This window comes from Xanthomonas cannabis pv. cannabis (assembly GCF_000802365.1).
Lineage (GTDB): Bacteria > Pseudomonadota > Gammaproteobacteria > Xanthomonadales > Xanthomonadaceae > Xanthomonas > Xanthomonas cannabis.
In genome coordinates, this window is record NZ_JSZE01000033.1 from 1 (window position 1) to 46,614 (window position 46,614).

The 46,614-nt window shown below is 67.0% G+C and carries 45 protein-coding genes and 2 pseudogenes; 23 read left to right on the top strand and 24 right to left on the bottom strand.

Going from position 1 to position 46,614, the window contains the following annotated elements; translation table 11 throughout:
- The coding region (locus tag OZ10_RS07675; RefSeq protein ID WP_039564410.1) for an enoyl-CoA hydratase-related protein at positions 1-487 on the bottom strand (487 nt) is incomplete at its 3' end.
- Positions 488-722: 235 nt separating this feature from the next.
- On the opposite strand from OZ10_RS07675, the gene rpoE reads away from it, so the two are divergent.
- The 9 genes from rpoE to recO all read left to right on the top strand — a co-directional run bounded on the left by rpoE (position 723) and on the right by recO (position 9,719).
- A complete protein-coding gene (gene rpoE, locus OZ10_RS07680; protein WP_039406677.1) occupies positions 723-1,343 on the top strand; it encodes an RNA polymerase sigma factor RpoE in 621 nt (206 codons plus the stop codon).
- Positions 1,340-2,215, top strand: coding sequence for a sigma-E factor negative regulatory protein (locus tag OZ10_RS07685; protein ID WP_039406675.1), 876 nt, complete (start codon positions 1,340-1,342; stop codon positions 2,213-2,215). The genes rpoE and OZ10_RS07685 overlap by 4 nt, the downstream gene beginning before the upstream one ends.
- A 109-nt stretch (positions 2,216-2,324) precedes the next feature.
- The gene (locus OZ10_RS07690) at positions 2,325-3,911 is read left to right on the top strand and encodes a DegQ family serine endoprotease (protein ID WP_039406671.1); all 1,587 of its coding nucleotides are present in this window, start codon (positions 2,325-2,327) and stop codon (positions 3,909-3,911) included.
- 192 nt (positions 3,912-4,103) lie between these two features.
- Positions 4,104-5,894 (top strand): translation elongation factor 4, encoded by a 1,791-nt coding sequence (gene lepA, locus OZ10_RS07695; protein ID WP_039406669.1) that lies wholly within the window; start codon positions 4,104-4,106, stop codon positions 5,892-5,894.
- Positions 5,895-5,999: 105 nt separating this feature from the next.
- Complete coding sequence (gene lepB, locus OZ10_RS07700; protein ID WP_039564413.1) at positions 6,000-6,800, top strand: signal peptidase I; 801 nt, start codon at positions 6,000-6,002, stop codon at positions 6,798-6,800.
- Positions 6,801-7,208, top strand: coding sequence for a DUF4845 domain-containing protein (locus tag OZ10_RS07705; RefSeq protein ID WP_081419377.1), 408 nt, complete (start codon positions 6,801-6,803; stop codon positions 7,206-7,208).
- Positions 7,198-7,878 (top strand): ribonuclease III, encoded by a 681-nt coding sequence (gene rnc / locus OZ10_RS07710; RefSeq protein ID WP_039406713.1) that lies wholly within the window; start codon positions 7,198-7,200, stop codon positions 7,876-7,878. Before OZ10_RS07705 ends, rnc begins: the two co-directional genes overlap by 11 nt.
- The gene (gene era / locus OZ10_RS07715; RefSeq protein ID WP_039406660.1) at positions 7,875-8,771 is read left to right on the top strand and encodes a GTPase Era; all 897 of its coding nucleotides are present in this window, start codon (positions 7,875-7,877) and stop codon (positions 8,769-8,771) included. Before rnc ends, era begins: the two co-directional genes overlap by 4 nt.
- Positions 8,772-8,996: 225 nt before the next feature.
- The gene (recO, locus tag OZ10_RS07720; RefSeq protein WP_039406657.1) at positions 8,997-9,719 is read left to right on the top strand and encodes a DNA repair protein RecO; all 723 of its coding nucleotides are present in this window, start codon (positions 8,997-8,999) and stop codon (positions 9,717-9,719) included.
- 137 nt (positions 9,720-9,856) lie between these two features.
- Here recO and OZ10_RS07725 read toward each other — a convergent pair whose 3' ends face one another.
- The gene (locus OZ10_RS07725; RefSeq protein WP_039406654.1) at positions 9,857-10,579 is read right to left on the bottom strand and encodes a response regulator; all 723 of its coding nucleotides are present in this window, start codon (positions 10,577-10,579) and stop codon (positions 9,857-9,859) included.
- A 158-nt stretch (positions 10,580-10,737) separates the two neighbouring features.
- Between OZ10_RS07725 and rlmD the strand changes: the two genes are divergently transcribed.
- From rlmD to OZ10_RS07775, 10 genes are all read left to right on the top strand, one after another.
- Positions 10,738-12,072 (top strand): 23S rRNA (uracil(1939)-C(5))-methyltransferase RlmD, encoded by a 1,335-nt coding sequence (rlmD, locus tag OZ10_RS07730; RefSeq protein WP_039406651.1) that lies wholly within the window; start codon positions 10,738-10,740, stop codon positions 12,070-12,072.
- A gap of 175 nt (positions 12,073-12,247) precedes the next feature.
- Positions 12,248-12,739 (top strand): CYTH domain-containing protein, encoded by a 492-nt coding sequence (locus OZ10_RS07735; RefSeq protein ID WP_039406648.1) that lies wholly within the window; start codon positions 12,248-12,250, stop codon positions 12,737-12,739.
- A gap of 168 nt (positions 12,740-12,907) precedes the next feature.
- The gene (locus tag OZ10_RS07740; RefSeq protein WP_039406644.1) at positions 12,908-13,591 is read left to right on the top strand and encodes a DsbA family oxidoreductase; all 684 of its coding nucleotides are present in this window, start codon (positions 12,908-12,910) and stop codon (positions 13,589-13,591) included.
- A 15-nt stretch (positions 13,592-13,606) separates the two neighbouring features.
- On the top strand, positions 13,607-14,647 hold the full coding sequence (locus OZ10_RS07745) for an NAD(P)/FAD-dependent oxidoreductase (RefSeq protein ID WP_039406641.1): 1,041 nt from the start codon (positions 13,607-13,609) through the stop codon (positions 14,645-14,647).
- Positions 14,648-14,801: 154 nt separating this feature from the next.
- A complete protein-coding gene (locus OZ10_RS07750; protein ID WP_039406710.1) occupies positions 14,802-16,379 on the top strand; it encodes a cryptochrome/photolyase family protein in 1,578 nt (525 codons plus the stop codon).
- Positions 16,380-16,558: 179 nt separating this feature from the next.
- On the top strand, positions 16,559-17,560 hold the full coding sequence (nagZ, locus tag OZ10_RS07755; RefSeq protein WP_039564414.1) for a beta-N-acetylhexosaminidase: 1,002 nt from the start codon (positions 16,559-16,561) through the stop codon (positions 17,558-17,560).
- Entirely contained in the window at positions 17,560-18,114 is a 555-nt protein-coding gene (locus tag OZ10_RS07760; protein WP_039406636.1) for a hypoxanthine-guanine phosphoribosyltransferase, read from the top strand. Before nagZ ends, OZ10_RS07760 begins: the two co-directional genes overlap by 1 nt.
- Positions 18,115-18,336: 222 nt before the next feature.
- A complete protein-coding gene (locus tag OZ10_RS07765) occupies positions 18,337-19,089 on the top strand; it encodes an S-methyl-5'-thioinosine phosphorylase (RefSeq protein ID WP_039406633.1) in 753 nt (250 codons plus the stop codon).
- 87 nt (positions 19,090-19,176) lie between these two features.
- On the top strand, positions 19,177-19,383 hold the full coding sequence (gene cspE, locus OZ10_RS07770; protein WP_003488188.1) for a transcription antiterminator/RNA stability regulator CspE: 207 nt from the start codon (positions 19,177-19,179) through the stop codon (positions 19,381-19,383).
- A 94-nt stretch (positions 19,384-19,477) separates the two neighbouring features.
- Positions 19,478-20,749, top strand: a complete 1,272-nt coding sequence (locus OZ10_RS07775; protein ID WP_039564415.1) for an FAD-dependent oxidoreductase — start codon at positions 19,478-19,480, stop codon at positions 20,747-20,749.
- A 27-nt stretch (positions 20,750-20,776) separates the two neighbouring features.
- On the opposite strand, the gene pdeM is transcribed toward OZ10_RS07775, so the two are convergent.
- The 11 genes from pdeM to OZ10_RS07830 form a co-directional block, all read right to left on the bottom strand.
- Positions 20,777-21,421: a ligase-associated DNA damage response endonuclease PdeM gene (gene pdeM, locus OZ10_RS07780; protein ID WP_039406611.1), complete on the bottom strand. Its 645-nt coding sequence runs from the start codon at positions 21,419-21,421 to the stop codon at positions 20,777-20,779.
- Positions 21,411-23,912 (bottom strand): ligase-associated DNA damage response DEXH box helicase, encoded by a 2,502-nt coding sequence (locus OZ10_RS07785; protein ID WP_039564416.1) that lies wholly within the window; start codon positions 23,910-23,912, stop codon positions 21,411-21,413. The genes pdeM and OZ10_RS07785 overlap by 11 nt, the downstream gene beginning before the upstream one ends.
- Complete coding sequence (locus tag OZ10_RS07790; RefSeq protein WP_039406605.1) at positions 23,909-25,513, bottom strand: ATP-dependent DNA ligase; 1,605 nt, start codon at positions 25,511-25,513, stop codon at positions 23,909-23,911. The genes OZ10_RS07785 and OZ10_RS07790 overlap by 4 nt, the downstream gene beginning before the upstream one ends.
- On the bottom strand, positions 25,510-25,743 hold the full coding sequence (locus OZ10_RS07795; protein ID WP_039406602.1) for a hypothetical protein: 234 nt from the start codon (positions 25,741-25,743) through the stop codon (positions 25,510-25,512). The genes OZ10_RS07790 and OZ10_RS07795 overlap by 4 nt, the downstream gene beginning before the upstream one ends.
- Positions 25,740-26,759 carry a ligase-associated DNA damage response exonuclease gene (locus OZ10_RS07800; RefSeq protein ID WP_039406600.1) on the bottom strand — a complete coding sequence of 340 codons (1,020 nt, stop codon included), beginning with the start codon at positions 26,757-26,759 and terminating at the stop codon, positions 25,740-25,742. Before OZ10_RS07800 ends, OZ10_RS07795 begins: the two co-directional genes overlap by 4 nt.
- A gap of 230 nt (positions 26,760-26,989) precedes the next feature.
- Positions 26,990-27,355: a hypothetical protein gene (locus OZ10_RS22100; protein ID WP_039406595.1), complete on the bottom strand. Its 366-nt coding sequence runs from the start codon at positions 27,353-27,355 to the stop codon at positions 26,990-26,992.
- Entirely contained in the window at positions 27,352-27,918 is a 567-nt protein-coding gene (locus OZ10_RS07810; protein ID WP_039406592.1) for a bactofilin family protein, read from the bottom strand. The genes OZ10_RS22100 and OZ10_RS07810 overlap by 4 nt, the downstream gene beginning before the upstream one ends.
- Before the next feature lie 110 nt (positions 27,919-28,028).
- Complete coding sequence (locus OZ10_RS07815; protein ID WP_039406590.1) at positions 28,029-29,738, bottom strand: diguanylate cyclase; 1,710 nt, start codon at positions 29,736-29,738, stop codon at positions 28,029-28,031.
- 365 nt (positions 29,739-30,103) lie between these two features.
- On the bottom strand, positions 30,104-30,430 hold the full coding sequence (locus OZ10_RS07820; protein ID WP_039406588.1) for an XAC1346 family secretion chaperone: 327 nt from the start codon (positions 30,428-30,430) through the stop codon (positions 30,104-30,106).
- 229 nt (positions 30,431-30,659) lie between these two features.
- Positions 30,660-31,001: a hypothetical protein gene (locus OZ10_RS07825; RefSeq protein WP_039406586.1), complete on the bottom strand. Its 342-nt coding sequence runs from the start codon at positions 30,999-31,001 to the stop codon at positions 30,660-30,662.
- A gap of 122 nt (positions 31,002-31,123) precedes the next feature.
- A complete protein-coding gene (locus tag OZ10_RS07830; protein ID WP_039406584.1) occupies positions 31,124-32,299 on the bottom strand; it encodes a thiolase family protein in 1,176 nt (391 codons plus the stop codon).
- A gap of 159 nt (positions 32,300-32,458) precedes the next feature.
- Between OZ10_RS07830 and OZ10_RS07835 the strand changes: the two genes are divergently transcribed.
- Positions 32,459-35,302, top strand: a complete 2,844-nt coding sequence (locus OZ10_RS07835; RefSeq protein WP_039564418.1) for an autotransporter serine protease — start codon at positions 32,459-32,461, stop codon at positions 35,300-35,302.
- Between the two features lie 102 nt (positions 35,303-35,404).
- On the opposite strand, the gene OZ10_RS07840 is transcribed toward OZ10_RS07835, so the two are convergent.
- From OZ10_RS07840 to OZ10_RS07850, 3 genes are all read right to left on the bottom strand, one after another.
- A complete protein-coding gene (locus OZ10_RS07840) occupies positions 35,405-36,505 on the bottom strand; it encodes a Glu/Leu/Phe/Val dehydrogenase dimerization domain-containing protein (protein ID WP_039406578.1) in 1,101 nt (366 codons plus the stop codon).
- Between the two features lie 156 nt (positions 36,506-36,661).
- Positions 36,662-37,918: a 2OG-Fe(II) oxygenase gene (locus OZ10_RS22105; RefSeq protein ID WP_039406576.1), complete on the bottom strand. Its 1,257-nt coding sequence runs from the start codon at positions 37,916-37,918 to the stop codon at positions 36,662-36,664.
- A 35-nt stretch (positions 37,919-37,953) separates the two neighbouring features.
- A complete protein-coding gene (locus tag OZ10_RS07850) occupies positions 37,954-38,454 on the bottom strand; it encodes a M48 family metallopeptidase (protein ID WP_081419382.1) in 501 nt (166 codons plus the stop codon).
- Between the two features lie 421 nt (positions 38,455-38,875).
- On the opposite strand from OZ10_RS07850, the gene OZ10_RS20590 reads away from it, so the two are divergent.
- Positions 38,876-39,049 (top strand): DUF1328 domain-containing protein, encoded by a 174-nt coding sequence (locus OZ10_RS20590; protein ID WP_003489471.1) that lies wholly within the window; start codon positions 38,876-38,878, stop codon positions 39,047-39,049.
- 135 nt (positions 39,050-39,184) lie between these two features.
- On the opposite strand, the gene OZ10_RS07860 is transcribed toward OZ10_RS20590, so the two are convergent.
- Positions 39,185-39,439: a DUF2789 domain-containing protein gene (locus tag OZ10_RS07860; protein ID WP_039406544.1), complete on the bottom strand. Its 255-nt coding sequence runs from the start codon at positions 39,437-39,439 to the stop codon at positions 39,185-39,187.
- Between the two features lie 142 nt (positions 39,440-39,581).
- On the opposite strand from OZ10_RS07860, the gene OZ10_RS07865 reads away from it, so the two are divergent.
- Positions 39,582-39,848: a DksA/TraR family C4-type zinc finger protein gene (locus OZ10_RS07865; RefSeq protein ID WP_039406542.1), complete on the top strand. Its 267-nt coding sequence runs from the start codon at positions 39,582-39,584 to the stop codon at positions 39,846-39,848.
- Positions 39,849-39,973: 125 nt separating this feature from the next.
- Here the strand turns inward: OZ10_RS07865 and OZ10_RS07870 are convergent, their stop codons facing one another.
- From OZ10_RS07870 to OZ10_RS07890, 5 genes and pseudogenes are all read right to left on the bottom strand, one after another.
- Positions 39,974-40,567, bottom strand: a complete 594-nt coding sequence (locus OZ10_RS07870) for a mechanosensitive ion channel family protein (RefSeq protein WP_039406540.1) — start codon at positions 40,565-40,567, stop codon at positions 39,974-39,976.
- 407 nt (positions 40,568-40,974) lie between these two features.
- Positions 40,975-41,160 carry a hypothetical protein gene (locus OZ10_RS07875; protein ID WP_029221706.1) on the bottom strand — a complete coding sequence of 62 codons (186 nt, stop codon included), beginning with the start codon at positions 41,158-41,160 and terminating at the stop codon, positions 40,975-40,977.
- A 188-nt stretch (positions 41,161-41,348) separates the two neighbouring features.
- Positions 41,349-42,725: an Hsp70 family protein gene (locus OZ10_RS07880; protein ID WP_039406536.1), complete on the bottom strand. Its 1,377-nt coding sequence runs from the start codon at positions 42,723-42,725 to the stop codon at positions 41,349-41,351.
- A gap of 125 nt (positions 42,726-42,850) precedes the next feature.
- Positions 42,851-43,324 carry an FKBP-type peptidyl-prolyl cis-trans isomerase gene (locus OZ10_RS07885; protein WP_039406534.1) on the bottom strand — a complete coding sequence of 158 codons (474 nt, stop codon included), beginning with the start codon at positions 43,322-43,324 and terminating at the stop codon, positions 42,851-42,853.
- Positions 43,325-43,661: 337 nt separating this feature from the next.
- Positions 43,662-44,621 (bottom strand): annotated as a pseudogene (locus OZ10_RS07890) (cation diffusion facilitator family transporter); the annotation flags it as partial.
- A 219-nt stretch (positions 44,622-44,840) separates the two neighbouring features.
- On the opposite strand from OZ10_RS07890, the gene OZ10_RS07895 reads away from it, so the two are divergent.
- Entirely contained in the window at positions 44,841-45,176 is a 336-nt protein-coding gene (locus tag OZ10_RS07895) for a zinc ribbon domain-containing protein YjdM (protein ID WP_039406532.1), read from the top strand.
- Positions 45,177-45,382: 206 nt separating this feature from the next.
- Here OZ10_RS07895 and OZ10_RS22835 read toward each other — a convergent pair whose 3' ends face one another.
- Both OZ10_RS22835 and OZ10_RS07905 read right to left on the bottom strand, forming a co-directional pair.
- Positions 45,383-46,183 (bottom strand): hypothetical protein, encoded by an 801-nt coding sequence (locus OZ10_RS22835; RefSeq protein WP_139051288.1) that lies wholly within the window; start codon positions 46,181-46,183, stop codon positions 45,383-45,385.
- Between the two features lie 180 nt (positions 46,184-46,363).
- Positions 46,364-46,614, bottom strand: a pseudogene (locus tag OZ10_RS07905) (L,D-transpeptidase); the annotation flags it as partial.

The following is a 46,614-nucleotide window of genomic DNA, read 5'->3' on the forward strand; positions in this document are numbered from 1 at the left end:
GGCGTGGTAAGCGGGCGCTGCCGCCCCAGCCGGGAAAGATGCCGAGCTTGGTCTCCGGCAGGCCGATGCGCGTGCTTGCGTCATCGGAGGCCACGCGGTAGCGACACGCCAACGCGATCTCGGTACCGCCGCCCATGCAGAAGCCATGGATCGCCGCCACCGTGGGGCAGGGCAGCTCGGCCAGTTTCTGGAAGACCTGCTGGCCGCGGTGGATCGCATCGTTGACCGTGCCCTTGCGATCGAATTCCTGGAATTCCTTCAGGTCGGCGCCGGCGATGAATCCATTGGCCTTGCCCGAGCGCAACACCACGCCCTTGGGTGGCTCCAGCGCCAGCCGCTCGACCAGTGCGCCCAGTTCGAGCAGCACCTCCTGCGAAAATGCGTTGACCGGTGCGCCCTGGCGATCAAGGCTGAGCACGACCACGCCGTCCTCGCGCAGGTCGGCCTGCCAATGGCTGAATCGGAGCCCGTCGAAACCTGGAAGCATGCGTCTGGCCGTCCGGCAATAGAAGGAAAGGCCGTTATCATCCAGAGGTTGTTTCCTTCACGTCAAATACCCATCCCTGTCGACCGGACGGCATGCGCCTCGTTCCGGGCATCGCCAGCGGCGCATCGGTGCCGCTACCCTGATGCGTGACGGTCGTACGGAGCGGTATGAACTTTTCCTTTCAATGGCGGTCTCATTGCCCGACTTCGGTGGGCTGACAGGAGTGCGGCCCGATATGGCCGAAGTCGATACACCTCAGGAGCTGGATCTGGAACTGGTCCGGCGTGTGCAGCGCGGCGAAAGCGCGGCGTTCGACGTGCTGGTGCGCAAATACCAGCATCGGATCGTCGCGTTGATCGGGCGCTACATCGCCGACTGGAGCGAATGCCAGGACGTGGCCCAGGACACCTTTGTGCGCGCGTACCGCGCGATCAACAGTTTCCGCGGCGACTCCCAGTTCTATACGTGGCTGCACCGCATTGCCGTGAACACTGCCAAGAACCATCTGGTGGCGCACAACCGCCGGCCGCCTACCGACGACATCGAGATCAGCGATGCCGAGCAGTTCGATGGGGCGACCCGGCTGCGCGACACCGACACCCCGGAGCGCGAATTGATGCGACAGGAGCTGGAACAAACGGTGATGCGTGCGGTCCAAGCGTTACCGGAAGAACTGCGGTCGGCCATCACCCTGCGCGAGGTGGAAGGGCTGAGTTACGAGGAAATCGCGCGAAAGATGGATTGCCCGATCGGAACGGTGCGCTCGCGCATCTTCCGGGCGCGCGAGGCCATCGACATCGAGCTGCGGCCTCTGCTGGAGACCGAAAGCGCTACCCGTGAGCGACACCGTGTATGAGCCATAACCCCGCCATGTCCACCACCGACAAGTTCCAACTTCACTATCGCCAGCAGCTGTCTGCGCTGGTCGACGGAGAATTGAGCGCAGACGAGTCGCGCTTTCTGTTGCGCCGTCTGGCCCACGACGAAGAGCTGGCCGGCTGCCACGAGCGCTGGCAGCTGTGCGGCGACGTGCTGCGCGGTGCGGCCAGTGCGCCGGCACCGCTGGATTTTGCGGCGCGTGTGCGCACAGCCATTGCCGAAGAACCCGCTCCCCGGCAGCAGCAGGCTGCCCGCCCGGCGGCGCGCTGGCGCTGGGGTGGTGGTGCAGCGATTGCGGCATCGGTTGCGGCCATCGCCCTGTTCATGGCACGCGAGCGCCTGCCGGAGACGGCGCCGCCGGCATCCCGTGTGCCGGTGTACGCCACCACCGCGCAGCTGCCCGCCGCCGCCACGCCGCCGGCCTTGCCAAAGGCGCCGGCAACCCCGGTCCCGGCGGGCCCGGGCGACGGCGGCGCGCTGGTTGCGGCGGTGCCGGCGGCGGCCTTGGCGTCGACCCGGCGCGGCGCTGCCACCCGTAATCAGCAGGTCGCCCGTAGTGCGGCTGCGCGTCAGCAGCAGGCGCCGACCCGCATGGTGGCAGCGGCCCCGGCGGTGCCGGCAGTCGCGGCCCCGGCGGCGTCATCCAATCCGTTTACGCATCCGGACACCACGCTGCAGGCCCGTCCGTGGCCGCGCGCGGCGCTGTCCGGCGCCGGCGACAGCCCCCTCAACGCCAGTTTCAGCCAGAGCCGGCAGGGCCCGGCGTTCTACCCGTTCGAACCTGCGCCGCAGGCGACGGGTCACCCGGCGCCGGACCGGCCCCTGCCGGCATCGCTCCCGCAAGACTGATCCGGCGGCCGCTCTTCATCCTGTCGGCTCGCGTCCTTCCGTTATCTTGCCGGGCCCGCGTCATCACGCGGGTTCCGGCCCCTGTCGCCCTGCCATCGGAGGCAACTCGATGAACCACCGCATCCGCACCCAGGTGTTCGGCCTGATCGCCATGACCTTGCCGCTGGCCGCCTGTGCCCAGCAGACGGCGCCCGCGCCGGCCGCCAAGGCCAGTGCGCCGATCGCCGCCAACCGCAGCACTACGCCGGCGCCGCAACTGGTCGCCGGCCTGCCGGATTTCACCAACTTGGTCGAACAGGTCGGCCCGGGCGTGGTCAATATCGAAACCACCATTACCCGCAAGGACGCGATGGCACGGCAGCAGCGCAGCGGCCCGGGCGGTCGCGGCGGCGGCGCGATGCCCGACGATGAGATGCCGGAGTTCTTCAAGCGTTTCTTCGGCCCGGATTTCCAGATGCCCGGTGGCCCGCGCCAGGGGCCGGGGCAGGGTGGTGGCGATGATGATGGCGGTATCGCCGGCAAGTCGATGGGCTCGGGCTTCATCATTTCTGCCGACGGCTATGTGCTGACCAATCACCACGTGGTCGATGGCGCCAGCGAGGTTACCGTCAAGCTAACCGACCGCCGCGAGTTCAAGGCCAAGGTGGTCGGCAGCGACGAGCAGTTCGACGTGGCGCTGCTCAAGATCGAGGCCAAGGGCCTGCCGACGGTGCGTCTGGGCGATTCCAACACGCTCAAGCCGGGTCAGTGGGTGGTGGCGATCGGCTCGCCGTTCGGCCTGGACCACTCGGTCACCGCCGGCATCGTCAGCGCCACCGGGCGCAGCAACCCGTACGCCGATCAGCGCTATGTGCCCTTCATCCAGACCGACGTGGCGATCAACCAGGGCAACTCCGGCGGCCCGCTGCTCAATACGCGCGGCGAGGTGGTCGGCATCAATTCGCAGATCTTCTCGGCCTCGGGTGGCTACATGGGAATCAGCTTTGCGATCCCGATCGACCTGGCCTTCAGCGCCGCCGAGCAGATCAAGGCCACCGGCCGCGTGAGCCGCGGCATGCTGGGCGTGGCGGTCGGCCCGATCGATTCGCTCAAGGCGCAGGGCCTTGGGTTGCCGGATACGCGCGGCGCGCTGGTCAACGACATTCCGGCAGGGAGCCCGGCCGCGAAGGCCGGGATCGAGGTGGGCGATGTGATCCGCTCGGTCAATGGCAAGCCGATCGAGGTGGCCAGCGATCTGCCGCCGATGATCGGCCTGATGGCGCCGGGCACCAAGGTGGCACTCGATGTGCTGCGCGACGGCAAGCCGCGCCAGGTCACTGTCACCCTGGCCCCGTTGCAGGATGGCAGCGACAGCGCCGCACCGCGTTCCGCCGCCGAGGACGCCAAGCCGGAGGCCCCGGCCAGCGTGGCCTTGCTGGGCCTGCAGGTGGCCGATCTCACCGCCGCCGAACGCAACCGCCTGGGCCTGGACGCCGGCGAGGGCGTGCGGATCGCGGCAGTTACCGGTGCCGCAGCGCGCAGCACTCAGCCGCCGCTGTCGCCGGGTCTGGTCATCGCGCGCGTCGGCCGCACCAAGGTCGGCAGCGTCGCCGAGCTCAATCGCGCGCTGTCCAGCTACAAGAAGGGCGACGTGGTCATGCTGCTGGTCACCGACGGCAAGGCGACGAGCTACGTGGCCTTGAAGGCCGGCGGCTGAGGGGGGGGCGGGATTGGTGATTTGGGATTCGGGATTGGCAGCAGCGGGTCCGCTCTACGCGGCCCGCCCTGCTTTTGCGATTCCCGAATCCCGATTCCCCAATCCCCGGCCCCAAAGGGGCCGAGCATGCGATAATGCTGCGTTACCCTGACGACGGCTGCGCCGGCGCCCACCTCAATGTCCTCTGATTCGATGCGGAATATCCGCAACTTCTCCATCATTGCCCACGTCGACCACGGGAAATCCACCCTGGCCGACCGGATCATCCAGCTGTGCGGCGGCCTGCAGGCGCGCGAGATGGAGGCCCAGGTGCTCGACTCCAACCCGATCGAGCGCGAACGCGGCATCACCATCAAGGCGCAGTCGGTGTCCTTGCCGTACACGGCCAAGGACGGGCAGACCTACCACCTGAACTTCATCGACACCCCCGGGCATGTGGACTTCTCCTATGAAGTCAGCCGCTCGCTGGCCGCGTGCGAAGGCGCGCTGCTGGTGGTGGATGCCGCGCAGGGCGTGGAAGCGCAATCGGTGGCCAATTGCTACACCGCGGTGGAGCAGGGGCTGGAAGTGGTGCCGGTGCTCAACAAGATCGACCTGCCCACCGCCGATGTCGACCGCGCCAAGGCCGAGATCGAAGCGGTGATCGGCATCGACGCCGAAGACGCCGTGGCGGTCAGCGCCAAGACCGGCCTGAACATCGATCTGGTGCTGGAAGCGATCGTGCATCGCATCCCGCCGCCCAAGCCGCGCGATACCGACAAGCTGCAGGCGCTGATCATCGATTCCTGGTTCGACAACTACCTGGGCGTGGTCTCGCTGGTGCGCGTGATGCAGGGCGAGATCAAGCCGGGCAGCAAGATCCTGGTGATGTCCACCGGCCGCACCCATCTGGTCGACAAGGTCGGCGTGTTCACGCCCAAGCGCAAGGAACTGCCCGCACTGGGCGCCGGTGAAGTGGGCTGGATCAATGCCTCGATCAAGGACGTGCATGGCGCACCGGTCGGCGACACCCTGACCCTGGCGGCCGACCCGGCGCCGCATGCGCTGCCCGGTTTCCAGGAAATGCAGCCGCGCGTGTTCGCCGGCCTGTTTCCGGTCGATGCCGAGGACTATCCGGACCTGCGCGAAGCGCTGGACAAGCTGCGCCTGAACGATGCGGCGCTGCGCTTCGAGCCGGAAAGCTCCGAAGCGATGGGCTTCGGCTTCCGCTGCGGCTTCCTGGGCATGTTGCACATGGAAATCGTGCAGGAACGCCTGGAGCGCGAGTACAACCTGGACCTGATCAGCACCGCGCCAACCGTGGTGTATGAAGTGCTCAAGACCGACGGCTCGATCATCAACATGGACAACCCGGCCAAGCTGCCGCAGTTGAACCTGGTGGAGGAAATCCGCGAGCCGATCATCCGCGCCAATGTGCTCACTCCCGAGGAGTACATCGGCAACATCATCAAGCTGTGCGAAGAAAAACGCGGCACCCAGATCGGCATCAATTACCTGGGCAGCCAGGTGCAGATCAGCTACGAGCTGCCGATGGCCGAGGTGGTGCTGGATTTCTTCGACAAGCTCAAGTCGGTCAGCCGTGGCTACGCGTCGCTGGATTACCACTTCGTGCGTTTTGATGCCGGCCCCTTCGTGCGCGTGGACGTGCTGATCAACGGCGACAAGGTCGATGCGTTGTCACTGATCGTGCACCGCAGCCATGCCGACCGGCGCGGCCGCGAGCTGTGCGAAAAGATGAAGGATCTGATTCCGCGGCAGATGTTCGACGTCGCCATTCAGGCCGCCGTCGGCTCGCAGATCATCTCGCGCTCCACCGTCAAGGCGATGCGCAAGAACGTGTTGGCCAAGTGCTATGGTGGCGACGTTTCGCGCAAGAAAAAGCTGCTGGAAAAGCAGAAAGAAGGCAAGAAGCGCATGAAGCAGGTCGGCCGCGTGGAGATTCCGCAGGAGGCCTTCCTGGCTGTCTTGCAGATGGATAAGTAGCAGGGATTCGGGATTCGTCATTCGGGATTGGTAACGGCTCGTCCGCCTTCCTGCTGTTGCGAATCTCTAGTCTCCAATCCCGAATCCCGTTCCGAAGGAACATCAATGAAATGGTTTGAAATCGTCCTGGTTGTGCTGACCCTGGGCAGCGGCTTCATCTGGTTGCTGGACAAGCTGTTCCTGGCCAAGCGCCGCGCGGCACGCGCCGGGTTGCTGGACAGCGAGCCGGCGATCATCGATTACTCGCGCGCCTTCTTCCCGGTGCTGGCGGTGGTGTTGATCCTGCGCAGCTTCGTGGCCGAGCCGTACAAGATTCCGTCCAGCTCGATGATGCCCAACCTGCTGATCGGCGATTTCATCCTGGTCAACAAGTTTGCCTACGGCTTCCGTCTGCCGATCACCAACACCAAGTTCATCCCGACCGGCGAGCCCAAGCGTGGCGACGTGGTGGTGTTCAAGCCGCCGCATGCGCCGGACCAGAACTGGATCAAGCGCGTGGTCGGCCTGCCGGGCGACAAGATCGGCTTCCACGGCGATACCCTGTACATCAACGACAAGCCGATGCGCTATACGGTCAAGGGCGAGTACATCGGCAAGGGCAAGGGCGCCGAGATGACCGGCACCACGCTGCTGGTGGAGGACCTGCCGGGCCGCACGCATACCGTGCTGGAGTGGGTGGACCGCAACATGCCGGCCGGTCAGGGCGACTGGACGGTGCCGGCAGACAGCTATTTCGTGATGGGGGACAATCGCGACAACAGCGAAGATAGCCGGTTCTGGACCCAGACGCATTTCCTGCCGGAAGCCAATCTGCGCGGCAAGGCGTTTTTGATCTGGCTCAATTGCGAAGGGTGGTTCTGCAAGGGGAGTTTCGATCCATCGCGGATCGGGACTGGAATCCAGTAAATGCACGCACGGCGTGCCGGGGGAAGCACAATGAAGCGCAAGCAAAGCGGTATGACGTTGACGTCGTTCGTGGTGGTGCTGGCGGTGGTCGGGTTCGGCCTGTACATCGGGATGAAGCTGTTTCCGATGTACCAGGAGTATTACTCGGTACGCACGGCGATGAAGGGTCTGGCCAAGGAGCCGGGCAGTGCCAACATGGACCCGTCCAAGCTGCAGGATCTGTTCTTTCGTCGCCTGTACATCAACTACTCGGAAAACGTCAAAAAGGAAGACGTCAAGTTCGAGCGTGTGGATGGCGGCTGGCGCATGAAGGTCAATTACGAAGTGCGTCGCGAGCTGATCGGCAATTTGGACATTGTCGGCAAGTTCGATACCTCGCAGGACATGACCGGACGTGGTGGCGAATAGAACCTTCCAGCGCGGCGATCCGATCGGGCACACCTTCGCCGATCCGGGTCTGCTCACCCAGGCGCTGCGCCATCGCAGTGCCGGGACGCCGCATAACGAGCGCCTGGAATTCCTTGGCGACGGCATCGTCAACCTGCTGATCGCCGAGGCGCTGTATCAGCGCTGGCCCAAGGCCGACGAAGGCGCATTGACGCGCGCGCGCGCCGAACTGGTGCGCGAAGGCGCCCTGGCCGTGATCGGGCGCACCCTGAATCTGGGCGAGCGGCTGACGCTTGGACCAGGCGAATTGAAGTCCGGCGGCCATCGCCGCGATTCGATCCTGGCCGACGCGGTCGAAGCGGTCGTGGCGGCGATCTATCTGGACTGTGGGTTCGAGCGTTGCCGCGCGGTGGTGCTGCCCTGGTTCGAAGCGTCGCTGGCGGCATTGCCGGTGGGCAAGGCAGAAAAAGACCCCAAGACCCGGTTGCAGGAATGGCTGCAGGCGCGCCAGCTGCCGCTGCCTAATTACGCGCTGATCAGCGAAACCGGCGACGAGCACGCCAAGCAGTTCCATGTCGCCTGCATCCTGGAGCAGCCGATTGCCCGTGCCGAAGGCCAGGGCACGTCGCGCCGTCTTGCTGAACAACAGGCGGCGGCTACCGTCATCGCACAACTGGATTCAAACACGTGAGCGAACCCTCTTCCCACCGTAGCGGCAGCGTTGCCGTGATCGGCCGGCCCAATGTCGGCAAATCCACCCTGACCAATGCCCTGGTGGGCGCCAAGGTCAGCATCGTTTCCAATCGCCCGCAGACCACGCGGCATCGCCTGCTCGGGATTGCCACCTTCCCGGAAGGGCAGCTGGTGCTGGTCGACACGCCCGGATTGCACCGCGAGCAGAAGCGCGCGATGAACCGGGTGATGAACCGTGCCGCACGCGGCTCGCTCGAAGGCGTGGATGCCGCTGTGCTGGTGATCGAGGCCGGGCGGTGGGACGAGGAAGACACCCTGGCGTTCCGCGTGCTCAGCGACGCCGGCGTGCCGGTGGTGCTGGTGGTCAACAAGGTCGACCGGCTCAAGGACAAGACCGCGCTGTTCCCGTTCCTGGCGCAGGTCAGCGAGGGCCGCACGTTTGCCGCCGTGCACCCGGTCTCTGCGCTCAAGCGCAAGGGCCTGGACGCGCTGGTGAGCGACCTGCTCAAGCTGGTGCCCGAGGCCGAGGCGATGTTCGGCGAAGACGAAATCACCGACCGCAGCCAGCGCTTCCTGGCCGGTGAACTGGTGCGCGAGCAGCTGATGCGTCAGTTGGGCGAAGAATTGCCGTACGCCACCACCGTGGAAATCGAGCGCTTTGCCGAAGATGGCGCGCTGCTGCGCATCGGTGCGGTGATCTGGGTCGAGCGCGAAGGCCAGAAGGCGATCGTGATCGGCAAGGGCGGTACCCGCCTGAAGGAAATCGGCGGCAAGGCGCGTCTGCAGATGGAGCGGCTGTTCGGTGCCAAGGTGTTCCTGGAAACCTGGGTGCGCGTGCGCGAAGGCTGGTCGGATGACGAGGCGGCGCTGAAGGCGTTCGGCTACGAATGAGGCCGGGAAGGCCGGGACCCGGGACCCGGGGCCGGGGACTCGGGAAAGGCTGGGTCAGGCAGCTGGTCGGCATACTGCCGGGAAGACGTTTTTTCGCATTTTTCAGATTCGCGTGCTGCGCTGACGGCATTGGCTCGGCCCCCGATCGCCGCGCCGCGTTGCAGGTCGACGGCCGATCCGGCGCTTTTCCCCGGTCCCGGGTCCTCAGTCCCGGCTTTCCCTCCCATGCTGATTGAACACGAACACGGCTTCGTCCTGCATGTGCGTGCCTGGCGCGAGACCAGCCTGCTGGTGGAAGTGCTGACCGAGCAGCACGGGCGGGTCGGATTGCTGGCGCGGGGCGTGCAGGGGCCGCGCAAGCAGGCGCTGCGCGCGGCGCTGCAGCCGCTGCAACTGATCCAGTTCACCGCCGTGCAGCGCGGCGAACTTGCGCAGCTACGCCAGGCCGAGGCGCTGGACACCGCGCCCCGTTTGCTCGGCGAGGCCATGTTGGCCGGCTTCTATATCAGCGAGCTGCTGCTGCGGCTTGCGCCGCGCAACGATGCGGTCCCTGAGCTCTACGCGTGCTATGCGCAGGCGCGCGCGCATCTGGCGACCGGGCTGCCGCTGGCCTGGGGACTGCGCCGGTTCGAGCGTGATGTGCTGGACGGGCTGGGGTTCGGCTTCGATCTGCAGCACGACAGCGAGGGGCAACCGATCGACCCGGCAGCGCGCTATCGACTCGATCCCCAGGAAGGCGCCATGCGGGTGCTGAGCGAGCGCCTGGCACAGGATCGGCGCGAGACAGTGACCGGTGCGGCCTTGCTGGCGCTGGGCCAAGACACCCTGCCGGCGTCCGAGGATATGCCCGGCCTGCGGCGCAGCATGCGCAGCGTGCTGCTGCATCATCTGAACGGACGCGGGCTCAAATCCTGGGAAATGCTCGAGGATCTGGCGCGACGCCGCTGATCGGGGCAGGGCGGGCATCGATGCACGACCTGGCCCGGCCCTGCCATCGCGCCGCGCTGTATCTCCGATGTTGACCAGGCCAACGTCGCACTCCGGGCTCGCGCCCTGGGGCGCTCGCCACAAACGCAGGGCGCAACTCAGTGCAGTAACGCCGCCACCGCCGCGTGGAACTGGGTCTGTGCGGCCCGCGATTGCGGGTCGCCGCGCAGCAGCCGCACCGCGCCGGCAAGCCGGGCGGCCCCGACGAAACCGCAACTGGCCTGCAGCCGATGCAGGTGATTGCGCAGTGCCTGCTCATCGCTGACGTTCAATGCCGAGGTCACCGCATCCCGCGTGCCCGGCAGCTCCGCCAGGAACAATTCGCGCAAGGCGTTGAGATGATGCTGCTGACCGTTGAGGGCGCTCAGTGCCGCGGCCTCGTCCCAGTCGCTGGCCGCGATGTCCACCACGCCGACCGGCGCCACGCTGTAGCGGCCGCGCGCCAGGCCGCGGCGCACCGCCTGCAACAGGCGCTCGGTGCTCAACGGCTTGACCAGCATTTCCAGAAATCCATCGGACTGCAGACCGCGCTGCATCGCCATGTTGCCGTCGGCGGTGTGCGCCAGCGCGGGGACGTCAGGATGCAGCAGGCGCAGCGCCCGCAGCAGCCCGCTTCCGGTGCCATCGGGAAGATTGACGTCGATCAGCCATAGGTCGTGGCGATGGCCGCGCGCGCGATCCAGCGCCGAGGACAATGAATCGGCGCAATCCACCTGGGCCGGAAGGCCCTCCAGCGCGGCCTGCAGGAAGCCACGGCTGATCGGGTCGTCTTCCACCAACAAGAGTCGTGGATGGGGTTCCTGACGTGTCGCCATATTCATGCTGCCTCCTTGTCAGCGATGCCGCGTCCTGTGCTGCCGCGCGCACATGCAGTTTGCCTGTGTTTGCGGGGCGCCACAATTGCCGCGCCAGGCGGCGCGGCCTCCGTCGATCGCATCTGCGACAATACGCACCCTTTTTGCCCGCAGCTCGTCGCCACGTGGCCAGAACCCGAAACCGTTTAGACCGTACTCCCTTCCAGACTGCCATCACCGACCTGAGCCATGACGGGCGCGGCGTTGCGCGCCGTGACGGCGAGGGCGGCAAGGTCACCTTCATCAGCGGCGCCCTGCCCGGTGAGCTGGTGCGTGCCGAACCCACCGCGCGTAGCCGCCATTTCGACGAGGCCAAGACGGTGGAGGTGCTGGAGGCCTCCCCGCAGCGTGTGACCCCGCGCTGCCCGCATTTCGGTGTCTGTGCCGGCTGCGTGTTGCAGCATCTCGAGGAATCGCAGCAGATCGTGGCCAAGCAGCGGGTGCTGATGGACAATCTTGAACGCATCGGCCACGTCAGCCCGCAGACCGTGCTGCCTGCGCTCACCGGCGACAACTGGGGCTATCGCCGCAAGGGCCGTTTCTCGGTGCGCCGGGTCGAGAAGAAAGACAAGACCCTGGTCGGCTTCCGCGAGCTCGACCCACGTTTCGTGGCCGACCTGTCGGTCTGTTACACGGTGATCCCGCAGATCGGCGACAAGATCCCGCTGCTGGCCGCGCTGGTCGAGGGCATGGATGGCAAGCGCGATATTCCGCAGATCGAATTCATCGCCGGCGACGATGCGGTGGCCCTGACCATTCGCCACATGCAGCCGCTCAGCGAGCGCGACCAACAGGCCTGGGTGGCGTTCGCGCAGGAGCACAGCTTTGCGATCTTCCTGCAGCCCGGCGGCGTGGACAGCGTGCATCCGCTGTGGCCGCAAGAGGTGCCGCTGTCGTTTCGCCTGCCGCAGTGGGATGTGGAACTGGCCTTCCGTCCGCTGGATTTCATCCAGGTCAACGCCTCGCTCAACCAGAAGATGATCGCGCACGCGCTCGCGTTGCTCGATGCCACGCCCGATGACCGCGTGCTCGATCTGTTTTGTGGGTTGGGCAACTTCACCCTGCCGCTGGCGCGCACCGTGCGCGAGGTGGTCGGGGTGGAAGGCGATGCCGGGCTGGTCGCGCGCGCCAAGGACAATGCCCAGCGCAACGGCTTGCACAATGCGCAGTTCCATGCGGCCGACCTGACCCAGGACCAGCGCAGTGCGCCCTGGATGCGCCAGGGCTTCGACAAGCTGCTGCTGGACCCGCCGCGCTCCGGTGCGCTGGAAGTGCTGCAGCAATTGCCGCTGAAGAAGTTCGAACGCATCGTCTATGTCAGCTGCCACCCGGGCTCGCTGGCGCGCGACGCCGGTTATCTGGTCAACGAGCAAGGCTTTACGCTGGTGTCGGCCGGTGCGATGGACATGTTCCCGCATACCGCCCATGTGGAGAGCATTGCGGTGTTCGAGAAGCGGTGATTGGGGATTGGGCATTGGGGATTCGCAACGGCGAGTCGTGATGTGTCCTTTCGCTAATCGCTCACCCCAGCGTCAGATCGAAGCATTGCCCCTGGTACTGCGGGGTCTTGGCAAGGGCCCCACAGGCATGCAGTGCGTTGCTGTAGCAAATCCCCAATTCCAAATCCCGAATCCCATGCCTCTAGAAATCGAACGCAAGTTTCTCGTCTCCGGCGATGGGTGGCGTGCTGCCGCGCATGCGGTGATTCCGATGGCGCAGGGCTACATCAATGACCAGGCGGCGTTGCGTAGCGGGGCGCAGAATGCATCGGTGCGTGTGCGTGTGCAGGGCGAGGGCGCGTTCTTGAATCTGAAGTCGCGTGAGGTGGGGCATACCCGTCAGGAGTTCGAGTACCCGATTCCCCTCGCCGATGCGCGCGCGCTGCTCGACCTGTGCGTGGGCGGGCTGATCGACAAGCGCCGGCATCTGGTCGAGTACCAGGGCCATGTGTGGGAAGTAGACGAATTTCTCGGCGACAACGCCGGGCTGGTGGTGGCCGAGATCGAGCTCGCCAGCGCCGACGAAGCCTTTGCCAGGCCCGAGTGGATCGGTGCGGAAGTGACCGACGACACGCGGTACTACAATCTGGCCCTGGCATCGCATCCGTTTTCGCGCTGGGCCGGGTGATTCAGGAGCGGGGATTCGGGAGTCGGGATTCGGGATTCGCAAGGGCAGGGTGCGGTGCCGCGCTGATCGATGCTTTCCGGGCATTCCCCTCACTCATTTCTAATTTCCGCTGCAGCGATTGGGCTTATGCTCTGCGAATCCCAAATGCCCAATCCCCAATCCCCGCTCATGCGCATCGACATCTGGTCCGACGTAGTCTGCCCCTGGTGCTGGATCGGCAAGCGCCGGTTTGAACAGGCCGTCGCAGCGCTGGGCGCAAGGGCGCCGGTGCTGGACATCCACTACCACGCCTTCGAGCTGGATCCGGACGCTGGCGCCGAGCCGGTACCGTTGCGCGACGCGCTGGCGCGCAAGTTCGGCGGGGTCGCGCGTGTCGAGCAGATGCTGGCGCAGACCCAGGCGACCGCGCGTGCGGAGGGCCTGCCGTTCGACTTCGGGCGCGGCCAGGTACAGGTGAGTACGCTGCGTGCGCATCGGCTGTTGTGGTTGGCCACGCACGAAGGCGATGTCGGTGCGGTGATGGAAGCGCTGTTTCATGCGCACTTTGCCGAAGGCCGCAATGTAGCGGCGACCGAGACCTTGCTGCGTGCCGGTGAGGCCGGCAGTCTCGCCGCCGCGCGCGTGCAGGCGATGCTCGACTCCGACGAAGGCACCGTCGAGGTCCAGGCGCAGCTGGCGCAGGCCGGTGCGCTGGGCATTCGCGCGGTGCCCAGTTTCGTGATCGACGGGCGCAGCCTGATCCAGGGCGCGCAGCCAGCTGACAGCTTTGCGCAGGCCCTGTTGCAGTTGGCCGCCGAGTCGGTACCGGTCGGCGGCCCGGACGCCTGCGGGCCGGATGGCTGCCCGGTCTGATCGACCGGTTGCGCGATGCCTCTGCCAGCCACTGACCAGACAGCCGGTCCGCACCGTCCGCTCACGATTGCGGTGATCGGCGCCGGCCTGGCGGGCCTTGCCTGCGCCGACGCCCTGCACGCTGCCGGCCATGCGGTCACGGTGTACGAGCAAGGCGACGCACCCGGCGGGCGCATGCGTGGCCACGCATGCGCCCGCTGGCAATGCGATACCGGGGCACAGTATTTCACCGCACGCGATCCGGCGTTTGCGTCGGTGGTCGACGCGTGGATGGGCGCCGGTGTTGCCGCGCGCTGGCCGGTGCGCATCGCAAGCTGGGATGGCGCAGAGCGGCGCCTGTCGCAGAGCGCGCTGGCGCGTTTTGTCGGCGTGCCGGACATGGCAGCCCCGGCGCGTGCGCTTGCGGCGGGCCTGGATGTGCGCATGCACGCGAAGCTGCGCACGCTGCAATGTAGCGGGCAGGGCTGGGCGGTGGATGTGCAGGACGGCGCTGCGCCGCACGGTGTCGATACGCTGTTGTTCGCGCTTCCGGCGCCCGAAGCGGCAATATTGCTCGCCAAGATTGCGCCTGCGCTGTGCGAGATTGCCCGCAGTGCACGGATGCAGCCTGCGTGGGCGCTGGTGCTGCGCTTCGATGCACGCATCGATCCCGGCTATGACGCGTTGTTCGTCAATGCCGGGCCATTGCGCTGGGCCGCGCGCGATTCCAGCAAACCGGGGCGAGGCGGCCCGGAGACCTGGCTGCTGCACGCCACTGCCGAGTGGAGCCGGGCCCATCGCGATGCATCGCCTGCCGAGGTCATCGCGCACCTGTTGCCGGAATTGGCGGCGCTTGGCCTGCCGCTGCCGCTGCCGCACGCCTGCGATGCGTTTGGATGGACGGTCGCAAGTACCGAGCCGCCACTGCAGCTTGGCTGCGTGTGGGACGGGCAGCGTGGCATCGGCATCTGCGGTGACTGGTTGGCCGGCGGCAAGGTCGAAGGCGCCTGGCAAAGCGGAACTGCGCTGGCGCAGCAGGTCTGTGCGGGTCATGCCGCCGACAGTGCCGATGCGTGAGTCGGGGCTGCGTCTGCGCAACAACGAGACACGGCGGCAGCGCCTCGCTTGCGGGGTTGGCGTACTGCGCGATACAGCACGCGGTGTCATGGCGCATGGTTGAGCGCAGCGCCGGGCGATGCATGGGCCGTGCGTACCGGCAGGGTCTTTGCTGATGCCTGACGCCGCTCCGGCCTCTGCCGACAGCACCGCACAGGCGCCTGCACATACGCTGCGGCTGATCCTGGGCGACCAGCTCAATCCGCAGCACAGCTGGTTCGCGACCCGCGACCCCGGTGTGGTCTACGTGCTGATGGAAGTGCGCGAGGAAACCGACTACGTGCTGCATCACGCGCAGAAGATCCTGGCGATCTTCGCAGCGATGCGCGCGTTTGCGGCCGGGCTGCGGCAAGCCGGGCATCGGGTGCGCCATGTCGCGATCGACAACCCCAGTAATCGGCAGTCCATCCCTGCCAATCTCGATGCGCTGATGGCGCACTACCGCGCCGGCCAGCTGGACTACCAGGCGCCGGACGAATGGCGGCTGGATCAAGCGCTGCGGCAATGGAGTGCAGGCCGTGCGTTTGCCACGCGCATGGTCGACAGCGAACATTTCCTGACCGCGCGCGAGGAGGTCGCTGCATGCTTTGGTGCGGGCAGCCAGTGGCGCATGGAAGTGTTTTACCGCTACATGCGCCGCCGCCATCGCATCCTGCTCGACCCGGCCGGAGAACCGCAGGGCGGGCGCTGGAATTTCGATCACGACAACCGCGCGCCGTGGCCGGGCGATCCGCCCGCGCCGCAGGACTGGCGTATAGCGCACGACCACCGCGCGTTGTGGCGCAGCATCGAAGCCGCCGGCGTGCGCAGTTTCGGAGCGCCCAGCGCCGAGGCATTGCCCTGGCCACTGGATCGCAACGAAGCGCTGCAGCAGCTGGATGCCTTTATCGCGCAGGCGTTACCGGACTTCGGTCGCTACGAAGATGCGATGAGTACCCGCAGCCCGCGACTGTTCCACTCGCTGCTGTCGTTCGCGCTCAACGTCAAGATGCTGCACCCGGCCGAGGTGATTGCGCGCGCCGAGGCGGCATGGCATCGCGGGCAGGCGCCCCTGGCGTCGGTGGAAGGCTTCATTCGCCAGATCCTGGGCTGGCGCGAATACGTGCGCGGTGTGTACTGGTCGCAGATGCCCGAGTACGCCCACACCAATCGCCTGGATCAGCATGCGCCGCTGCCACACTGGTTCTGGGATGGACAGGTCGGCATGCGCTGCCTGGCCGATGCCGTCGGCAACTCGCTGGCCAATGCGCACGCGCACCACATCCAGCGGCTGATGGTGATCGGCAATTTTGCGCTGCTGGCGGGGCTGGACCCGCAAGCGCTGCATCGCTGGTATCTGGGCGTGTATATCGATGCGTTCGAATGGGTGGAGCTGCCCAATACGGTGGGCATGAGCCAGTTTGCCGATGGCGGCCTGCTCGGCAGCAAGCCCTACATCAGTGGCGCGGCCTACATCGACCGCATGAGCGATTACTGCGCCGGGTGCAGGTATCAGCGCAAGGCGCGTACCGGTGCCAAGGCCTGCCCGTACAACGCGTTGTACTGGGATTTCCTTGCGCGGCAGCGCCCGCTGCTGGGCGGCAACGAGCGGCTGGCGATGCCGTACCGGCAGCTCGATGGCATGGCACCCGAGGTGCTGGAGGGCATCCAGGCCCAGGCCGCGCATTGGCGGGCACATCTGGACGTGCTCTGAAGCCGTTGCGGGTGCGGGCCGGGGCGCGGTCGCCGGGCGCTCTGTACGTGCGCTCAGCGCGCGTGCTCGCCAGCCTGCCGATCCAACGCCCGCCTGAATGCGCGATCTGACGCTGCAACGCGCATCTGCGACAATGCCGCGCTGCGCCCTCGTGGCGCCTGGCCCGGGAGTCCCCCAACATGCTTCTGATCGGCGTTGCCGGTACCGAACTCAGCGCACAGGAACGCGACTGGCTGCAGCACGATGCGGTTGCCGGCGTGGTGCTGTTCACGCGCAACTTCGCCTCGCGCACGCAGGTGGCCGCGTTGTCGGCATCCATCCGCGCCGCCGCGCCGCGCCCGGTGTTGATCTGTGTGGACCAGGAGGGCGGACGCGTGCAGCGGTTTCGCGAGGGCTTCAGCGCGCTGGCGCCGTTGCAGCGCTTCGGTGAGCAGTACGCGCAGGACCCCGAGGCTGCGCTGGCCGCGGCCTGTGCGCACGCGCAGCTGATGGCCAGCGAGGTGCGTGCCAGCGGCGTGGATCTGAGCTTCGCGCCGGTGGTGGACCTGGGCCGCGGCAACCGCGCCATCGGCGATCGCGCCTTCAGCGACGACCCGCACATCGTGGCCACCTTCACCCGTGCCTATGTGCAGGCGCTGCACGGCGCGGGCATGGCCGCCACGCTCAAGCATTTCCCCGGCCACGGCACGGTGCTGGAAGACACCCACGTCGACCACGCCAGCGACCCGCGACCGCTGGAGGTGCTGCAGGCTGAAGATCTGGTGCCGTTCGTGGCCGGGATCGAGGCCGGTGCCGACGCGGTGATGATGGCGCACGTGGTCTACCCGCAGGTCGCGCCGGAACCGGCAGGCTACTCGCCGCGCTGGATCGAGCAGATCCTGCGTGGGCAGCTGGGCTTCCGCGGCGTGGTGTTTTCCGACGACATCGGCATGGCGGCCTCGTTCAGCGCCGGTGGCGTGGCCGGCCGGGTGCATGCGCATCTGGATGCCGGCTGCGACGTGGTGCTGGTCTGCCACCCGGAGCTGGTCGACGAATCGCTGCAGGCCGTGCAGGGCCGCAGCCTCAACACTGCAGCCCTGATCGGGCTGATCGGTCGTGGCGCGCTCGGCTGGGATGGCCTGCTGGCTGGCACCGACGCTTCCTTCAACACTCCTTCTGCCTCTTTCGGAACAATTGCCTGATGTCCACGCTCACCATTTCCCAGGCCCTGGCCCAAGCCGATCTGCTGGTCGACCGCCCGGCCATCGATGCCGCCGTGTCCACCATTGCCGACGCCATCGCGCGCGACTACGCCGGTGAAGTGCCGGTGTACCTCACCATCATGCACGGCGCGCTGCCGTTCTCCGGCCAGCTGGCGCTGGAACTCGGCGCACGCGGCCAGGACCTGCAGTTCGATTACCTGCATGCCACCCGCTACCGCGGCGAAACCGTTGGCGGCGAGCTGGTGTGGAAGCATCGCCCGGCCACCGCACTGTTCGGCCGCCGGGTGATCCTGGTCGACGACATCCTCGACGAGGGCTACACCCTGCAGGGCGTGCGCCAGTGGTGCCTGGAGCAGGGCGCCACCGACGTGCGCGTGGCGGTGCTGACCGTGAAGCGGCACGACCGCTGCGTGCCCGGCGTCACCGCCGACTACGTGGGAGTGGAAGTGGCAGACCGCTACGTGTTCGGTTTCGGCATGGACGTCAACGAGCAGCTGCGTGGCATTCCCGCCATCTACGCGATGAAGCAGTAATCCACGCGGCGTGGCCGGGCGTGTCGGCTGCGCTCTGGGCTCCAAGCAGCGCGGACGCGGCTCAACGCCGCGCGCCGTGTCTGGGGACGCGGAGATCGCAGTCCTGCATGTTCAATAGCGACACCGACAGCCTCGTCGGCGTCGCTCGTCCTGGCCCGCCACTGCGCGGGCAACCTGGCGCGCGCCGCGCGCATCCACGTCCGTTCGTAGCAGAGGTCGCCCATGTCCCCCAATTCCATCGCCCTGGCCGTCATCGGCGGCACCGGTGTCTACAAGCTCGCGCAGCTCGACGACGTGCAGACGCATGAGCTCGACACCCCGTATGGCGCACCGTCCGGGCCGATCCGTGTCGGCATGTTGCTCGGCCATCGCGTGGCGTTCCTGGCCCGGCACGGCGAGGGGCATTCGCTGCCGCCGCACAAGGTCAACTACCGCGCAAACATCGCTGCGCTGCAGCAAATCGGCGCTTCGCGCGTGCTTGCGCTCAACACGGTAGGCGGCATCACCGACCAGTTCGGGCCGCGCGCGCTGGCGTGCCCAGACCAACTGATCGACTACACCTGGGGCCGCATTTCCACCTTCTGCGAAGAGCCCGGCAGCGAGGTGCAGCATGTGGATTTCGGCCACCCGTATTCGCCCATGTTCCGCAGCAAGGTGATTGCCGCCGCCAAGGTGACCGGCGTCACGCTGGTGGCCGGTGGTTGCTATGGCGCGACGCAAGGACCACGGCTGGAAACGATTGCAGAGATCGCACGGATGCGTCGCGACGGTTGCGATCTGGTCGGCATGACCGGCATGCCCGAAGCGGGGTTGGCGCGCGAAAAAGGCCTGGAATATGCGTGTCTGGCGATCGTGGCCAACTGGGCGGCCGGCTGCGGCGACGCGCAGGAGATCACCATGGCCGACGTATTGGCCAACGTGGATGCCGCCTCGTCCGGCCTGCCGGAGCTGATTGGCGAACTTGCACGCGGGTGATTGTCATTGGGGAATAAGCTTTGCATACTCGGCGCGTACGCACCGCCGTACACCACCCATTAATTATTGCAAAGGTCTCGCATCACCATGCCGAACGGTACCGTCAAGTGGTTCAACGACGCCAAGGGATTTGGCTTCATCTCACCGGAGGACGGCAGCGCCGATGTCTTCGCGCACTTCTCCGCGATCAATTCCAAGGGCTTCCGCAGCCTGCAGGAAGGCCAGCGCGTCAGTTATGACGTGACCCAGGGCCCCAAGGGTGCCCAGGCTTCGAACATCACGCCGGTCGAGTAATCTGACTCGATTGTGCGGTTGAAGAACCCCGCCACGGCGGGGTTTTTTTTGCGCCGTCGTGCGTGGGCAGCAATAACGAAACAGAGCAGGGACGATGCAACGAACATTACGGATTGCGGTGGTTGGCTACGGAACCGCGGGGCAGGCGCTGGCAGTGTTGTTGGGGGCCGATGGGCATCAACTGGAGGTGTTCGAGCGCGCCGCCGCGCCCGGGCCGGTGGGCGCAGGCTTCTTGCTGCAGCCCAGCGGCCTGCAGGTGCTCTGGAACATGGGTTTGCTGCCGCAGGCGCTTGCGCATGGCGCACCGGTGCGCCGCTTGTACGGCGACACGCCTTGCGGGCGCGCAGTGATGGACATGCAGTACCGCGATCTGGATACGCGCCTGATGGGTGTGGGCATGCAGCGCGGCGCCTTGTTTACGCTGCTGCGCGAGGCCTGGCCGCAGCACGCGCAACTGCATGTGGATACGCAGATCACCGCCATCGACCACGACGGGGTGCGCGTGCAGGATCAACGCGGGCAATGGCACGGCCCTTTCGATCTGATCATCGCCGCCGATGGCTCGGCGTCCACCTTGCGCGCGCAGGCGCAGGGAACCCGGCTGGATCGGGTGTATCCATGGGGCGCGCTGTGGTGCCTGTTGCCGCGCGACGACTGGCCGTTCGTAGACGAATTGCGCCAGCGTTATATCGGCGCGCGCAAGATGATCGGCCTGCTGCCGGTGGGCACACGCCCGGGCGATGACACCCCGCGGCTGAGTTTTTTCTGGAGCCTGCCGTGCAGCGATTTCGTTGCCTGGGAACAACGCGGCATTGCCGCCTGGCGCGATGAGGTGGCGCAGATGTGGCCGGAAGCGCACGCGCGGCTTGCCACGGTGCAGGTGCATGGCGCACTGGCCCGAGCGAGCTATCGCGATGCGGTGGTGTCGCGCTGGCATCGCGGCCGCTTCGTGCTTGCCGGCGATGCGGCGCATGCGATGAGCCCGCAGCTCGGGCAGGGCGTGAACATGGCCCTGCTCGACGCGCTGGCCATGCGCGATGCATTGCGTGCGGGCAGCGATCTGGACGAGGCGCTGCAGCGGTATCAACGCGAACGCCAGGCGCATGTGGCGATCTATCACCGCTGGAGCCGCTGGCTGACGCCGTTGTTCCAGTCAGAACGCGATCTCTGGGCACAGGGCCGCGATCTGCTGCTGCGCCCGATGGGACGTGTGCCGGGCGGGCGCGGGCACATGTTGCGCGTGCTCAGCGGCACCCAGCATGGTTGGTTCGGCAAGTTGGCGTTGGCGCCGGAATTCGTCGAGGCGTTGTCGCAACCGGTGGCGCAGGCGGCCGACGACAAGGCAGAAGTGGCCGTAGCGTCGTAGCGTCGGCCGGCGTATTCGCGGCGCTGGCTAACGCACCGGCAGTGCCATCGCATCGCCTTCCACACAGGCGACCAGGCGCTCGCCTTCGGTGAGCGTCGGCACGATGCCTGCGGTGAATTGCGAGAACGCCGGCAGGATGGTCACGCGCTCGCGCAACCAGAAGGCGGGCCAACGTCGCGACAGCCCCGGCAGCTTGGCCAGTGGATGCAGATGCCCGCACAGCACATGGCCGGTGGGGTGCGGCAATGGGTCGTGGCGCAGCACGAACGGTCCCTCTTCGGCCTGTTCGCCGGCCGCTTCGATCTGCAACCCGGCACCGGCCAGTGCGCGGTCGTGATTGCCGCGGATGGCGATCACCCGCAACGCGCAATGTTGCTCGCGCCATGCGCTCCAGCGCCGATGCCAGGCGGCGCGCGGTGCCGGGCCGTGCAGCAAGTCGCCCAGGATCCACAGCGCGTCGACCTGGCGCTGGGCGAGCAACCCGTCCAGCCGCTCCAGATCGTGTGCGGTGCCGCCGGCCGGCAAGCCGATGCCGGCACGCCGGAAGACGTCGGCCTTGCCCAGGTGCAGGTCGGCGATCAACAGCGCGCGCTGCGTCGGGCGGTACAAGGCGCGTTCGCCGAGCAATTCCACGGTTTCGCCGGCCAGCTGCAGCTGCACGCTATCGCCCATGCTTGCGCTCCAGTTGTTCGGCAGCGCGCAACACGCGCGCCTTCCAGTCTTCGGTACTCAGTTGCCCGCGCACGCGTTCGGCCCACAGCGGAAACGACAACGGGGTAAGGCTGCGCGGCTTGCGCAGGCGCAATTCGCGGCGGGCGCAGTCCTCCAGCGCATGTGCCAGGCGGGCGAGTTCCAGCTGGCCTTCGAACACCTCGCGCTCGGCCTGTGCCAGCAACAGGTGATCCGGGTCGAAGCGCTGCAACACGTCGTACAGCAAGCCGCTGGAGGCCTGCAGCTGACGCAGGCTGCGCGGCGCACGCCTAGGCAACGAGGGCGACAACAACCCGGCCACGCGCGCGATCTCGCGGAACTGCCGGCGTGCCAGCTCGCCCAGGTTGAGGCTGTCGCGCAGATCGTCGAACAGCGCTACCGGCGACAACAAGCTCTGCAGCACATCGGCATCGATCTCGACCTCCTGCGCCGGCGACAGCACAAAGCCGTAATCGTTGGCGGCAAAGCTAAACGTATTGCGCTGACGCCGGCCCCAGCGCGCCGCCAGCAACGCGGCCAGCCCTTCGTTGACCTGCCGGCCGGCGAACGGATACACGAATACATGCCGGCCATCGCGGGCCTTGATGCTTTCCACCAGCAGATGGTCCGGCCCCGGCAGCGAAGAGAGCGAGGCCTGCAGCTGCAATAGCGGCGCCAAGGCCTGCATCTCCGGTGCGTCGCCGGGGTCGGCAAACACCGCTTCCACTTCGCGCCCCAGTGCCGACGACAGCGGCATGCGTCCGCCCATCCATTTGGGCACCACGCCGCTGCCGCCCTTGGCCACGCGCACGTAGGCGGTCATGTCTTCCAGCCGCACCAGCTCCAGCAGGCGGCCGGCAAACTGGAAGCGGTCGCCGCGGCGCAGACGGCCGACGAACTGTTCTTCCACCGCGCCCAGCCGCCCGCCGCGCAGGAACTGCACGCGCACGCTGCCATCGCTGGTGATCGTGCCGATGGACAGCCGATGCCGCAGCGCGATGCGCCGGTCGATCACGCGGTACACGCCGTCGTCGTCGCGCACCACCTTGTGGAAATCCGGGTAGTGCGCCAGTGCGCTGCCACCTTGCACGATGAAGTCGAGCACCGCATTCCAGGTGGGTCTTTCCAGCGCAGCGAAGGCATCGGTGCCGCGCACTTCCTCGAATAACGCATCGGCCTGGAAGCCGCCGCCCAGGGCGAGGGTGACGCAGTGTTGCGCCAGCACATCCAGCGACAAGCGCGGCGGCGGCCGTGCTTCGATATGGCCGTGGGTGAGCGCGCGTCGGGCGGCGGCGTATTCCACCAGTTCCAGCGCATGCGAGGGCACGCACACCACGTGGCCGGATTCGCCTGGGCGATGGCGTGCGCGCCCGGCGCGCTGCAGAAGGCGCGCAATGCCTTTGGGGCTACCGACCTGCAACACCTGATCCACCGCCGGAAAATCCACGCCCAGATCCAGGCTGGACGTGGCCACCACGCAACGCAGGCTGCCGTCGGCCAGGCCACGCTCGGCGGCCGCGCGTAGCGTCGGATCTAGCGAGCCGTGATGCAGCGCGAGCGTGGCCAGGTCTTCGTGCCACACCGCGCTCAAGGCCTGATGCCACAACTCGGCCTGCGCGCGGGTATTGGTAAACACCAGGCTGGTGCGCTGCTGCATGATCTTTTGCAGCACGCGCGCCAGTTGTGCCAGACCAAGATGGCCCGCCCATGGGAACCGCTCGCCACTTTCCGGTAGCAGCGTTTCCAAGGTCATCGTGCGCGGTTTGACGCCCGATACCAGCGCTGCATCGGGCAGGTGCGGCAGCAGCACATCGCGCGCCTGCGACAGATTGCCCAGCGTTGCCGACAGCCCCCAGATGCGCAGGTGCGGCGTCCATCCGCGCAAGCGCGCCAGACACAGTTGCAGCAGCACGCCACGCTTGTTGCCGAGCAGCTCGTGCCACTCGTCGACGATCACGCAGCGCAGCGCCGACAGCTGTGGCGCGGTGTCCGGATACGACAGCAGCAAGGCCAGCGATTCGGGCGTGGTGACCAGCACGTCGAGCTTGCCGCTGCGTGCCAGCCGCTTGTCGCGCGCGCTGGCATCGCCGGTGCGCAGTCCCACCTGCCAATCCAGCCCCAGCGCTTCCACCGGTTCGCGCAATGCGCGCGCGGTGTCGGCGGCCAGTGCCCGCAACGGCGTGATCCACAGCACCTGCAGATTGCGTTGCTGCTGGCGCCGCGCAGGTGCAGCAGGTTTGCCTTGTTTAAGCGGTAACTTGCGCCCGCGCGCAGCCAATGCGTCCAGCAATGGCCCGCCGAACGCCGCCAGGGTCTTGCCGCTGCCGGTGGGCGTGTGCAGCAAGCCGGACTCGCCATCGAGATAGCGCTTCCACACATCGCGTTGAAACGGCAACGGCGCCCAGCCGCGCTGCGCGAACCAGTCGCGCCACTGCTGCAATGGCGTGCCGCGTGTCTGCCGCGCCGCCGTCACCGCGCCAGGGCCTGCAGGCTGCTCAGGTGGTCGGCCTCGGACATCGGCTTGTCCTGCCGCCAGCGCAGGATGCGCGGGAAGCGCACCGCAATACCGGACTTGTGCCGTGCGCTGCGATTCACCGCTTCAAACCCCAGCTCGAACACATGATGCGCGGTGACCGCGCGCACCGGGCCGAACCGCTCGGTGGTGTTGGCACGAATCCAGCGATCCAGCTGCAGGATTTCCTTGTCGTCCAGGCCCGAATAGGCTTTGGCGATGGGCACCAGCTGTCCCTCATGCCACAGCCCGAAGGTGTAGTCGGTATACAGCGTGCTGCGCCGGCCGTGGCCGGCTTGCGCGTACAACAACACCGCATCGATGGTCAGCGGGTCGATCTTCCACTTCCACCAGTCGCCACGTCGGCGCCCGGCCTGATAAACGGAGTTGGCGCGCTTGAGCATCAGCCCTTCCACGCCGCGTTCGCGCGCTTCCACGCGCACCTGCGCGGCGGCCTGCCAATCGCTCACCTGCACCAGCGGCGAGGCGACAATGCGCGGGTCGGCGAGTGTGGCAAGCACGCCGTCCAGCAGTGCGCGTCGCTCCTGCAGCGGGCGCTCGCGCAGGTCCTCGCCGTCCAGTTCGAGCAGGTCATAGGCGACCACGCGCGCCGGTGCGTCGGCCAGCGTCTTGGGGCCGGGCTTGAGCCGTTGGATGCGCGTCTGCAGGGCAGTGAACGGCATCGGCAAGGGCTGCTCCGGTTTCCAGGCCAATAGCTCGCCATCGATGACGGTGCCGTCGGGCAACTGCATCGCCGCGCGTTCGATCTCCGGAAAGCGCCCGTCCAGGCGCTCTTCGCCGCGCGACCACAGCGCCGCTTCGCCGGCGCGCCGGATCAGTTGCAGCCGGATGCCGTCCCACTTCCATTCCAGCAGCCAGTCCTCGATGGGTCCCAGCGTATCGATGGCCGCTTCGAGCGGCGACGCAAGAAAGAACGGGTAGGGCTGCTGACGATCGCTGGGCAGTTCTTCGCTGGTCAGCAGATCGGCCAGATAGGTCGGATGCGGCCGCCAACTGCCGAGCATGCGCTGTGCGATGCGCGCGATGTCCACGCCTGACAGCTCGGCCAGCGCCTGCTGCACGAGCCGCTGCGACACGCCGACCCGCAACGCGCCGGTGAGCAGCTTGTTGAACACCAGCCGCTCGTCGAAGGCCAGGCTGCGCCAGGCCTGCACGATGCACGCCTTGCGCACGGCGACGTCCTGATTGGCGATCGGCAACAGCCGGTGTTCGATCCATTCCGCCAGCGGCAGGTCGGCCGCTTCGGTGTCCGGGTCGTCCAGCAACAGGGCCAGCGTTTCAGCCAGGTCGCCGACATGGTCGTAGCTGTCGGCCACCAGCCAGTCGGCGATGCCGGCCGTGTCGGTGATCCATTCGCGTAATTCGCCACTACTGGCAATGCGCATGCGCGTACTGGCCACCTTGCCGCCGGCCAGCAGATACAGTGCCCAGGCCGCGTCCAGCGGCGCGGCATCGCGAAAATAGGCGACCAACGCCGCACGCTTGTCCAGGGTGCCGGTGCTGCGGTCCAGGGTGCGGTACAGCGCGGCAAAACGCTTCACGGCATTGCCTCTGCCGTGGCCTGTCTGTCGGCCGCGCGCAGTTCCAGCGCGCGGCGCGTGAATGCGGCCAGCGTGCGTGGACGACGTTGCGGACGCGGCGGGCCGATGACCGCCGCCGGCATGCTGCGGCGCACACGAAATGCCAGTGCATGCCGGCCGAACGCAAGTGCGCCTCTCAGGCGAATGCGCACACGCGCGCGCGTATACCGGCGTGCGGGCAAGGGGTTCATTCCTCGGCTCCGAAATCGGTGCGGAAGGCTTCGGCCGCAACGCCGCGCTCGCGCAGGTGCTGGATCAGCGCATCGGTGTTGCCGTGGGTGGCGATCACGCGGCGTGCGCCGGTGTCTTCGATGGTCCGCAGCAGGTCCGGCCAGTCGGCATGATCGGAGACCACGAAGCCGCGATCGTAATTGCGGCGCCTGCGATTGCCACGGATGCGCATCCAGCCCGATGCGAATCCTTGTTGCGCGTGGCGGAAGCGGCGGATCCAGGAGCTGCCGGCCGCCGACGGCGGTGCCAGCACCAATTGCCCGGCATAGTCCGCGCCGCGCGCATGTTCGCTGACCGGTTGCGTGTCCAGCATCGCGATCCCGGCCTGGCGGTACACCGCTACGCCGGCCGCAATCGCGCCGTGCAGCAATGCGGGCTGGGTGTCCCAGGCGCGCAGCTCGGCCAGCACGCGCTGCGCCTTGCCGAGTGCGTAGCAATACAGGATGGCAGCCTCGCCACGTTCGGCGCACTCGCGTCGCCAGGCCACGATATCGGCCGCCACATCGGCGGTGTCGGGCCAGCGATACACCGGCAAGCCGAACGTTGCCTCGGTGATGAAGGTGTCGCAGGGCACCACTTCGAACGGCGCGCAGGTAGGATCGTGCTGGCGCTTGTAATCGCCCGAGGCCACCCAGACTTCACCGTCCACTTCGATGCGCACCTGCGCCGACCCCAGCACATGGCCGGCCGGATGCAGCGACACGCGCGCACGCCCCAGCGTAAACGCCTCACCATTGGCATGCGGGTGATAGACCTGTTCGCCAAGCCGCCATTGCAGGATCGGCAGGCTTTCGCGGGTGCAGTGGTATTCGCCCATGCCGCCACGGGCGTGATCGCCGTGGCCATGGGTGATCACCGCACGCGGCACCGGGCGCCAGGGATCGATATGGAAGTCGCCCTGTGGGCAATACAGCCCCTCCGGGCCAAGTACCACCAGATCACCGCGTGGGTTCGTGTCGTCGTTGCCGTTGCGCATGCGGCAACTCTGGCCAAGCCGGTGTGCAGATCCTGAGAATGGAAATGGCTGCATCGGCTGGGCAACAAGACGTGGTCGCACTGCCAACCGCAGGGCCGGCACTGGCGCGATGTCGGTGCACGTGGCGGGTGGCTGCGGACCGGATGCGATGCCGCGCCTGCGTTGCCAACGCGCAGTCGCCATGGCCGGTGGCGTGCCGGCGATTGCGACGCGCTACCGCAAGCAGCCCGTCAATGCCGCGTACGCCGCCCAGGCACGCGCACGGCCATCGCCTCCACGGCGAGCGTGAACCCACGCTCCTCGCCGCCCTGCATTGCGCCCACGTCGACCACGTGGCGGCGGATCTCCTCGCCCTTGCCGTTACGCACCACCACGACCACGGTGTATTCCCACGGATCGCCGTCGGCGGGGTGGCGGATGGTGCCGTCGACCTTCAACGGCACGATCGGCGCCGGCTGCGCGTGCTGTGCAGCCGCCGAGTCGAAGCGCAGGTGGTGTTTGCAGGCAGGGCAGATGATCGCGCTTTCCAGGATCGTGGCCTTGCAATGCGGACAGCTGCGCGTGGCGCCGGGCGTGCCCGGGCGCGGTGCACTCATGTGGCGTCGGTGCTGTCGCCGCCCACGCTGGCCTTGGCGGCGGCTGCCGGCTTGCTGCCGGCGTCGTCGCCCCAGCCGAAGTCGGCCTGGCCACGCATGCGTGCGCCCGAGGCGACAGTGAGGTTGCCGGCCTTGACGTCGCCGACCAGCACGCCGGACGTCTGCAGTTCCACCTGCGCGGCGGACTCGATATTGCCTTCCAGCTCGCCGGCGATGATGACCTTGTTGGCGCGCACGCCTCCGGTGAGCTTGGCGCCGCGTTCGATAGTGAGATCGCCCTTGACGTTGACGTCGCCCTTGAAGCGGCCGGCCAGACGCACGTGACCGGCGCCCTCGATCTTGCCTTCAATGCTGATGTCGGCGGCGATCAGCGATTCCTTCGCTTCGCCCTGACGCTGCGATGGCGCAGCGGCCGGCACGACGCTGGGCGCTGCGGCGGCGGCCGGCACCGGCGGGGTGGGGCCGGGGTCGGCATTGAACAGCCGGCCATCGGCGGCAGGCGCCTCCGGGGCTGCGGGAGCACCGTCTTTCTTGTTGGGACCTTGATCGCGCCACATCGACATCGGACTGCCTCGCTTCGGGGGTCTGGGCCGACTATCGCTGCGTCAATCGATCTTTTGTGTGACAGAGCGCGCAATCCGAGACCGACAGCGCGCCGCCCTGGTCCTGTGGGTCAATCCGGCCTGCTCGCTCCGGCGCCATGACGCTCGACCCGGTTGCGTCCGCGATGCTTGGCGGCATACAGCGCCGCGTCGGCCTTCTGGATCAGGCTGGCGCCCAGTTCGCCGTCGACCGGGAAACTGGCCACACCGATGGACGCGGTGACGCGCGGCAACGCGCGTTGCCCATCGGTGACCGCCAACGCCGCGATCTGCGCGCGGATCTGCTCGGCCACGCGCATGGCTTCCTCGCCATCGGCCTCGGGCAGGATCACGGTGAATTCTTCGCCACCGTAGCGGCAGGCCACGTCTTCGGCGCGCAGACGGGTCAGCAGCAGCTCGCCCACCGCAGCCAGCAGCAGGTCGCCGCCGGCATGCCCCTGGCTGTCGTTGAACTGCTTGAAGTGGTCCACGTCCAGCATCAGCACCGACAGCGGCAGCCCGCGTCGCGCGCAGCGGGCCAACTCATGACTGAGCGATTCTTCCAGATAGCGGCGGTTGTACAGCCCGGTCAGCGCATCGCGGATCGACTGCTGGCGCAGCGATTCGCGCAGGCGCAGGTTGCTCAGCGCCAGCGACAACTGCTCGGCCGCAGCTTCGGCGATCTCCAGGCGCGGCATCGGGCCCGGACCGGGCGAGGACAGAAACAGGAAGCCCAGCTGGGTGCCCTGCGCCGACATCGGCAGGCACGCGGTGGTGATCGGCGTCTGTCCACCCGGCTCCTCGATGTGCGCACACAACGCATCGCGGGCAAGGTCGTCGATGACATGCGGCTGGCCGCGGCGCAGCGCCCAGCATTCTTCCGGCAGCAGATGCGGTGCACTCTGCACGAGCGGCTCGCCCCAGTGACTGATCGCCTCGGCACGATCCTGCGAGGCACGCAGCAGATACACGCTGCCGGCAACGCCCGGCAACAGGCTGGCCAGCGTGCGGCTGGTGACCACCAACGCTTCTTCTGCACTGATGCAGCTCTGCAGCAGCCCGGTGTAACGGCTCAGCAGGTTGAGATCGGCGGTACTGCGCTGCAGCGCGCCGACACTGTCGCCCAGTTCGCGATTGGCTTGCGCCGCCAGACGCTCGGCCTGCGCGCGATGGCGCAATTCGCGCATCAGCACCGCATAGACGGTGCCGACCACCGCCAGGCCGAACGGAATGCCGGCCAACGCCAGCACCAGCAACAGGGTCGCGCTCTGCCGGCTGCTTTCGGCACGTTGCGCAAGCAGCTCCTGCTCGCGCTGCACCATCGTCAGCGCCTGCTCGCGGATGGCGCTGGTGGTGCGGAACGCGCTCTGGCGGATGCTCGCACGTGCCGGCTCCAGGCCGCCCTGCGCATACACATCGAGCACCTGCTGGATCTGCCGCAGCCGCGCCTCCACCAACGCCTGTAGCTGGGTCAGGTGCTGCTCCTGCGACGGGTTGTCGGCGATCAGCCGGCGCAGGTTGCCGAGCAGGATCGGCAGGCGCTCGACGCTGGTCTGATAGTCCAGCAGGTAGGCGTCGTTGCCAGTGAGCAGGAAGCCGCGCTGCGCAGATTCGGCATCCAGCAGGCGTGCCTGGATCTCGTCGACCCGGCCGATCACTTCATGGGTGTGCGAGACCAGCGCCGCGTCGGCCAGCGAACGCCGCGCACCGACAAAAATGCCGACGCCGATCACGATGAAGATCAGTGCAGAGAAGATCAGCGCCAGCTGGTTGCGGCGGCGCGAGGTAAAAAAGGAGGGCATGCGGGATGCTAGCCTGCCAGCCTCGACAACACGAGCCCGATTGCGGCCCAAGACGTGCGCGCCGGCACGAAAGTGAAGGCATGCAGGCGACGCGATGTGCCGTGTTCACAGTGGCAGACCGCGGGAAGCTACGTGTCCGCATGCCTGGTGTTGTGCGGTGTCAGCGGCGTGCGCGTGCCGAGCGTGGCGCATCCTGCGCCCACCGGGGGCGGTGAGCGCAGGGGACAAATGCGGCTTGGGGCCGCTGACGAATCTACTGCGCAGTGGTCAGGCGGGAGCGGCCGGTGCGCGAACGCGGTAGCTACCACATGTACACGGATGTTCTGTGCGCGCCGGCAACGCCTACCTGACAACTGCTCGCGGTCTTAGTGCTGCGGATGCTCGGCGTCGTGCTTGTCGGCGTTCTGCTCGGCCTTGTTGGCCATCTCGCGGGTCTTGTCGGCAGTTGCGTCTGCGGCATTGGCAGTTGCACGGCTGGCATCGGCGGCCAGGTCGCGTGCGGCCACGCGGGCGTCGGCGGTAGCGGCCTTGGCCTGCACTGCGGCGCGGTCGGCGGCCTGTTCGGTGGCAGCTGCGGCATGCTTTGCGGCAGAGGCAGCGTCGCGGCGCGCCTGCTCCGCATCGGGGCCCTGACAGGCAGCAAGGGTGAGGGCGGCAATGGCGCTCAACGACAGCATGCGGATCGTCTTCATGAGGTGGTCCTGTTCCTGTTCCGGTGTTGGAGAGCAGAGCTTATGCAGGGCTCGATGCAGCCTGCGTCAAGGTGCGGCCCATGCCCGCGTCGCCGGACGACAGGGCCGGGAGCGCGGCCTCCAGGCCGTCGCGGGTGGACGCCAACGCGTTGCCCGGCAAATCGCGGGCAAAGAAAAAGCCGCTGGAAACCAGCGGCTTTTTCCGAACTCGCTTGGAGTCAAGAAGTGATTACTTCTTGGCTTCTTCAGCGGTGTCCTTAGCAGCTTCGGCGGTGTTTTCAGCCGTCTTGGCAGCGTCGGCAGCCTGCTCAGCAGCAGCGTCGGTCGCGGCGCCGGAAGCGGACTGGGCAGCGTCAGCAGCGGTGTCGGCCGAAGCAGCGGCGGTGTTGGCAGCAGCCTGAGCGGCGTCAGCCGACTGCGAGCCCGAGGCAGCAGCCTGGTCGGCAGCGGTCTGAGCGTCGGCAGCAGCTTCGTTAGCCGAAGCAGCAGCGTCCTGAGCCTGTTCCGGCTTCGAGCAAGCGGTCAGGGCCAGGCCCAGCGCCATTGCGATCAGCAGCTTGTTGATGGTCATTGTTTCAATCCTCGTCGTTAGATTAGGCAACGCGCTATTGCGCGCCCCCGACATGATGACGGCCACAAGACGAGTGTCAAGCTCACGCGCATTCAGCTTTGCAAAATCGACGTTAATACTAATTAAATCAATTCGATAGCGATAGCGGTCGCCTCGCCGCCACCGATGCACAGCGTCGCGATTCCGCGCTTGCCGCCGCGCGTGCGCAACGCGTTCACCAATGTCACTACCAGCCGCGCACCGGAAGCGCCGATGGGATGCCCCAGCGCGCAGGCACCACCGTGCACGTTGACCTTGTCGTGCGCGATGCCCAGTTCCTTGATCGGCACCATCGGCACCACGGCAAAGGCTTCGTTGATTTCAAACAGGTCCACGTCGTCCAGTTGCCAGCCGATCTTGCCGACCAACGACTGGATCGCCGACACCGGCGCGGTGGTGAACCACTCCGGTGCCTGAGAGTGGGTGACGTGGCCGACGATGCGCGCCAGCGGCGTCACCCCACGCTGTTGGGCATCGTCCGCGCGCATCAGCACGGTGATTGCCGCGCCATCGGAAATGCTCGAGGAACTGGCGGCGGTGACGGTGCCGTCCTTTTTGAAGGCCGGCTTCAGGGTCGGGATCTTGGCCACGTCGGACTTGCCCGGCTGCTCGTCGCTGTCGACGACCACCGCGCCCTTGCGCGTGGTCACCGTAAACGGAACGATTTCATCGGCGAATGCGCCGCTGCGCTGCGCCGCCTGCGCGCGTTCCACCGAGGCGATGGCGAAGGCGTCCTGATCGGCGCGGCTGAAGCCGAACTTTTCCGCCGTGGCCTCACCGAACACGCCCATGGCCTGACCGTCGTACGGGTTGGTCAAGCCGTCCCAGGCCATGTGATCCACCGCCTGGAAGTTGCCGTAGCGGTTGCCGGTGCGCGAGTTGGGCAGCAGGTGCGGCGCGTTGCTCATCGACTCCATGCCACCGGCCACCACGATGCTGGCCGAACCGGCCTTGATCAGGTCGTGTCCGAACATGATCGCCTTCATGCCCGAGCCGCACACCTTGTTGATGGTGGTGGCACCGGTGGACGTAGGGATGCCGGCGGCAATCGCGGCCTGTCGCGCAGGCGCCTGGCCGAGATTGGCCGGCAGCACGCAGCCAACGATGACTTCGGACACATCGGCCGGCGCGATCTGCGATTGCGCGAGCGCCGCTTCGATCGCAGCGGCGGCGAGCGTGGGTGCCGGCACACCATTGAATTGACCGAGAAACGAGCCGATGGCAGTGCGTTTGGCAGCAACGATGACGATGTCGGACATGAGCGGATACCGTTTAAAGTGAAACGATTATCTGCCTCGCGGCTGATTCGCGCCAGCAAGCTGAAGTGCGGCGACAGCGGCGCCGCCGTGGTGTATATGATGCGGTCAGGGCCCGGGATGGGGCCCATCCATGGAATGGGTTCGGGGAGAACATACGCAATGAAGAAGAGAGACGTCGCCAGGACCGTCCTGGCCTCGGCGTTGGCTGTGGCGTTGACCGCCTGTGGCGGCGGCGGTGGCGGCGGCGGGATTCGTCCCACCACCCCCAGCGCACCGCCACCGACCTCGCCGCCACCACCGCCACCACCTACGTCGCCACCACCGCCACCGCCGCCGGTGACTGCACCGACACCGGAGCCTGCGATCGACGCGCATCTGGCGTTGACCAACACGCGCGCTGCGCAGGCGTTGGGCTTTACCGGCGCCGGCTACCGCATCGGCGTGGTCGATAGCGGCATCAACGCCAATCATCCGGCCCTGCAGGGGCGCGTGAGCGACAGCTTCATCTACGTCGACCCACGGACCAACAACGTCGCGCTCGGCGACGTGGCGGGCCATGGCACGGTGGTGGCCGAGCTTGCGGCCGGGCGCGCGGTTGGCCAGTGGCCCGGCGGCATCGCTCCGGGGGCCGGCCTGGTCTCGGCGCGCATCATCAACGACCGCGCGCCGGTGGACGATGGCAGTGGAGAAGGCAACGAGCTCGATGGGCCGCTCGGCCTGGCACCGGTGCACACCGATCTGATCGGTGCCGGCGTGCGCATCATGAATAATTCGTGGGGCGGTCTGTATTGGAACAATCCAGCGGTCACCAATCAGGTCGCGCAGGAATACCGCTCCTTCGTGATCGGCAACGATGGTCTGGTGGTGTTTGCCTCGGGGAACGAGTCGCGATCCCAGCCCTCCGATACCGCAGCGTTGCCCAGTCAGGTGGGTCCCAACGGGACGCTGCCAGCGGCGGATCTGGAGCGTGGCTGGCTGGTGGTCGGCGCGCTGGACACCGCCAATCCCACCCAGTTGGCGTCGTATTCCAATGCCTGTGGCGTGGCGATGCGGTATTGCCTGGTCGCACCGGGCACCTCGCTGTTCATCGATCCCGACGCCACCGCCGGCAATGTCAGCTATTTCTACGGTAGCGGAACCTCGTTTGCCGCACCGCTGGTATCGGGCGCAGCGGCATTGGTGTGGCAGGCGTTCCCGTACTTCACCAACGATCTGGTGCGGCAGACCTTGTTGGGCACGGCCACCGATCTGGGCGCTGCGGGTGCCGATCCGGTGTTCGGTTACGGCCTGCTCAACGTGGGCAAGGCGGTGCTTGGGCCGGCGCGTTTCGACTGGGGCACGGTCGATGTCACGGTCAACACGCTGCGGTCCACCTGGGCCAACGACATCAGTGGCGCTGGCGGCCTGACCAAGCGCGGTACCGGCACCTTGGTGCTGGGCAGCACGGCCAATACCTACACCGGCGACACCCAGGTGCTGGGCGGCACCCTGCAAACCGCTAGTCTGCAAAGTGCGCGCGTCGGTGTTGCCAATGGCGCCACGTTGATTGGCGCCGGCCGCATCGGCGGCACGCTCGCCAACGCAGGCACCGTGCAGGTGAACAGTGCGGTGCTGACGGTCGACGGCAACTACACGCAGGCCAGCAACGGCCGTCTGGCCGTGAACGTGGGCGACCGCTTGAGCGTGACCGGCACCGCCACCATTGCCGGCGATCTGCAACTGCTCGGCCGGCGTGCGTACGTGGCCGACAATACGACCTACGCGGTCCTGCAGGCGACCAATGGCTTGCAGGGTACCTTCGACACGGTCAGCGGCGGGCCGGCAGTGACGTTTCTGACGGCCACGCGCAGCTACGACGCCAACACCGCATTCGTGTCGCTGCAACGCATGGATGTCACCGCGGTTGCCGCATCGCTGGGTGCGATCGGCCCCGCGTCGATGGACGCCGCCATCCGCGTGGAGCAGGCTTTCCAGAAAGTGGACGCGCAGCAGTTGCAGGGCAGCGCTGGCATCAGCAGCGGCTTCATTCGCGCTGCAGCGGCGTTGCAGCAGGCACCCGATGCAAAGGCGGCAGCCGATTCGTTGCGCAGTCTGTCCGGGCATGCACATGCGGCGTCTGCGGCGATGACCTTCGACACCATCGATCTTGGGCGGCGCGCCCTGGCATCGCACTTCGATGGTCTGTCGCAGCAACCGCGCATGCTGGGCACCTGGCAGCGTGCGCTGGGCGGGCCGGGCGAGGGCGGAGTGACCACGTCAGGATTTGCCACCTCCGGCTGGATGATGGGCAACGACCTGCGTCTGTCATCAGGCGCCGTGGCCGGGTTTGCGTTTGGCGAAACGCGTTCCAATAGCCTCGGTGATCTGGATGCTGCACGCGGCCGCGACCGGCAGGTGCAGGCGCAGCTCTATTGGGGGACGACACTGGGGCCGGCGTACACGCTGGGCCAGCTGGGCGTCGGCAACGTCGACCGGCAGATCGAACGCAGCCTGCAACTGGGCGAAGAACGCAGCAGCGCCTTCAGCGATTACAGCGCCAGCTATCTCAGCGGCAATCTGGAAGCCGGCTATCGCCTGGGCCACGCAGCGGCGTCGTTGACGCCTTACATGGGCCTGGACTACGTGCACTTGCGCAGCGAAGGCTTTCGCGAAAGTGGCGGCGATGGTTTCGGCCTGCGGGCCGATGCAAGCAGCTCATCGCGCACCCAGATGCTGGCTGGCCTGCGCTCTGCCTACCGCTGGCGCGGCCTCCAGCTGGGCGGTTACGCCGAGTGGCAGCAGGCGTTGAGCAGCCAGGGGCTGATGCTGGACGCCAGCTTCAATGGCGTCGAGGCATGGGCCCCCTTGCGCGGCATGCAGCCGGCACGCTCGGGTGCTGTGGTCGGGCTTGCCGCCTCTGCGCCGTTGGGGCACCAGGGCCAGCTGCGTTTCGGCTACGACCAGCGGGTGGGCGAACGGGGCGACGACCGCGCGTTGAGCCTGAAGTACAGCGCCGATTTCTGATCGGTGTCTGCGGCGCCCGGGTGCAATGCCCGGGCGCCGTGTGCGCGGCGGAGATCGCGGACGCGCGCAGACCGTCAGGCGCGGCCCGCCCGCCGGACGCGCTTATTCGCCGCGTAATTTGTGCAGGAAGCGCGGTGCGGTGCGGCCCAGCGGCAGTTTGAGTTTGCTGATGGCCTCGATGCGCGTTTCGGCCATCTGATCGGCCGCCTGCTGCGGCGACACGTCCAGCTGGGCCGACAGGTCGAAGACCTTTTCCAGGTTGTGATAAATGCTGCGGATCAGCCGCATGGCGCGTTCGCGGTTGTAGCCATCGATTTCCAGCGACACATTCATGACGCCGCCGGCATTGACCACATAATCCGGTGCATACAGGATGCCGCGCCTGTGCAGCTCCTGGCCGATGGCCGCGCTGGCGAGCTGATTGTTCGCAGTGCCGCAGATGATCTTGGCCTTGAGCTGCGGCAACGTGTCTTCATTGATTGCGCCTTCCAGCGCGCAAGGGGCGAATACGTCGGCGGACACCTGGTGAATTTCGTCCGGGCGCACGGCCTCGGCGCCATATTCGGCTACCGCGCGATCCACCAGCGCCTGATTCAGATCGGCCACATAGAGTTTGGCGCCGCGTTCCTTGAGCAGCTTCACCAGCTCCATGCCGATGTGGCCCAAGCCCTGGATCGCGATGCTGGCCTTGCCCACTTCCTCATGGCCGAGCTTGCGATTGAGCGAGGCCATCAGTGCCTGCAGCGCGCCATAGGCGGTGAACGGTGCCGGGTCGCCGGAGCCGCGATGCACCTGATGCACGCCGGTGACGTATTCGCTCTCCAGGTAGATCTGCTCCATGTCGTTGACGTCGGTGCCGACGTCCTCGGAGGTGATGTAGCGCCCGCCCAAGGTGTCGACAAACCGGCCGAAGGCGCGAAACAGCGCCTCGCTCTTGTCGGTCTTGGGGTCGCCGATGATCACCGCCTTGCCGCCGCCCACGTTCAGGCCGGCCAGCGCGTTCTTGTAGGTCATGGTGCGGCTGAGCCGCAATGCATCCGTGAGCGCCGCCTCGCTATTGGGATAGGGGCGCATGCGCACGCCGCCCAGGGCCGGGCCCAGGCGCGTACTGTGCAGGGCAATGATGGCTTTCAGACCGGCGTCGCGGTTGTGGCAGAAGATCACCTGCTCGTGGCCGGTGGTATCGAGGGTTTCGAAAAGCATCGAAGGCTCCGCGGGGCTGCGTGATGTGCCTTCCCTGAGGCCGGGCGTGGACCCGAGCGATGGGAAACAAAAAACGCGACGTCTGCAGACCCTGTCCGATCACGTCGCGCTGCAACATTTTAAACCACGTCGGCAGGGGGGCGTGCATGAATCTGTTCACCAATCCCGATAGCGCTGCTGCCGCATCCACAGCGTCCCCAGCCACTTGGTGCCGGCGACGACCGGCAGGCCGGCATGCAGCGAATCGGGATCGGGGCGGCCGTCGGCGTGCAGGTTGTCGAAGCACACCGCCGAACCGGCGCGCGGTTGCACGCTGACGCCGGCAACCGGGAAATCGGTCTGGCCACCTGCCTCGACCGCATTGAGATACACGCAGACGGTGCGCAGGCGATTGCCAGCTGCTGGGCGATCTGCCGCGACCCTGGCCGCCGGGAGATAGTCGCGATGCGCGCGATAATGCTCGCCTGGTGCATAACACAGCACCGACAGCGGCTCGGCGTGGGTCAGGGGCAGCTGCGCGCAGGCCGCCAGCCGTGCCTGCGCCACGCGGGCGGCGAAGTCTTCCAGCACTGGGTCCAGTGTGGCGCCGCGGCTGGTGCGGATCGGCGTGCGGTGCGTCAGCGCATCATCGGGGTCGACGATCTGGGAGGCACGCAGGTGCGGCTGCGCCAGCAGGATCAGCAAGCGGCACTCGTCGGCGGACAGCACGGCCGCATGCTCTTCGATCAGCGGGGCGGCATGACGGCGCGTCGGCATCGCGCGCGGGGTGAAGCGGACACGCTCGGGGCTGCTGTCGTCGGCACGGTCCGGTGGCGCAACGTGGACGGCCGGCAGTGCCGCGACGCCGACCTGCTGCAGCTGTTGCAGCAGGCGTGCGGCGGCCTCCGGCTGGGCCGGGACGCCCTCGCCACGCAGCAGTCGCTCGGCCAGCAGGGCGGCCGCAGGCGCATCGCCGGCCGCCGCTGCGCGCTCCAGCAGGCTGACGCAGCGCTGCTGCTGGTGCGGATGATCGATGCGGCCGTGGAGCACGGCCAGGGCACGCAGGGCGGGCGGGTAGCCGGCCGCAGCGGCGGCGTGCAGGCGTGCGACTGCCTGCGGCCCCAGCGCAAGCGGGTCGTCGGTGACGGCACACGTGGCCAACAGGTACCCCGCTTGTGCGGCGCCCTGGCGCTCGGCGGCTTCCCAATGCGTCAGCGCCTGCCGCAGATCCACTGCGCAGCCGATGCCGTAGGCCAGCAGGCGACCGGTTTCGATCCGGGCGGTGACATCGCCTGCGGCCGCACCGCGTGCGTACCAGGCCAGGGCTTGCTCTGGCTGGCCGGCGCGGACCAGCGCCTGCGCCAACGCATTCATGGCCGCCGGCTGCCGGCTGTGTGCAGCGAGGGTGAGCTGTGCGAGAGAGGCGGCAGGCATGCCTGCATCCTAAGCCCACACCCGGGACGGCGCGATCAGCCGCCTGCTTCCAGCGCCAGCTGGGTCAGATACAGGCGCAGGTCGAACTCCAGTTGGTGATAGTCCGATGTCATGTGGTTGCACAGTTGATAGAAGGCCTTGTTGTGATCGGCCTCCTTCAGGTGCGCCAATTCGTGGGCCACGATCATCTGCAGGAAGGGTTCGGGCGCGTCGCGGAATACCGAGGCGATGCGGATTTCACGGCTGGCCTTGAGCCGCCCGCCGTGCACGCGCGAGATGGCGGTGTGGGTGCCCAGCGCGTGCTTCACCACTTGCAGATGATTGTCGTACACGGCCTTGTGCAAGGTGGGCGACGAGCGCATGTAGCGCTCCTTCATTGCCTTGACGTAGTCGTACAGATGACGATCGGTGCGGACCGTGTGCCGGTCGGGGTAACGTCGCGCCAGCACGGCGGCAAGCTTGTCCTGCGCTATCAGCGCGCGCACCTGATCCAGGACGGCGGGCGGATAACCGGCGAGATAACGAAGAGTGTCCATGGCCAATGCCGGCTGCGAGACCTCCATGATCGCGCATGCGGAGGATGCTGGCTAATCCGTGTCATTGGACTGTGGCGCGCAGCTCTCTCTAAACGCGGCGGATGGCAACGGGTGTCGTCCGGCAACGCGGGCGTGCGCCGGGCAAAGGATGCAGCCGGCGTGATGGCTGCGATGGTGCTGCGGTCACGCGCGGCGATTCACCGAGCAGCGCTCTGGCCAAGTCAACGCGCGGTCAATGGCGATCCGCACGCCCCCGCATCGGGGCGCCGATACTGCGCAATGCAGCAATGTGGCAGCGTGTGTCATGTGTATTCACGAATGCGGCACGCCGGAATCGGTAGCGTGCAGCGCATGTTTTGCGGCGACGCGTCGCAAGCACACGATCGAACAACGGCGCTGTGCCGGATTAGGAGACGACAACATGATCAAGTGGGCCATTATTTTCGCCATCATCGGACTGATTGCCGGTGCGCTCGGTTTCGGCGGGATGGCAGGCGCTGCGATGGGAATTGCCAAGTTCCTGTTCTGGGCCGGCATCATCATTGCCATCGTGCTGTTTGTGCTGGGCATGACGATTGCCAAGAAGGTGACCTGACGCGTAACCCGCAGCCGGACGCGCCATGCGCCGTCGGCTGTAGTCACGCAAAGAGCGGCCATTGGCCGCTCTTTTTTTGGGGCGAAACTCAACTGCAAGACCCACAGACGGGCTCGACCGTCACGTGGCGGTCGATCAGATGCCGGTGTCGTCCGCAGTGGTGTGCAGCGCGATGTTCAATTGATCGATGGTCACGATCCAGTCGGCATCGTCGAGACGCTCTTCACGCAGCAACTGTGCCTGTGCCGGCGTCCAGAAAGGCGCTTCTTCCAGGCGCATGTCGCCCGGCAACGGCGAATGCTCGGCGATGAACGCGCGAATGCTGGCTTCATCGGATGGCAAGCCGAGCTGGGCGAACAGTTCGGAAAAGGGGTGGACCGGTTGTTCCATTGCAAATCCCTCGTAGGTGCGGATGACGGGTGCGGATGAATGAATGGTAGAGCACCTGGCTTGAGGACACTGTGCACGGCTGGCTTGGATTTGCCTGTGGCCATGACCATAGTGTGTGCCTGACCAGCGAGGCGAGACGACCATGGCAACCGGATGGGCGGGTGATGGGGCGGTGCAGGACCAGATCGATGCCACCGTCGAGGACGCGATCAAGCGTGCGCGGAGCCAGCTGCACCAGGGCCCGAGCCTGACCCACTGCGAGGAATGCGATGCGCCGATTCCCGAAGCGCGTCGCAAGGCAGTGCCTGGCGTGCATCTATGCGTGCAGTGCCAGCAAGCGCATGACGAGGAGCAGGGTGTGCAGAGTGGCTTCAACCGCCGTGGCAGCAAGGACAGCCAGCTGCGTTGAACCAGCGGCGTTGAAGTTGGACCGGCCAGTGTTATGCAATGGCCCGATACGATCCAACGCTGGACACGCGATGCACGCGCGGCAAGGCTCCGGGAATGTGCGGAGCGCAGCTGCGTCTCCTGTACTCAGTTGGCGTTGAAGCCGCTGCTCTCGCGCCAACGGCGCGTGGTGCGCTGGAAAAACAGGCTGTTGGGCACTTGCAGCACGCTGCCGGCATGGTCGCCGGTTTCTTCGAGCGTGGTGTAGATCACGTTGATGTCGATCACGCGGCCTTTCAGGCCGGGCTTGTCGCCGCCTTCCAGCAGCTCGATGTGATCGTGCAGGCGGAACGGACGCGTGGTGATGATCAGGAAGGTGCAGAAGATATTCGACAGCACGCTCCATGCAGCGAAGAACGCCACTGCGCCGACGGCCGCGAAGCTGGTGAAGGCGGTCCACAGCACGCCGGTGGAGACACCGAGGATATGCAGTGAGATCAGGACGGCACTGAGCGAGATCACGAAGCTGCCCACACGCCGGATGCCGATCGTGATCTCGACAGGCACGTTGTAATGCGCGCACAGCCGCCGGAGCAGCTGTCGCAGCAGCAGCCGCGTCAGCGCGGCAACCGCCAGGATCAGGACGATGTTGATGGTGGGCACCGCAACCGCCAGCCATTCCGGATTCCAGTGCGGCAACAGGCTTCGGATCATTGCGGGCAAGGCGTCGGGCGCGGACATCACATCATGCGAAAGCAAAAGAGCCGCCATTGTAATGGCGCGTCCCGCGCGCACCAGATGCGTGGGATGAATGCATGCTCATCCGGCACTGCGCCCGGCCTGCCGCGCAAGGTGTGAGCGATGTTGAATGCGGATGTCTTCAGTGGCGACACATCATTCGGTGGCTGCCCAGGGCGACGGCCGGACAACCGTGCTGGCGGGCGCCTGCCTGCGACGCTCGGCGCGGCGAACGGTGGCATCACACTGAAATCGCACTCCGGGTCGGTACGCCCCGATGACGCCAGAAGGCCGGAAACAAACGTGCCACCTTGCGGTGGCACGTCCGTTCAACACTTCAAGGCAACCCTTGCAGGCAGCTACCGGTCTGCACGCGCAGCAGCAGGCACTGATTGCAGCCTGTCTGCCGCTCAGCCGATCTTGTCGCCATCGTTGCGCGCGGGGCCGAAGTTGGTGGTGAGCACTTCGATCCGGCCGCCGGTCTTGCGGAACGCGGCGATGTCGGCAGCGATACGCTCACGACTGAGCGGCTGCGACTTGCCTTCGCTGCGAGCGATGCTGGGCTGGGATTTCTGCTTGGTCGCGGGACGTGCCATGTGGCCTCCTGTAGCGGGGAAGTGCAAGGACACCGCATGCGGCAAGGGTGGCGCGCGCGGGAGCGGTGTCGAGAAGTGCGAGTGCGTTCGGTGCGCAATCGCGGCGGCACGGCGGGCATGCCTTGCAGACAAGACGGCGGGGCGTCAGGCAGCAACCGCGTATTATAGGCGCCAAATACCGATTTGTGTTAATGCTCCGACGGACGGGCGTCACCCGCTGCAGCCCAGGCCAAGCCCTGCACCACGCCGAAGGACGGATCGCCGTGGACCATGCGCGATTCCGGAAATGCCGCCGCCACCGTGTCGCGGATGTAGCCGGCACGCGACATGCCACCGGTGAGAAACAGCGTGGCCGGAGGCGTGGGCAGGTCGGCGCGCACCTGCGCCAGCAGGCCTGCCAGTTCCTGCAGGTAGTTCGAGGCGGACGCAACCAGTGCGCTGGCCTGCACGTCCACGCGCAGGGCGCGTTCGATGAACTCCAGCGATGCCTGGTGCTGGTCGAGCTCGCTGAGCGCGATCTTGCAGGCTTCCACGGCGCGATACAGGCGCGCGGTGTTGCCGGTGTCCTGCAGGGCCTGCAGGCGGGTGTCGAACGGGGCAGGGACGTCGCGGTACGTGTGCAAGCGGAATTCGCGTTGCCGCGTCATGTCCTGCACCATCGCCGCTTCCACGTAATGGTGCGCCGGAACGCGGGTGATGCCGCGGCCGAACAGCGGCATGTAGGCGGCCAGACTGAGCGCCAGATCGATATCGGTGCCGCCGCGCGCGATCCCCCAGGCGCGATGCACCTGCGGTGGTGCGCTGCCGCCCACGCTGGCATGGGCGATATCGGTGGTGCCGCCGCCGATGTCCACCACCACGGTGTCGTGCCGGGCGTCGTGGCTGACGTGGTAGTGCATGGCGGCCGCGGCGGGTTCTTCAAGAAAGTCCACGCTGTCGAACCCGGCGGCGATGGCCGCGGTCTGCAGGATCTCCAGCGCCTGCGCATTGCCGGCTTCGCCGATCGAACTGCGAAATTGCACCGGGCGGCCGATCACGGCACTGCGGATGGTGACGTCGAACTGGCGCGAGGCAGTGAGGCGGATGTGCTCCAGCACGTGCGTGGCGATGCCGGTGATGGTCTGGCGGGCGCGCGGGTGCAGGTTGTAGCCCAGCATCGACTTGGGGCTTTGCACCAGATTGCCTTCGCCCTCCAGGAAGTACGCATCCAGCGCGTCGTCGCCGTAGACCGCGTTCTGCAGCAGCGCCGCCGAACTGCGTGGCTCGCGCACCTGTTCTTCCATCCATTGGCGACGCACGATGCGCAGCGCTTCGCGGCGCAGGCTGTCCTGATTCGGCGTGCGGCCGGCGGCGGTGGCGTCGCGGCGCGCGGAGTCGATCAGTCGCTCCATCTCGTATTCCAGCGCGGGCGTGAGGTTGAAATCCTCCGGGTCGCGCATGGTCTCGGGAAAGTACACCGTGGTGCGGAACTGCAGGGCGTCGCCGAAGCGCACCGGTTCCACCTGGCCATCGACGATCGCGGCGGCGGCGGAGTTGCTGGTACCGAAGTCGATGCCGAGTTTCATGCAGACAGGCCTTCAAAGCGGGCCGCGCACTTTACTACGGCCGCCGCAGCTGCCGTCCAGACCGGCGTGCAGCTGTGGCGCGCCGGCCGATGCGCCGCGCGCCGGCTGGCACGCGACGCGCTGGCTCAGGCGGCGATGTCGTCGACGTGGCCCTGATTCAACTCATCGGTGGTGGCTTCGCGCACGTCCACCACTTCCACCGCAAAGTGCAGGGTCTGGCCGGCCAGCGGGTGATTGCCATCCACGGTGACCTGTTCCGGGCCGACCTCGGTGACGGTGACCAGCACCGGGCCCTGTTGGGTACGGGCTTCGAACTGCACGCCCGGGACCACGTCCACATCGGTGGGAAAGGCCTCGCGCGGAACGTGCTGGATCAGCTGCTCGTGGCGCGGGCCGTAGCCTTGTTCGGGCGCCACGTCGGCGGTGAGTGTGTCGCCCACGCGCCGGCCGTCCAGCGCCAGCTCCAGGCCGGGCACGATGTTGCCGGCACCGTGCAGATAGCTCAACGGGGTGTCGGGAGTAGAACGGTCCAGGACTTGGCCGCTGTCGTCGGAAAGGGTGTAGTGAATGGTCGCAACGCGACCCTGGCTGATTTCCATTGGAAACCTCCATGCGGGTGATCGAGGGGGAAGTGCATCGGCTGATTCACGATGCCAAGAGATGCTGCACCCACACCGTAGGCAATCGCACCGGATCATGCAACCGCTGCAGGATCTGCGGTTGGGCGAGGATCAGGTTGGCCGTCATCGCGTGTCGCTGTGGACGTGCGGCGGGCATTACGGGGTGAGGACCGACCCTGCTGCGGCCTCGATGGAGCGTGCGGCAGCGGCCCGGGCCTGACGTTGACCGCGATTGCGCGGCACTTCCGCTCACCGGCAACGCTGATGTCGCGACCATTGCGGCACCTGTAGTGGCCGTAGCCGTGCACGTGGTTGCCTACTCGGTCTGCGCGCCGCGTTCGATCTGCGCGCGACGTGCGCGCCAGGTTTCCGGTGTCTGCGGTTTGACGAACAACGCGGTGAGTTCGGGATGCTGGCGCTTGGCGGCGGCTTCGATGCGCCCCACGCAGGCTTCGATCTGCGGCGTGCTGCGGCTGTCTTCGAATTCCGCGCTCAATGCGGCAACGACCTGGTTGGGGCCCATCTGCATGGTCAGCACGCCGTTGGCGGCGCGCACGTCCGGGTCGCTGGCGGCAATGCGCAGCAGCGAGTCGGTGACCTCCGCATGGGCCGGCTCGCCGATCAGCAGCCCCTTGGTCTCGCGCGCCAGCAGGAAAGCGGTGAAGGCCAGCACGCCGGCAATGCCGATCGATGCGATGCCGTCGAGTTCGGGCATGTCCAACAGCTGCGCGCCGGCCAGGCCGAGCAAGGCCATGAACAGGCCGATCAATGCGGCGCTGTCTTCCAGCAACACGGTAAAGGTGCTGGGGTCCTTGCTCTGGCGAAATGCCTCGAAGTAGCCCATGCGGCCCTTTTTTGCACGAAATTCGCGCAGTGCCACGATCCAGGAAATACCTTCGAACACGATCGAAACGCCGAGCACGCAATACGCGATGAGATGACTCTTGGCCGGCTCCGGGTGACGCAGGTGCACGATGCCCTCGTACAACGACACGCCGGCACCCATCGCAAACACCAGCAACGCGACGATGAAACTCCAGAAATACAGTTCGCGCCCGTAGCCGAAGGGGTGCGTCGGCGTGGGTGCCTGCGCAGCGCGACGTAGACCATAGAGCAGCAGCACCTCGTTGATGGTGTCCACCAGCGAATGCACGCCCTCGCTGAGCATGGCCGAGCTGCCGGAAATCCCGGCGGCAATGAACTTGGCCACCGCAATGGCCAGGTTGCCGGCCAAGGCGACATAGACCACCAAATGCGCGCCCTTGGGCTTGCCGGGGCGCTCTGCGGGACTGTCGGGACGACCTGGCGCGCCAGGCGCGTTGCCGGGCTCCAGGGCGGCTGGTGCGGCGCCTGGCGCGGGGTGGACTGGCTCGTTGGACACGCGCAACCTGCAGGGCATTCGATGAGCGCTGCACTATCGCGCCGCCGCCGTGCCGGATGCGTGATCGCGCGGCCGTGGCGCTACAATCCACGCCCGTTTCGATCAAGGAATCGCATGTCTACCGTTCCCGCCTGCCCGCAATGCGGCCAGGACAACACATATGCCGACGGCGGCCTGTCGATCTGCGCGGACTGCGGTTTCGAATGGAGCGCAGCCGAGGTCGCCGCGAACACGACCGTGGTGCGCGACCGCAACGGCAATGTGCTGCAGGCCGGCGACACGGTGACGGTGATCAAGGATCTCAAGGTCAAGGGCTCGTCGATTCCGCTCAAGCAGGGCACGGTGATCCGCAATATCCGCCTGGTCGAGGACGACGCCGAACATATCGAAGGCAATTCGGAAAAGATCAAGGGCCTGGTGCTCAAGACCTGTTTTCTGCGTAAAGCCTGAGTCCGCTCCCGTAGGAGCGCACCTGAGCGCGACAGGTGTACCGATAACCCCGACATCGCGCGCGGAAACGCGCCTGCGGTTCGTGCCAGCCCGAGCCAGCCGGCGGCATGACGCGCGTGACGCGCCTCAGCGCGATGGCGGTACCGATCGCACCCCGCCACGCGCCAGCGCGTCCTGCCAGGCTGGTACCGCGCCGGTGTGGCGGCTCAATCGCGCGGGTAGACCGCCGCCACTGTGCAGCTTTGGCGCATGCGCGAGAACTTGCCGCCGCGCGAGGTGCTGAGGTCGCCTTGCTGCCCGGCGCCGACGCCTGCGCCGGCAATGCCGATTTCGTCGAGCACGTCGACCTTGTCGCCGGGGTTGCCGCAAATCGCATTCAGGCCCATGCCGGATACGAAGCGGATCGGCGGTGCGCCGCTGAGCTCGCGGCAGCTGTCCATCAATTCGACGCGATAATGGCGGTGCGTGCCGGGATGGCGCGGCGACACTTCCACCACCAGACCCTGCGCGTCCTCCGACCACGCCCGCACCATGCCGGGCTGGAAGCAATAGCTTGCGGAGCCGGCGAAGTCGCGACGACGTGCTTGCCGCACGCTCACACCGTCCAGAGTGGGGATGCCGTCGGCCTGCCGCTGACGGGCCATGCTGGCGTAGTCGCGTGCACTGGGCGGGGCGACCTGGCTGATCGCGCACCGTTGCTGCCCGGTGCTGAGGGATGCCTGCGCACCATTGCAGACCCAACCGTGCGGTGCGAGCACGGCGGCGTCTGCGTGCGCGGTCAGGCGCGGGCAGTCCTGTGCCAATGGCAGGCGGAACAGGCGGCCGCCGCGTTCGGCGACGGCCAGTGTCCGCGCATCGGTCTGATGCAGCTCGCTCACCTGGCGGGCATCCAGGCACTCGGGACCCGGCGCGGCAGGGCGCGGGGAGTGCGCCGCTGCGCCGCCCACCGTGCAGGCCATGATGCTGGTGCCGAGCAGGACCGCAGGGAGCAGGCGCATCACGCACATCCTTGGCAATGAGATGGCCGCATCATGTGCCGGCGTCGGCGCCGTGACAATCGCCCGGCAGCGTGGCGGAGCCTGTGCCGCGATCAACCCGGCACACGCAGGCAGGCCCTACACGGCGTAGGCCCCGTATCGCAAGCCGAGCTTGGCGAACCCTGCGCCACGCGTGGGTGCGCACGTGCGCTATGGCGTGTCGGGCGGGTCCGAATCCAGCACCTGCAGCTTGCCGCCGGTGGTCTCCGGCAGGATGCGCTGGTCGGTGGCGACCAACACCACGCCCGGCGTCAGCAGCGGCAGCAGATCGGCCAGGAATGCCGGCGGCACCTGCAGGCGCGCAATGGTGTCGGCATCCAGCGCCTGGCCTGCCGCCGCAGCGCTGCCGGGAATGCCGATGCGCATCCAGTTGGGCATGCGATGACCGGGCAGGCCGGGAA

Excerpts from the sequence above, each read along its gene's own strand:
- OZ10_RS07850 (WP_081419382.1), bottom strand. The coding sequence starts at position 38,454 with ATGGACACTCTTCGTTATCTCGCCGGTTATCCGCCCGCCGTCCTGGAT.
- OZ10_RS07875 (WP_029221706.1), bottom strand. The coding sequence starts at position 41,160 with ATGGCACGTCCCGCGACCAAGCAGAAATCCCAGCCCAGCATCGCTCGC.
- OZ10_RS07750 (WP_039406710.1), top strand. The coding sequence starts at position 14,802 with ATGCCTGACGCCGCTCCGGCCTCTGCCGACAGCACCGCACAGGCGCCT.
- OZ10_RS07795 (WP_039406602.1), bottom strand. The coding sequence starts at position 25,743 with ATGAACCCCTTGCCCGCACGCCGGTATACGCGCGCGCGTGTGCGCATT.
- OZ10_RS07880 (WP_039406536.1), bottom strand. The coding sequence starts at position 42,725 with ATGAAACTCGGCATCGACTTCGGTACCAGCAACTCCGCCGCCGCCGCG.
- OZ10_RS20590 (WP_003489471.1), top strand. The coding sequence starts at position 38,876 with ATGATCAAGTGGGCCATTATTTTCGCCATCATCGGACTGATTGCCGGT.
- OZ10_RS07835 (WP_039564418.1), top strand. The coding sequence starts at position 32,459 with ATGAAGAAGAGAGACGTCGCCAGGACCGTCCTGGCCTCGGCGTTGGCT.
- pdeM (WP_039406611.1), bottom strand. The coding sequence starts at position 21,421 with ATGGGCGATAGCGTGCAGCTGCAGCTGGCCGGCGAAACCGTGGAATTG.
- OZ10_RS07860 (WP_039406544.1), bottom strand. The coding sequence starts at position 39,439 with ATGGAACAACCGGTCCACCCCTTTTCCGAACTGTTCGCCCAGCTCGGC.
- OZ10_RS07840 (WP_039406578.1), bottom strand. The coding sequence starts at position 36,505 with ATGCTTTTCGAAACCCTCGATACCACCGGCCACGAGCAGGTGATCTTC.
- OZ10_RS07820 (WP_039406588.1), bottom strand. The coding sequence starts at position 30,430 with ATGAAGACGATCCGCATGCTGTCGTTGAGCGCCATTGCCGCCCTCACC.
- lepB (WP_039564413.1), top strand. The coding sequence starts at position 6,000 with ATGAAATGGTTTGAAATCGTCCTGGTTGTGCTGACCCTGGGCAGCGGC.
- OZ10_RS07825 (WP_039406586.1), bottom strand. The coding sequence starts at position 31,001 with ATGACCATCAACAAGCTGCTGATCGCAATGGCGCTGGGCCTGGCCCTG.
- OZ10_RS07800 (WP_039406600.1), bottom strand. The coding sequence starts at position 26,759 with ATGCGCAACGGCAACGACGACACGAACCCACGCGGTGATCTGGTGGTA.
- OZ10_RS07760 (WP_039406636.1), top strand. The coding sequence starts at position 17,560 with ATGTCCACGCTCACCATTTCCCAGGCCCTGGCCCAAGCCGATCTGCTG.
- OZ10_RS07690 (WP_039406671.1), top strand. The coding sequence starts at position 2,325 with ATGAACCACCGCATCCGCACCCAGGTGTTCGGCCTGATCGCCATGACC.
- OZ10_RS07895 (WP_039406532.1), top strand. The coding sequence starts at position 44,841 with ATGTCTACCGTTCCCGCCTGCCCGCAATGCGGCCAGGACAACACATAT.
- OZ10_RS07870 (WP_039406540.1), bottom strand. The coding sequence starts at position 40,567 with ATGTCCGCGCCCGACGCCTTGCCCGCAATGATCCGAAGCCTGTTGCCG.
- OZ10_RS07705 (WP_081419377.1), top strand. The coding sequence starts at position 6,801 with ATGCACGCACGGCGTGCCGGGGGAAGCACAATGAAGCGCAAGCAAAGC.
- OZ10_RS22105 (WP_039406576.1), bottom strand. The coding sequence starts at position 37,918 with ATGCCTGCCGCCTCTCTCGCACAGCTCACCCTCGCTGCACACAGCCGG.
- OZ10_RS07830 (WP_039406584.1), bottom strand. The coding sequence starts at position 32,299 with ATGTCCGACATCGTCATCGTTGCTGCCAAACGCACTGCCATCGGCTCG.
- OZ10_RS07775 (WP_039564415.1), top strand. The coding sequence starts at position 19,478 with ATGCAACGAACATTACGGATTGCGGTGGTTGGCTACGGAACCGCGGGG.
- OZ10_RS07815 (WP_039406590.1), bottom strand. The coding sequence starts at position 29,738 with ATGCCCTCCTTTTTTACCTCGCGCCGCCGCAACCAGCTGGCGCTGATC.
- OZ10_RS22100 (WP_039406595.1), bottom strand. The coding sequence starts at position 27,355 with ATGAGTGCACCGCGCCCGGGCACGCCCGGCGCCACGCGCAGCTGTCCG.
- nagZ (WP_039564414.1), top strand. The coding sequence starts at position 16,559 with ATGCTTCTGATCGGCGTTGCCGGTACCGAACTCAGCGCACAGGAACGC.
- OZ10_RS07735 (WP_039406648.1), top strand. The coding sequence starts at position 12,248 with ATGCCTCTAGAAATCGAACGCAAGTTTCTCGTCTCCGGCGATGGGTGG.
- lepA (WP_039406669.1), top strand. The coding sequence starts at position 4,104 with ATGCGGAATATCCGCAACTTCTCCATCATTGCCCACGTCGACCACGGG.
- cspE (WP_003488188.1), top strand. The coding sequence starts at position 19,177 with ATGCCGAACGGTACCGTCAAGTGGTTCAACGACGCCAAGGGATTTGGC.
- recO (WP_039406657.1), top strand. The coding sequence starts at position 8,997 with ATGCTGATTGAACACGAACACGGCTTCGTCCTGCATGTGCGTGCCTGG.
- OZ10_RS07810 (WP_039406592.1), bottom strand. The coding sequence starts at position 27,918 with ATGTCGATGTGGCGCGATCAAGGTCCCAACAAGAAAGACGGTGCTCCC.
- OZ10_RS07740 (WP_039406644.1), top strand. The coding sequence starts at position 12,908 with ATGCGCATCGACATCTGGTCCGACGTAGTCTGCCCCTGGTGCTGGATC.
- rpoE (WP_039406677.1), top strand. The coding sequence starts at position 723 with ATGGCCGAAGTCGATACACCTCAGGAGCTGGATCTGGAACTGGTCCGG.
- OZ10_RS07685 (WP_039406675.1), top strand. The coding sequence starts at position 1,340 with ATGAGCCATAACCCCGCCATGTCCACCACCGACAAGTTCCAACTTCAC.
- OZ10_RS22835 (WP_139051288.1), bottom strand. The coding sequence starts at position 46,183 with ATGTGCGTGATGCGCCTGCTCCCTGCGGTCCTGCTCGGCACCAGCATC.
- OZ10_RS07725 (WP_039406654.1), bottom strand. The coding sequence starts at position 10,579 with ATGAATATGGCGACACGTCAGGAACCCCATCCACGACTCTTGTTGGTG.
- OZ10_RS07885 (WP_039406534.1), bottom strand. The coding sequence starts at position 43,324 with ATGGAAATCAGCCAGGGTCGCGTTGCGACCATTCACTACACCCTTTCC.
- OZ10_RS07865 (WP_039406542.1), top strand. The coding sequence starts at position 39,582 with ATGGCAACCGGATGGGCGGGTGATGGGGCGGTGCAGGACCAGATCGAT.
- OZ10_RS07745 (WP_039406641.1), top strand. The coding sequence starts at position 13,607 with ATGCCTCTGCCAGCCACTGACCAGACAGCCGGTCCGCACCGTCCGCTC.
- OZ10_RS07765 (WP_039406633.1), top strand. The coding sequence starts at position 18,337 with ATGTCCCCCAATTCCATCGCCCTGGCCGTCATCGGCGGCACCGGTGTC.